The sequence below is a fragment of the Streptomyces sp. NPDC041124 genome, from assembly GCF_055592385.1.
On record NZ_JBVIYR010000005.1, the window covers coordinates 114,164 to 170,178 of the forward strand.

General features: G+C 72.1%; 52 protein-coding genes and 1 pseudogene (2 of these 53 running past the window's edge). 31 read left to right on the forward strand and 22 right to left on the reverse strand.

Annotated elements, in window-relative coordinates; all coding sequences use genetic code 11:
- The 7 genes from ACZ6A9_RS15340 to ACZ6A9_RS15370 all read right to left on the reverse strand — a co-directional run.
- Positions 1-22, reverse strand: the start of a protein-coding gene (locus ACZ6A9_RS15340) for a branched-chain amino acid ABC transporter permease (protein WP_468984823.1). The gene continues 935 nt to the left of window position 1, outside the view; 22 of the gene's 957 nt are visible here — the first part of the coding sequence; its start codon is at positions 20-22; its stop codon lies off the left edge, out of view.
- 13 nt (positions 23-35) lie between these two features.
- A complete protein-coding gene (locus tag ACZ6A9_RS15345) occupies positions 36-1,187 on the reverse strand; it encodes a branched-chain amino acid ABC transporter substrate-binding protein (protein WP_387030258.1) in 1,152 nt (383 codons plus the stop codon).
- 357 nt (positions 1,188-1,544) lie between these two features.
- Complete coding sequence (locus ACZ6A9_RS15350) at positions 1,545-2,546, reverse strand: proline racemase family protein (protein WP_387030255.1); 1,002 nt, start codon at positions 2,544-2,546, stop codon at positions 1,545-1,547.
- 2 nt (positions 2,547-2,548) lie between these two features.
- Positions 2,549-3,445, reverse strand: a complete 897-nt coding sequence (locus ACZ6A9_RS15355) for a dihydrodipicolinate synthase family protein (RefSeq protein ID WP_468984826.1) — start codon at positions 3,443-3,445, stop codon at positions 2,549-2,551.
- A gap of 19 nt (positions 3,446-3,464) precedes the next feature.
- Positions 3,465-4,889, reverse strand: coding sequence for an FAD/NAD(P)-dependent oxidoreductase (locus tag ACZ6A9_RS15360; protein WP_468984829.1), 1,425 nt, complete (start codon positions 4,887-4,889; stop codon positions 3,465-3,467).
- Positions 4,882-5,136 (reverse strand): (2Fe-2S)-binding protein, encoded by a 255-nt coding sequence (locus tag ACZ6A9_RS15365; protein WP_387030248.1) that lies wholly within the window; start codon positions 5,134-5,136, stop codon positions 4,882-4,884. Before ACZ6A9_RS15365 ends, ACZ6A9_RS15360 begins: the two co-directional genes overlap by 8 nt.
- On the reverse strand, positions 5,133-6,299 hold the full coding sequence (locus ACZ6A9_RS15370; protein ID WP_407111645.1) for an NAD(P)/FAD-dependent oxidoreductase: 1,167 nt from the start codon (positions 6,297-6,299) through the stop codon (positions 5,133-5,135). Before ACZ6A9_RS15370 ends, ACZ6A9_RS15365 begins: the two co-directional genes overlap by 4 nt.
- Positions 6,300-6,409: 110 nt before the next feature.
- Here ACZ6A9_RS15370 and ACZ6A9_RS15375 point away from each other — a divergent pair, with 110 nt between their 5' ends.
- Positions 6,410-7,993, forward strand: a complete 1,584-nt coding sequence (locus ACZ6A9_RS15375; protein ID WP_468984832.1) for an aldehyde dehydrogenase (NADP(+)) — start codon at positions 6,410-6,412, stop codon at positions 7,991-7,993.
- A gap of 100 nt (positions 7,994-8,093) precedes the next feature.
- Here ACZ6A9_RS15375 and ACZ6A9_RS15380 read toward each other — a convergent pair whose 3' ends face one another.
- Entirely contained in the window at positions 8,094-9,002 is a 909-nt protein-coding gene (locus ACZ6A9_RS15380) for an ankyrin repeat domain-containing protein (RefSeq protein ID WP_468984834.1), read from the reverse strand.
- An 852-nt stretch (positions 9,003-9,854) separates the two neighbouring features.
- Here ACZ6A9_RS15380 and ACZ6A9_RS15385 point away from each other — a divergent pair.
- Positions 9,855-11,408: an ABC transporter substrate-binding protein gene (locus tag ACZ6A9_RS15385; RefSeq protein WP_468984836.1), complete on the forward strand. Its 1,554-nt coding sequence runs from the start codon at positions 9,855-9,857 to the stop codon at positions 11,406-11,408.
- Positions 11,409-11,789: 381 nt separating this feature from the next.
- Here ACZ6A9_RS15385 and ACZ6A9_RS15390 read toward each other — a convergent pair.
- Positions 11,790-12,149 (reverse strand): annotated as a pseudogene (locus ACZ6A9_RS15390) (transposase); the annotation flags it as partial.
- Positions 12,150-12,424: 275 nt separating this feature from the next.
- Between ACZ6A9_RS15390 and panD the strand changes: the two are divergent.
- Genes panD through ACZ6A9_RS15405 form a run of 3 tightly spaced genes read left to right on the forward strand, consistent with a single transcriptional unit; the run spans position 12,425 to position 13,890 of the window.
- The gene (gene panD / locus ACZ6A9_RS15395; RefSeq protein ID WP_468984839.1) at positions 12,425-12,847 is read left to right on the forward strand and encodes an aspartate 1-decarboxylase; all 423 of its coding nucleotides are present in this window, start codon (positions 12,425-12,427) and stop codon (positions 12,845-12,847) included.
- A gap of 43 nt (positions 12,848-12,890) precedes the next feature.
- Positions 12,891-13,235 (forward strand): GNAT family N-acetyltransferase, encoded by a 345-nt coding sequence (locus ACZ6A9_RS15400; protein WP_468985735.1) that lies wholly within the window; start codon positions 12,891-12,893, stop codon positions 13,233-13,235.
- A gap of 19 nt (positions 13,236-13,254) precedes the next feature.
- Complete coding sequence (locus ACZ6A9_RS15405) at positions 13,255-13,890, forward strand: aspartate/glutamate racemase family protein (protein WP_468984841.1); 636 nt, start codon at positions 13,255-13,257, stop codon at positions 13,888-13,890.
- Between the two features lie 506 nt (positions 13,891-14,396).
- On the opposite strand, the gene gndA is transcribed toward ACZ6A9_RS15405, so the two are convergent.
- A complete protein-coding gene (gene gndA / locus ACZ6A9_RS15410) occupies positions 14,397-15,836 on the reverse strand; it encodes an NADP-dependent phosphogluconate dehydrogenase (protein ID WP_468984843.1) in 1,440 nt (479 codons plus the stop codon).
- A 388-nt stretch (positions 15,837-16,224) separates the two neighbouring features.
- Here gndA and ACZ6A9_RS15415 point away from each other — a divergent pair, with 388 nt between their 5' ends.
- Positions 16,225-17,496 carry a transglycosylase family protein gene (locus ACZ6A9_RS15415; RefSeq protein WP_468984846.1) on the forward strand — a complete coding sequence of 424 codons (1,272 nt, stop codon included), beginning with the start codon at positions 16,225-16,227 and terminating at the stop codon, positions 17,494-17,496.
- Here ACZ6A9_RS15415 and ACZ6A9_RS15420 read toward each other — a convergent pair.
- Entirely contained in the window at positions 17,486-18,628 is a 1,143-nt protein-coding gene (locus tag ACZ6A9_RS15420) for a DMT family transporter (RefSeq protein ID WP_468984848.1), read from the reverse strand. The genes ACZ6A9_RS15415 and ACZ6A9_RS15420 overlap by 11 nt on opposite strands.
- 210 nt (positions 18,629-18,838) lie before the next feature.
- Here ACZ6A9_RS15420 and ACZ6A9_RS15425 point away from each other — a divergent pair, with 210 nt between their 5' ends.
- The 5 genes from ACZ6A9_RS15425 (at position 18,839) to ACZ6A9_RS15445 (ending at position 25,411) form a co-directional block, all read left to right on the forward strand.
- Positions 18,839-19,597, forward strand: a complete 759-nt coding sequence (locus tag ACZ6A9_RS15425; protein WP_468984849.1) for a (2Fe-2S)-binding protein — start codon at positions 18,839-18,841, stop codon at positions 19,595-19,597.
- Positions 19,598-19,634: 37 nt separating this feature from the next.
- Positions 19,635-20,786, forward strand: a complete 1,152-nt coding sequence (gene glgA / locus ACZ6A9_RS15430; RefSeq protein WP_468984852.1) for a glycogen synthase — start codon at positions 19,635-19,637, stop codon at positions 20,784-20,786.
- 51 nt (positions 20,787-20,837) lie between these two features.
- On the forward strand, positions 20,838-22,058 hold the full coding sequence (gene glgC, locus ACZ6A9_RS15435; protein WP_468984855.1) for a glucose-1-phosphate adenylyltransferase: 1,221 nt from the start codon (positions 20,838-20,840) through the stop codon (positions 22,056-22,058).
- Positions 22,059-22,353: 295 nt separating this feature from the next.
- A complete protein-coding gene (locus tag ACZ6A9_RS15440) occupies positions 22,354-23,814 on the forward strand; it encodes a wax ester/triacylglycerol synthase family O-acyltransferase (RefSeq protein ID WP_468984857.1) in 1,461 nt (486 codons plus the stop codon).
- 103 nt (positions 23,815-23,917) lie between these two features.
- Complete coding sequence (locus tag ACZ6A9_RS15445) at positions 23,918-25,411, forward strand: SDR family NAD(P)-dependent oxidoreductase (protein WP_468984860.1); 1,494 nt, start codon at positions 23,918-23,920, stop codon at positions 25,409-25,411.
- A 21-nt stretch (positions 25,412-25,432) separates the two neighbouring features.
- Here the strand turns inward: ACZ6A9_RS15445 and ACZ6A9_RS15450 are convergent, their stop codons facing one another.
- Positions 25,433-25,885: a hypothetical protein gene (locus tag ACZ6A9_RS15450; protein WP_468985738.1), complete on the reverse strand. Its 453-nt coding sequence runs from the start codon at positions 25,883-25,885 to the stop codon at positions 25,433-25,435.
- Between the two features lie 470 nt (positions 25,886-26,355).
- Between ACZ6A9_RS15450 and ACZ6A9_RS15455 the strand changes: the two genes are divergently transcribed.
- Both ACZ6A9_RS15455 and ACZ6A9_RS15460 read left to right on the forward strand, forming a co-directional pair.
- Positions 26,356-26,529 carry a hypothetical protein gene (locus ACZ6A9_RS15455; protein WP_228971430.1) on the forward strand — a complete coding sequence of 58 codons (174 nt, stop codon included), beginning with the start codon at positions 26,356-26,358 and terminating at the stop codon, positions 26,527-26,529.
- A 47-nt stretch (positions 26,530-26,576) separates the two neighbouring features.
- Positions 26,577-27,059 (forward strand): GNAT family N-acetyltransferase, encoded by a 483-nt coding sequence (locus tag ACZ6A9_RS15460; RefSeq protein ID WP_468984863.1) that lies wholly within the window; start codon positions 26,577-26,579, stop codon positions 27,057-27,059.
- Positions 27,060-27,244: 185 nt separating this feature from the next.
- Here ACZ6A9_RS15460 and ACZ6A9_RS15465 read toward each other — a convergent pair whose 3' ends face one another.
- The gene (locus ACZ6A9_RS15465; protein ID WP_468984865.1) at positions 27,245-27,967 is read right to left on the reverse strand and encodes a FadR/GntR family transcriptional regulator; all 723 of its coding nucleotides are present in this window, start codon (positions 27,965-27,967) and stop codon (positions 27,245-27,247) included.
- A gap of 178 nt (positions 27,968-28,145) precedes the next feature.
- Here ACZ6A9_RS15465 and ACZ6A9_RS15470 point away from each other — a divergent pair, with 178 nt between their 5' ends.
- The 4 genes from ACZ6A9_RS15470 to ACZ6A9_RS15485 are packed head-to-tail and all read left to right on the forward strand — an operon-like array spanning position 28,146 to position 32,048.
- Positions 28,146-29,486, forward strand: coding sequence for an enolase C-terminal domain-like protein (locus ACZ6A9_RS15470; protein WP_468984867.1), 1,341 nt, complete (start codon positions 28,146-28,148; stop codon positions 29,484-29,486).
- Positions 29,483-30,238 carry an SDR family NAD(P)-dependent oxidoreductase gene (locus tag ACZ6A9_RS15475; protein ID WP_468984869.1) on the forward strand — a complete coding sequence of 252 codons (756 nt, stop codon included), beginning with the start codon at positions 29,483-29,485 and terminating at the stop codon, positions 30,236-30,238. Before ACZ6A9_RS15470 ends, ACZ6A9_RS15475 begins: the two co-directional genes overlap by 4 nt.
- Positions 30,235-31,212: an aldo/keto reductase gene (locus tag ACZ6A9_RS15480; RefSeq protein ID WP_468984871.1), complete on the forward strand. Its 978-nt coding sequence runs from the start codon at positions 30,235-30,237 to the stop codon at positions 31,210-31,212. Before ACZ6A9_RS15475 ends, ACZ6A9_RS15480 begins: the two co-directional genes overlap by 4 nt.
- Positions 31,209-32,048, forward strand: coding sequence for an amidohydrolase family protein (locus ACZ6A9_RS15485; RefSeq protein ID WP_468984873.1), 840 nt, complete (start codon positions 31,209-31,211; stop codon positions 32,046-32,048). Before ACZ6A9_RS15480 ends, ACZ6A9_RS15485 begins: the two co-directional genes overlap by 4 nt.
- Here the strand turns inward: ACZ6A9_RS15485 and ACZ6A9_RS15490 are convergent.
- Entirely contained in the window at positions 32,036-33,457 is a 1,422-nt protein-coding gene (locus tag ACZ6A9_RS15490; RefSeq protein WP_468984876.1) for a lipase maturation factor family protein, read from the reverse strand. The two genes, ACZ6A9_RS15485 and ACZ6A9_RS15490, sit on opposite strands and share 13 nt — an antisense overlap.
- 147 nt (positions 33,458-33,604) lie before the next feature.
- On the opposite strand from ACZ6A9_RS15490, the gene ACZ6A9_RS15495 reads away from it, so the two are divergent.
- Both ACZ6A9_RS15495 and ACZ6A9_RS15500 read left to right on the forward strand, forming a co-directional pair.
- A complete protein-coding gene (locus tag ACZ6A9_RS15495) occupies positions 33,605-35,701 on the forward strand; it encodes a SpoIIE family protein phosphatase (protein WP_468984878.1) in 2,097 nt (698 codons plus the stop codon).
- 31 nt (positions 35,702-35,732) lie between these two features.
- On the forward strand, positions 35,733-36,596 hold the full coding sequence (locus tag ACZ6A9_RS15500) for an Fpg/Nei family DNA glycosylase (protein WP_468984880.1): 864 nt from the start codon (positions 35,733-35,735) through the stop codon (positions 36,594-36,596).
- 19 nt (positions 36,597-36,615) lie between these two features.
- Here ACZ6A9_RS15500 and ACZ6A9_RS15505 read toward each other — a convergent pair whose 3' ends face one another.
- From ACZ6A9_RS15505 to ACZ6A9_RS15515, 3 genes are all read right to left on the reverse strand, one after another.
- Positions 36,616-37,278 (reverse strand): zf-HC2 domain-containing protein, encoded by a 663-nt coding sequence (locus ACZ6A9_RS15505; protein WP_468984882.1) that lies wholly within the window; start codon positions 37,276-37,278, stop codon positions 36,616-36,618.
- A 151-nt stretch (positions 37,279-37,429) separates the two neighbouring features.
- Entirely contained in the window at positions 37,430-37,942 is a 513-nt protein-coding gene (locus ACZ6A9_RS15510) for a hypothetical protein (protein ID WP_468984885.1), read from the reverse strand.
- Positions 37,943-38,078: 136 nt separating this feature from the next.
- On the reverse strand, positions 38,079-38,624 hold the full coding sequence (locus tag ACZ6A9_RS15515) for a sigma-70 family RNA polymerase sigma factor (RefSeq protein ID WP_468984888.1): 546 nt from the start codon (positions 38,622-38,624) through the stop codon (positions 38,079-38,081).
- A 211-nt stretch (positions 38,625-38,835) separates the two neighbouring features.
- Between ACZ6A9_RS15515 and ACZ6A9_RS15520 the strand changes: the two genes are divergently transcribed.
- The gene (locus ACZ6A9_RS15520) at positions 38,836-39,990 is read left to right on the forward strand and encodes a CapA family protein (protein ID WP_468984891.1); all 1,155 of its coding nucleotides are present in this window, start codon (positions 38,836-38,838) and stop codon (positions 39,988-39,990) included.
- 7 nt (positions 39,991-39,997) lie between these two features.
- On the opposite strand, the gene ACZ6A9_RS15525 is transcribed toward ACZ6A9_RS15520, so the two are convergent.
- A complete protein-coding gene (locus ACZ6A9_RS15525; protein WP_468984894.1) occupies positions 39,998-40,471 on the reverse strand; it encodes a MarR family winged helix-turn-helix transcriptional regulator in 474 nt (157 codons plus the stop codon).
- 57 nt (positions 40,472-40,528) lie between these two features.
- Here ACZ6A9_RS15525 and ACZ6A9_RS15530 point away from each other — a divergent pair, with 57 nt between their 5' ends.
- The gene (locus ACZ6A9_RS15530) at positions 40,529-41,344 is read left to right on the forward strand and encodes an alpha/beta fold hydrolase (RefSeq protein WP_468984896.1); all 816 of its coding nucleotides are present in this window, start codon (positions 40,529-40,531) and stop codon (positions 41,342-41,344) included.
- Positions 41,345-41,553: 209 nt separating this feature from the next.
- On the opposite strand, the gene ACZ6A9_RS15535 is transcribed toward ACZ6A9_RS15530, so the two are convergent.
- Complete coding sequence (locus ACZ6A9_RS15535) at positions 41,554-42,015, reverse strand: universal stress protein (RefSeq protein ID WP_468984899.1); 462 nt, start codon at positions 42,013-42,015, stop codon at positions 41,554-41,556.
- A 146-nt stretch (positions 42,016-42,161) separates the two neighbouring features.
- Between ACZ6A9_RS15535 and ACZ6A9_RS15540 the strand changes: the two genes are divergently transcribed.
- Positions 42,162-42,995, forward strand: a complete 834-nt coding sequence (locus tag ACZ6A9_RS15540) for a polysaccharide deacetylase family protein (protein WP_468984901.1) — start codon at positions 42,162-42,164, stop codon at positions 42,993-42,995.
- Positions 42,996-43,025: 30 nt separating this feature from the next.
- On the opposite strand, the gene ACZ6A9_RS15545 is transcribed toward ACZ6A9_RS15540, so the two are convergent.
- Positions 43,026-43,694 carry a class F sortase gene (locus ACZ6A9_RS15545; protein ID WP_468984903.1) on the reverse strand — a complete coding sequence of 223 codons (669 nt, stop codon included), beginning with the start codon at positions 43,692-43,694 and terminating at the stop codon, positions 43,026-43,028.
- A gap of 335 nt (positions 43,695-44,029) precedes the next feature.
- On the opposite strand from ACZ6A9_RS15545, the gene ACZ6A9_RS15550 reads away from it, so the two are divergent.
- Positions 44,030-44,527 carry a hypothetical protein gene (locus tag ACZ6A9_RS15550; protein ID WP_468984906.1) on the forward strand — a complete coding sequence of 166 codons (498 nt, stop codon included), beginning with the start codon at positions 44,030-44,032 and terminating at the stop codon, positions 44,525-44,527.
- A gap of 100 nt (positions 44,528-44,627) precedes the next feature.
- Here ACZ6A9_RS15550 and ACZ6A9_RS15555 read toward each other — a convergent pair whose 3' ends face one another.
- Positions 44,628-45,392: a bestrophin-like domain gene (locus ACZ6A9_RS15555; RefSeq protein WP_468984910.1), complete on the reverse strand. Its 765-nt coding sequence runs from the start codon at positions 45,390-45,392 to the stop codon at positions 44,628-44,630.
- 793 nt (positions 45,393-46,185) lie between these two features.
- Between ACZ6A9_RS15555 and ACZ6A9_RS15560 the strand changes: the two genes are divergently transcribed.
- From ACZ6A9_RS15560 to ACZ6A9_RS15575, 4 genes are all read left to right on the forward strand, one after another.
- On the forward strand, positions 46,186-47,115 hold the full coding sequence (locus tag ACZ6A9_RS15560) for an SCO0930 family lipoprotein (RefSeq protein WP_468985742.1): 930 nt from the start codon (positions 46,186-46,188) through the stop codon (positions 47,113-47,115).
- A gap of 322 nt (positions 47,116-47,437) precedes the next feature.
- Positions 47,438-48,250, forward strand: coding sequence for an SAM-dependent methyltransferase (locus ACZ6A9_RS15565; RefSeq protein ID WP_468984914.1), 813 nt, complete (start codon positions 47,438-47,440; stop codon positions 48,248-48,250).
- Positions 48,247-50,391: a putative bifunctional diguanylate cyclase/phosphodiesterase gene (locus ACZ6A9_RS15570; RefSeq protein ID WP_468984916.1), complete on the forward strand. Its 2,145-nt coding sequence runs from the start codon at positions 48,247-48,249 to the stop codon at positions 50,389-50,391. The genes ACZ6A9_RS15565 and ACZ6A9_RS15570 overlap by 4 nt, the downstream gene beginning before the upstream one ends.
- Before the next feature lie 142 nt (positions 50,392-50,533).
- The gene (locus ACZ6A9_RS15575; protein ID WP_468985745.1) at positions 50,534-50,854 is read left to right on the forward strand and encodes a nuclear transport factor 2 family protein; all 321 of its coding nucleotides are present in this window, start codon (positions 50,534-50,536) and stop codon (positions 50,852-50,854) included.
- Positions 50,855-50,948: 94 nt separating this feature from the next.
- Here ACZ6A9_RS15575 and ACZ6A9_RS15580 read toward each other — a convergent pair whose 3' ends face one another.
- The gene (locus ACZ6A9_RS15580; RefSeq protein WP_468984918.1) at positions 50,949-51,833 is read right to left on the reverse strand and encodes a LysR family transcriptional regulator; all 885 of its coding nucleotides are present in this window, start codon (positions 51,831-51,833) and stop codon (positions 50,949-50,951) included.
- A gap of 119 nt (positions 51,834-51,952) precedes the next feature.
- On the opposite strand from ACZ6A9_RS15580, the gene ACZ6A9_RS15585 reads away from it, so the two are divergent.
- From ACZ6A9_RS15585 to ACZ6A9_RS15600, 4 genes are all read left to right on the forward strand, one after another.
- Positions 51,953-52,624 carry a succinate dehydrogenase gene (locus tag ACZ6A9_RS15585; RefSeq protein ID WP_468985747.1) on the forward strand — a complete coding sequence of 224 codons (672 nt, stop codon included), beginning with the start codon at positions 51,953-51,955 and terminating at the stop codon, positions 52,622-52,624.
- Positions 52,625-52,626: 2 nt separating this feature from the next.
- On the forward strand, positions 52,627-54,576 hold the full coding sequence (locus tag ACZ6A9_RS15590; RefSeq protein ID WP_468984920.1) for a fumarate reductase/succinate dehydrogenase flavoprotein subunit: 1,950 nt from the start codon (positions 52,627-52,629) through the stop codon (positions 54,574-54,576).
- Positions 54,573-55,322, forward strand: coding sequence for a succinate dehydrogenase/fumarate reductase iron-sulfur subunit (locus tag ACZ6A9_RS15595; protein ID WP_468984922.1), 750 nt, complete (start codon positions 54,573-54,575; stop codon positions 55,320-55,322). Before ACZ6A9_RS15590 ends, ACZ6A9_RS15595 begins: the two co-directional genes overlap by 4 nt.
- 230 nt (positions 55,323-55,552) lie before the next feature.
- Positions 55,553-56,015: the 5' portion of a GNAT family N-acetyltransferase gene (locus tag ACZ6A9_RS15600; protein ID WP_468984925.1), read on the forward strand. Its footprint extends 314 nt past the window's final position; 463 of the gene's 777 nt are visible here — the first part of the coding sequence; its start codon is at positions 55,553-55,555; its stop codon lies beyond the right edge, outside the window.

The following is a 56,015-nucleotide window of genomic DNA, read 5'->3' on the forward strand; positions in this document are numbered from 1 at the left end:
GGTGGCCGGTGCGGCCGGCCACCACCCGGCCGACGTCACCTGTTGAGGGCGAAGTCGTCGCCCTTGACGACGAGGATGTCGAAGCCGCCCACTTTCAGCGCGTGCTGGATGGTGAAGTTCAGCGGGCCCGAGAAGATCTTGAATCCGTCGATCTGCTCGAGTGCCTCGATGACGGCCTGACCGTCGGTGGAGCCGGCGACTGCGACCGCCTCTGCAGCGACGCGCACCGCGTCGTACGCCTGCGTCGAGTACGGACCGGGGTCGGAACCGAACTTCTTCTTGTACTTGGCGATCCACGCCTGGCCGCCGGGAATGGTCTGCGGCGTCTGGGTCATCGTCGCGAACACGCCCTGCGCGTTGCTCTTGCCGGCGATCTCGATCAACTTGCCGTCGACCGAGCCGTCCGCGACCATGATCTTGCCCTGGTAACCGGCGGCTCTGAGCTGCTTGATGAGCAGGCCACCCTCCTGGTAGTACCCCGTCCAGTAGACGAAGTCCGCCGTGGAGTTCAGCACGGTGTTGACGGCTCCCGAGTAGTCCGATTCCCCCGCGGTCACCGACTGGTGGGTGACGACCTTGATGCCGAGCAGCCCCAGTTCGTCCCGGGTGCGCTTGGTGATGTCGGTCGAGTACGAGGTGTTGTCGTCGACCAGGGCGACTCTCCCGCTGCCCTCCGCCTTGATGAACTTCGAGGCAGCCTGGGCCTGCTGGATGCCGGTGCCGTTGATCAGGAACACGTTCCGCCGCTGCTCCGCCAGCAGGTCGGCGGAGTTGGCCGCGGGCACGATCATGGGAATGTGTGCCTTGTCGAAGATGCCCAGCGTGGGCAGAGTCGCAGAGGAGCAGTAGCCACCGACCGAGATCCTGACGCCCGCGCTGACGAGCTTGGCGGCACCGGCGGCGGCTGTCTTCGGATCGCACGCCTCGTCCTCGACAGTGAGCGAGAGCTTACGGCCGTCGACACCACCCTTGGCGTTGATCTCGTCGACGGCCAGTTGGGCACCGTCTCTCATGTACGGCCCGATGGCGGCCGAGCTGCCGCTCAGCGGTGTGAGCATGCCGAGCTTGATGGTGCCGGAACTGTCACTTCCGGAGCTTTCCTGAGTGAGGTCGCCGCCACACGCGGCGAGGCTGAGCCCGAGCGTCATGGCGGTCGTCGCCATGACGGCGCGACGAACGATGGTCATGTCTTACTCCGTCTCGCGTTGTCCACCGCCGGGCGGTTGCCCGACGACTGAAGTGGCTCCTCGGATACGCAGCGACACAGAAATGCAACGTGTGACATTGCATCAACAGGTCTGCTGATGCCCGTGGAGCAGGACTTGCCCGTGGCATACATAAGCGGCATGCGCGCCGATCAGGCTGCGCCGTTGTCGCATGATGGGGTCTCTGCACGGTGATGCACGAATGCCACGCAGTGCAATGTGTGACATTGCACTGACAATAGCCATCGGCCTTGTGAGACGGAAGCTGCGGCGGCACCTGTGATGTATGTGTGACTTCTGGCCTTCTCGTATGCCGCGTGGGCGGCATACGAGTAACGCTCAGAGGGTGAAGCCCGCCGGGTAGGGATCCGACGGATCGAGCAGGTACTGCGCGGTGCCGGTGATCCAGGCGCGACCGGTGACGGACGGCAGGACGGCCGGCCGGTCCCCGACGGTCGTCTCACCGAGGAGGCGGCCGGTGAACCGGGAGCCGATGAACGACTCGTTGACGAAGTCCCGGCCGACCGGCAGCTGCCCGCGGGCGTGCAGTTGCGCCATCCGGGCGCTGGTGCCCGTGCCGCAGGGCGACCTGTCGAACCAGCCCGGATGGATCGCCATGGCGTGCCGTGAGTGCTCCGCGGTCGATCCGGGGGCCTCGAGGTAGACGTGGTGGCACACGTCTATGTCCGGGTTCTCGGGGTGGGAGACCGGGTTCTGCTTGTTGATCGCGTCCATGACGGCCAGTCCGGCGTCGAGCAGCCGCTGTTTCTCCGCCCGGTCGAAGGGGATCCCGAGATCCTCGGTCCGGACGAAGGCGTAGAAGTTGCCGCCGTAGGCGATGTCGTAACGCACCGCCCCGTATCCCGGGACGTCGACGACCTGGTCGAGTGCGTGGCAGTACGACGCCACGTTCTCGAGGGTCACTGCTTCGGCGTGACCGTCGTGTACCCGCACCCGGGCCGTGACCAGTCCCGCCGGTGTGTCGAGCCGGACCAGGGTCTCCGGCTCGGTCACCTCGACCATTCCGGTCTCGACGAGGACCGTCGCGACACCGATCGTGCCGTGTCCGCACATCGGCAGGCAGCCGGAGACCTCGATGAAGAGCACGCCGTAGTCGGCGTCCGGCCGGGTCGGGGGCTGCAGGACGGCCCCGGACATCGACGCGTGCCCGCGCGGCTCGCACATGAGCAGGGTGCGCAGGTGGTCGCGTTCCGTGACGAAACGCTGCCGTCTCTCGAACATCGTCGCGCCGGGGAGGACGCCCACACCCCCTGTGATCACCCGGGTCGGCATCCCCTCAGTGTGGGAGTCGACGGCGTGATAGCAGACGGTCGAGCGCATCGTCAGTTCACCCCGGCGTCGATAAGGACCTGAGTGGCGGCGCGTACGGCAGCCTCCGTCTCCGGGCCGAGCGGCTGTCGCGGCGGGCGGCAGACGCCGCCGCGGCGGCCGGTCATCTCCTGGCCGAGCTTGATGGCCTGGATGAACTCTGTCTTGCTGTCCCACCGCAGGACCGGGTGCAGCTGGCGGTAGAGCGGCAGCGCCGTCTCCAGGTCACCGGCGACGGCCGCCTCGTAGAGCGCGAGGCAGGCGCGGGGGAAGACCTGCGGGTAACCGGCGACCCAGCCCTTGGCACCGGCGACGGCGACCTCCAGCACGGTGTCGTCGGTGCCGATCATGAGGTCGAGGCCGGGGGCCAGCTCCGCGATCTCGTAGCAGCGCCGGACATCGCCCGAGAACTCCTTGACACCGACGATGAACCCTTCAGCGTGCAGCTTGGCCAGCAGGTCCGGGCGCAGGTCCACCTTGGTGTCGATGGGGTTGTTGTACGCGGTGACGGGCAGGCCGACCGAGGCCACCAGCTCGAAGTGCTCGAGGACCGCGCGGTCGTCGGCGCGGTAGGCGTTGGGCGGCAGACACATGACCGCCTGACAGCCCGCGTCCTTGGCGAACTCGGCGTGCCGCCTCGCCTCACCACCACCGTAGGCTCCGACTCCGGGCATGACGGTGAACCCGTCGGGGGCGCTCGCCACGGCCGTCTCGACGACACGGTCGCGCTCCTCGTACGTCAACGTCTGGTACTCGCCCAGCGACCCGTTCGGCGCGACACCGTGCATTCCCTGCTCGGCGAGCCAGGCGACGCTCTCACCGTAGGCGCCGAAGTCGACCGTGAGGTCGTCGTGGAACGGCAGGCTCGTCGCGACGATGACGCCGTGCCACGGCATGCGGGTCTCTGTCATGTGTGCTCCTTGGAAGTTGTCAGTGTTCTTCATCGAGGTCGGCAAGCGTCCCGAGGCTGACGGGCGTTGCGACAAGTCGTTCTGCGGGCGTGTAGGCCCGGCCCTCTGCCGCGAGGCAGTGCACCGCCGGCCCGCACATCCGCCCCTGGCACCAGCCCATACCGGCGCGGGTCAGCTGCTTGACCTGCCGGTGGTCGTGGGCCCCGCCCTCGGCGCAGGCGGCCCGGATCGCCCCGACGGTCACCTCCTCGCAGCGGCACACGACGGTCTCGTCGGTCAGCCACGAGGGCCATGCCGCCGGGATCGGGTGGGCACGAGCCATCGCCCGTGCGAAGGCGCGCTGCCCGGCCACCGTGGCACGGACCGCGGCCAGGCGCCTCTTCCCCAGCACGGGAGCGGCGCCGGAGTCGGCGAGGACCGATTCCGCGGCCAGGCGGCCCTCGCCCACCGCGAGTGCCGCTCCGCCCACCCCGCATGCCTCGCCCGCGGCGTACAGACCGGGGACGGTGGTGCGCTGCCCGCCGTCGGCGGCGACGACCGCGTTGCCGTCCGGCGCGTCCGTGAGGGCGCAGCCGAGGGGGACGAGGAGGTCGAGCTGCGGTGTGAATCCCCAGCCGACCCCGACGGCGTCGACGTCGATCTGTCGTTCGGTGCCGGGCCGGGGGCTGCCGTCCGGCGTGAGCGAGGCAATCCGGACCGATGTGACGCGGTCGCCTCCTTCGGCGCGGGTGATCGCCGTGCGCGGATGAACCCGGATGCCGTGGCGCGCGAGCGTGACGCCGTACCGTGCCCCTTCCGTCCACTTGGCGGGGTTGCGCAGCAGTGGCCCGGGGTGGCGCAGCCACGCCAGCGGGTTGGCGGCCTCGCAGACCGCTACGACGTCGACTCCGCGTGCGGCGAGGCCGGCGGCGACCGGCAGCAGGAACGGGCCGGTGCCGCCCAGCGCGACCCGGCTCCCGGCCGCGACCCCGCCGCCCTTGAGCAGCGCCTGAAGTCCGCCGATGGTGAGCACTCCGGGCAGGTCCCAGCCCGGGAAGGGCAGTTGCCGGTCGTAGGCCCCGGTCGCCACGAGGAGTCTCGGCGCACGCAGGACTCCCGCGGTCTCCCGCGGTGCGTCCCGGCGGTCGACCACGTGGACCGCGAATCCGTCGTCCTCGCGGACGGCGGACCAGGCATGCTGCGCCAGGCGCAGATCGAGCCGGCCCTCCTGGGAGTGCGCCGACAACGCCTCGCTCAGGGCGCGGTATTCGCGCAGTCCGTGGTGCAGGTCCTCGGTGGGGATCGCCGCCCGCGCATGCTCCGGCGGGTGCCGCCAGTACTGACCGCCGACGGCGGTGCCCGAGTCGACCAGCACCACGCGCAGCCCACCGGCCAGAGCCGTACCCGCCGCGGCCATACCGGCCGGGCCCGCGCCCACGACAATGAGGTCGGTCGATTCACTCATCGTCATCCTCCTCGGTCGTGACGGTCATACCCGGGCGCGCCGGTACCAGGCAGGCACGCTGCCCGCCGACGCCGTCGATCGTCACAAGGCAGTCGAAGCAGACGCCGATCCCGCAGAAGACACCGCGCGGACGGTACCCGAGGCGGGTGGTCCGCCAGGCGACCCGGCCCGCGGCCACGAGGGCCGCGGCGACGGTCTGTCCCTCGACGAACGGCAGGGACTTGCCGTCGACGACGATCTCGCTCACTGCGGCCCACCTCCGGGGGTGAGGAAACGGTCGGGGAGCAGAGCGGTGTGCGCGGCCGGATCGGCGCCGCGCCAGGGACGGCCGAGCAGATGAGCCGTCACGAGCGCGCCGGTTGCGGGGGCGAGACCGATTCCCGCTCCCTCGTGACCGCAGGCGTGGACGACCCCGGGCACCCGGGGGTCGGGGCCGACGACGGGCAGGTGGTCCGGGCAGTACGGCCGGAAACCGCGGTAGGCGCGGATCAGATGGACGCCGCGCAGGAAGGGGAACAGCCGGCACGCCTGTGCCGCGAGCCTGGTGACCACGGCGGTGTTCATCGTCAGGTCGAAGCCGACGCGTTCGCGGCTGGCACCGATGAGGATCGTGCCGCCGCGCGTGCCCTCCACGACGCACGAGGTCTCCAGTCCCGCCTCGGACGAGACGACGTTGGCGATGTAGTCGGCCGAGTAGACCTTGTGGCGGACCATCGGCGGCAGCGGTTCGGTCACCAGGACGAAACCACGGCGTGGCAGCACCTCGACGGGCGCGCCGAGCCGCCGGCCGACCTCACCGCCCCACGTCCCGGCGGCGTTGGCGACGGCGTCGGCGTGCAGGACCTCGCCGGCGGCCGTCCGGACGCCGGTGATCCTGCCCTCCCGGCTCGTCACCGCGCTCGCGACGTCGCCCGAGTGCAGGCGCGCGCCGCGCCGTACGGCGGCCCGCAGCAGGGCGGCCGCCGCCAGGACCGGCTGCACCTGGGCGTCCTGCGGATAGTGCACGCCGCCGGGGATGTCGGGGGCGAGGTGGGGTTCGACGTCCCGCACCCGGTCGACCGGCTCGGTGCGGACACCGGCCGCTTCCTGTCGCGCGGCGAACTCGCCGAGTGCCGCGAGGCCTTCGGCCGTGCTCGCGACGACAAGTCCGCCCTTGTGCTCGAGTTCGAAGGAGTCCGGTCCGAGCTCCTGGCCGGCCTCGTCCCACAGGGCACGGCTCAGGCGAGCGAGATCGAGTTCGGGACCCGGCTCCTTGTCGGAGAGGAGAATATTGCCCTCTCCGCGGCTCGTCGTCCCCGAGCCGACGGCTCCGCGGTCGACGACCGTGACGTCCAGCCCCGCCGAGGTGGCGTGGAAGGCGCACGCCGCGCCGACCACGCCCGCACCCACAACGACGACTTTCAGGGTCATCGACCCTCCCTCTGTGCAATGTCACATGCCATTGCTTAGGCTATACATCCGACCGACGTGAAGACAACGCCAACGGCAGTACGACTTTTTGCAACAGGAGACGGAGAACTGTGCATCTGACCGGAACCTCGATCGTGGCCGGCCGTGACATCCCCGGCACGGGTGCCCCCTGGCGTGGCGTCCAAGCGGCGACGTCCGAGCCCCTGGGCCCACCGTCGCGGGACTCATCACCCGACCATGTCGCGCAGGCGGCCCGTCTGGCCGCTTCTTCCGCCCGCGAATACCGCGCCTTGCCCGGGTACCGTCGGGCCGCCTTCCTCGATGCCTGCGCGGAGGAGATCGAGGCACTCGGCGACAGCCTCCTGGAACTCGCGGCAAGTGAGTCCGGACTGCCGCGGGACCGCCTGACCGGCGAACGCGGACGTACCTGCGGACAACTGCGCATGTTCGCCGATCTGGTGCGCAGCGGGGACGCGCTCGGTGTGCGCGTGGACCCCGCGCTGCCGGAGCGTCTGCCGCTCGCCCGAGCGGACCTGCGCCTGCGCAGGATGCCCGTCGGCCCTGTCGCCGTGTTCGGTGCGGGCAACTTCCCGCTGGCCTTCTCCGTCGCCGGCGGTGATACCGCCTCCGCACTGGCCGCGGGCTGTCCCGTCATAGCCAAGGCGCACCCGGCGCACCCGGGCACCTGCGAACTCGTCGCCCGCGCCGTCGTCTCCGCCGCCCGGCGCACCGGCATGCCCGCAGGCGTCTTCTCGTTGCTGGTCGGCCGCGGTACCGAAGTCGGTCAGACCCTCGTGCGCGACCCACGGATCACGGCCGTCGGATTCACCGGGTCCCGGGCCGGAGGCCTGGCGTTGGTCAGGGCCGCGCGCACTCGGCCTGTGCCCATCCCCGTCCATGCCGAGATGTCGGCGGTCAACCCGGTGGTCGTCCTCGACGGAGCCCTGGCCGACCCTGCCGCACTCGCCGCCGCGTATGTGGCGTCGCTGACCAATGGCTCAGGCCAGTTCTGCACGAATCCCGGCCTGGTGCTGCTGCCGACGGGTGCGGCAGGTGACGCCTTCCGCTCGGCAGTGGCCCGGGCGGTGGCCGAGACGACAGGACGGGTCATGCTCACTCCGGGCATCACGGAGGCGTACGTCGAGGGGTCGAGACGGTGGGCGGCCGTCGGCGGCGTCTCGTTGCTGGCTCAGGGAAAGCCCGGGGAGAGCCCGTATGCACCGGCTCCTGTGGTGCTCGAATGCGATGCTGCGACCTATGCGGCCCATGAGGACCTCTCCGGTGAGGTCTTCGGGGCCGCCGGACTCATCGTGCGGTGGTCCGGTGTCGAAGAACTCCTCGACCTGCTGGAAAACATGGAGGGGCAGTTGACGGCAACCCTGCACGGCTCCGACGCCGACCTGACGACAGCTGCCCGCCTCCTGCCCGTTCTCGAGGAACTCGCCGGACGCATCCTGTGGGGCGGCTGGCCGACAGGGGTCGAGGTCGGTCACGCCATGGTGCACGGCGGACCGTGGCCCGCGACGAGCTCGCCCGGTACGACCAGCGTCGGAACCCTGGCGATCGAACGCTGGCTCCGCCCCGTCTGCTACCAGTCGTTCCCCGACGCCCTTCTCCCCGAGGAACTGCGCGCCGACAACCCGCTGGGGATCACCCGGCTCGTCGACGGCACGCTCGAACCGCGGTCGAGGTAGCCGCTACCGGCCGCACAAGCCGGCTTCGCCGAACGGATGACGGGACGCCCCTCCCGTGCTTCCGCCAGCCGGGCCCGATGCGGGGCCCGGCTGAGCGAGCCTACGGGGTGAAGCCTCGCAGCATCGCTTCGACCTGCCGTTTGCCTCCGAACTGTGCCCAGCCGAGGGCGGACGAGTCATGTTCCGTGTCTTTGATCCGAGGATCCGCACCCAGCTCGATGAGGGTCCGCACTGTCTCCACGTCGTCATTCCACACAGCTTCGTGCAGCGGCGTGCGGTGGAGGAGGTGGTTTACATCGAAGCCGAGCTCGGCCAGCAGCCGAACTGCTGCCGCATTGCGGTGTTCAGCCGCGTAGTTGATCAGTTCCGGGGTTGTGGTCAGCGCCCGGGTAAGGGGCTCAGGTCCCAGGGCCGCGACCGCGTCGGCATCCGCGCGCATACTGGCGGCGACGAAGGCGTCCGTCGTGTCCAGCGTCGTCGAGGCGCCGGCCGAGGCGAGAACCTCCGCGACTTCAGCGTGTCCGTGCCGCAACGCCAGCCGGTAGGGAGTGTGCCCGCCGTATACCGGGTGCGCGCCGATGCCGTTGGCCTCGGCACCATGAGCCAGTAGCAGTCGAGCTCTGTTCGGGCCGCCCCGCAACGCGGCGGTGGAGAGCTCGTCGCGCAGCAACTGCCGTGGAGAGTGAAGTACCGGGCCCAGCCGGGCTCGCCACGGCCCTCCGTTACCGCTGCCCAGCCCATGCTCCAGCAGGAGCTCGAGATGTGTTGTGTCGTCGGTGAGGACCTCGTCGCCGAGACCGCGGTTGTAGAGGCTCTGGCTGTCATTGGGGTCCGCGCCGGACCGCAGCAGTAGCCGATCCAGTTCCAGTGCCTGCGGATGAGCCGGTTCTTCACGCTCGCCGCCGCCGAATGCGCCGGTGAGAGCGGGGAACGGTGAAGTCAGCCCTTCCCACAGGTAACCGGAGTTGGGGTCGGCGCCGCACTCGAGCAGGAGCCGCGCCGACTCCACCCAGCGACCGGGAGCGCGGAGGCGTGCGTACGACAGATACAGCAGCGGCTCCCACGCGAAGGGACCGCCCTGGCGAACAGCGAGGTCCGGTTCTTCGGTCAGGAGATCGTCGAGTGCCTCGTAGGATCCGGTGGCCGCCAGGTGAAGACATTCGCGACAGCCAGCCGTGGGTGCGTGTCGAGCATTAGGTCGGCCTGCCGTGTACGGCCCGGGACGTCGGTTTCGTAGGTGAGGCAGGCAAGACGCAGGAACTCGTCCGCCAACTCGCCGCCGGCCGCTACCTGGTGGGGGAGCGCGAGTAGCGCCTGATGGTATCGAGATGCTGCTTCAGCCGGGGCCAGCTCGTGAAGCCGTACATACGGGCGGTGACAGGCTGTGCGTCCGACAGGGTGAGTGATGCCGACGGCCTGGGATGGAACTCCGCAACGAGACCCAGTGCGTGGGCCACTCCGGCTCGTGCATCCCGCCGCAGCGACTTTGCCTGCTTGCGCAGCCGCTCCTGGCTCGGATTCCCCGGCAGTTGATGGACAGGCAACGAAGGCCTCCCTTCCGTCAGTGCCTGCTGTCCGCATGATCAAGCCGGAAAAGAGGTGGAACGTGTCGCTCGACAAGCAGCAGGTGGGCTTTGCCCTTCCCGCGGACCGGCCGCGCCCAGAGCGCGGATTTCCAGTTGTATCACTGTCCTGACGAGGACGCGATGCCGAAGTGTCTCCCGGTGAAGCGTCGGACACGACTCGGTAACAAGATGATTCTCGCGGGGAGTTGTAACATTTCACATTACTATGTGGCCTGTCACATCCCTCCGAGGTGGGTGTGCGTGGCGGCCCTTGAGGGCCGGGAAGGAGGGGGCCGGTGTCATCGGTTCAGAAGCGAAGACTCGCGTGGCTGCTCGTGCTCGCAGTCGTAGGGGTGACCGGCTGGATTCTGCTGCCGGAGGAGACATCAGGCGAGACCATCAAGGTCGGCACGACAGATGCCGCTACCTCGCTGGACCCGGCCGGGGCCTACGACGCCGGCTCCCTGGCCCTGTTCAGCAATGTCTTCCAGACGCTGCTCACTGTCGAACCAGGCGGTGCCGAGCCCGTACCGGACGCGGCCAGAAGTTGTGCCTTCACCGGCGCCGGCCTGCGTACCTACCGCTGTGAACTGCGCGACGGGCTCACCTTCCCGAGCGGGCGCGAAATGACCGCCCAGGACGTGAAGTTCTCCTTCGACCGCGTCAAGAGGATCAAGTCCGACGTCGGCCCGTCGTCTCTGTTGGACACTCTCCACTCGGTGCGGGCGAGCGGACAGACCGTCACCTTCGCTCTGTCCTCACCCGACGCCACCTTCCCGTTCAAGGTGGCCACCGGGGCCGGATCGATCGTCGACTCCACCAAATACCCGGCCACCTCCCTGCGCAGCGGCGAGCAGGTCGACGGCACCGGACCGTACACACTCGCGTCGTATGCGGAAGGAAAGCGGGCTGTCCTGTCACCCAACGGCGACTACCGGGGCGCCGCCAAGCAGAGGAGACAGCCTGTCGAGCTTCGGTATTACGAGGACACCATCAGCCTGAACGACGCGTGGAACGACCGCCGGATCGATGTCGCCGCCCGCCAACTCCCGCCGAAAATCCTCGCCGAACTGGACCCCAGCGACCCCGACCAACGAGTGTTTGAGGCGAACAGTGCCGAGACCCGCAACCTCTACTTGAACACACGTGAAGGCAAGCCGCTGCATGACCCGCGAGTCCGGCAGGCCATGGCGTGGCTGATCGACCGCGAGCGGCTCGCGGCCATCGTGCACGAGAGCACTGTCGTTCCGCTCTACTCGTTGATCCCGACGGGCATCACCGGGCACACCACCTCGTTCTTCGACCATTACCCCGAGCTGGATGCCTCAAAGGCGCGCCGACTGCTCACCGAGGCCGGTGTGAGCCTGCCGGTGCATTTCACTTATGCCTACTCCGAGGGCCGCGGTGCCGCTGCCGAGGAGGCCAAGGAGCTCAAGCGGCAGCTCGAGAAGAGTGGGCTGTTCGAGGTGAACCTCGTGGGCTACGACTGGGGCGAGTTCCAGAAGCGCTGGGCGGAGAGCAGGCTCGACGCATACGCCGTCGGTTGGGTGGCCGACTTCCCCGACCCGGACACCTTCGGTGGGCCGCTCGTCGGCACGGGGGGCACCATGAACACTGGTTACAGCAGTAAGGCCGTGGACCGGCTGATCGCGGCGAGCCAGCGCTTCACGGACCGCGGCAAGGCAGGCGCCGACTTGGAGGCCCTCCAGGAGGTCATAGCCAAAGACGCTCCAGTCATTCCCTTGTGGCAGGCCAAGGAATATGTGGTCACCAGCGACGACGTTGGCGGCGGTCAGTATCTGTCGGACGGCACGGGTGCGTTCCGTCTGTGGCGCCTGACTTGGATCTGACGCTTCCGGTGGCTCAAGCGTCCCGGGTCTGATCAACGCCTCCTATCAGGCCATATGGAGTGAAACATTGCTCAGCGCCCAAGCTCTCGGACCTTCACTGCGAAGATCATTCGGTTGGAAGGTTGCTCCGGGACTCGTCACGGGCGTCACGTGTGGGGTCCTGTACCGGCGGGTGCTCCTGGACGGAACCCGGAGCGGCCCGGTTCGGGGTGGCCGGGCTGTGCGGGGACTGCTGGAGCGGTGGCGGCCGGCGGTCGCGGGGGCGTCCATGCCGGCCTCGGGTAGCCACAGCGCGAGCAGGGCGACATCGTCGCCGCTGGGCTCGATGCGCTTCCAGTAGTTCGTCGCAGAAGTCGTCTACGGGCTGCTCGGCCAGCGAGTGTCGATGAGGCGGGAGACGGTCGGGTCGGAGGCCACCGAGCCGAACACGGCCGGCTTGGCCCGCAGCATCCCGACATCGGCCAGGCAGTCCCCGCCCAGCGCGACCGCGAGGGCCACATCCAGCACGGTCTTGCCCGGATCGTGCACCGCCCGAGCCTTCCGCCACGGCGCAAGCGCCGCGGATACCGCGGTGTCCAAACCGGCCTTGCGGACGGTCTCGACCAGCAGCACGCTCCCGACCTGCGAGACCACCGCCCGGCCTCCGGCCTCGATGCCGACACGCGGGTAGGACCCGATACGCTTCTTCCCCTGGAGAGTGCTTCTTTCCGTGTAGCCAATAGGACCCTCGACAAGTCCCATCGTTGCAGGTCAGGAGCACTCTCTGCTTATTTGATCAGGCCCCGGACACCCCACCTCCTGAAAGCGCGAGGTTAGGCCGGGACAGTCTGGCATGCATGCTCCCGGTCGACGGATTCGCGGCAGCTTGCTTCGCGCAGATCGTGCAGGTGAGAAGCCCGCTCACCACGGCGCACGATGTTGTGTGGGGTCTTCGAGCTGAAGGCATGCCCATGTACAATGAACGACGCCCCTGACCTGCAGAAAGCTAGCGGGGAGCCGTCTTCTAGGAGTCCAAAGTGCTGCGAACTTTGATCAAGTCCAAGATCCACCGCGCCACCGTCACCCAGGCCGACCTGCACTACGTGGGCTCCGTGACGATCGACGCGGATCTGCTCGACGCCGCGGACCTGCTGCCCGGTGAACTCGTGCACATCGTCGACATCACCAACGGGGCCCGGCTCGAGACGTACGTCATCGAGGGGGAGCGCGGGTCGGGCGTGGTCGGGATCAACGGGGCCGCGGCCCATCTCGTGCACCCCGGTGATCTGGTGATCATCATCAGTTACGCTCAGGTCACCGACGCCGAGGCGCGGGCGCTGGAACCCCGGGTGGTGCACGTGGACGCCGACAACCGCATCGTCGCCCTGGGTGCCGACCCGTCCGAGCCGGTGCCGGGGTCGGACCAGGAGCGCAGCCCGCAGGCCGTGAGCGCGGTCTGACCTGCGCACGGCGAGGCAAGCGAGGCGGGAGCGGGACGTGACCATGGGTGACATCGAGATCCGTGACGACCGGGCGGCGGGCCGGCTCGAGGCCGTGGCGGACGGTGAGGTTGTCGGGCGGATCGAGTACTTCGTCCTCGACGCCCCGGGGCGCGCGCTCGTGCCGGTGCACACGGTCGTGGAGCCCGCCCACGAGGGCAAGGGCATCGCGGGGTCCCTCGCTCGTGAGCTCTACGCCCTCGCCGCCCGCGAGGACAGTGCCGTCGCCCCGCTGTGCCCGTACGTCGCCCAGTGGGCCGAACGGCACCCCGACGACGCTCCGGCGGCCGGTCCGGAGCTGATCCGGGCGGCGAAGGAGTGGCTCGCGGCCCATCCCGAGCGGTTCTGAGGACAAGGACACCCGGTCGGTGCTCGCACTGCTGCACACCTCTCCCGTCCACGTGCCCGTCTTCGACGGCCTGCGTGACGAGGCCCATCCCGGGCTCCGGCTGCGGCACGTCGTCGCCGAGGAACTGCTGCAACGCGCCCGCGTCGACGGTCCCGCCGCCGTCGCCGATGCCGTACGGGCTCGGGTGGGGGACGCCGTCGACGCGGGCGCGCAGGCCGTGCTCTGCACCTGCTCGACCATCGGCCAGGTCGCGGAAGCGGCCGCCGCCGAGGCCGGTGTTCCCGTGCTGCGCGTCGACCGGCCGATGGCCCGCGCGGCCGTGGCCGCCGGGCCGCGGGTGGTCGTGCTGGCGGCGCTGGAGAGCACCCTGGGGCCGACGGTCGCCCTGATCGACGAGGAGGCCGGCCAGGCCCGGCGGCCCGTCGAAGCGCGGACCGTGCTGGTCGAGGGTGCCTGGCAGCACTTCGAAGCGGGCGACGGGGCGGCCTATGTGCGCCGGGTCGCCCACGCGGCCGACGAGGTCACCGGCGCGGACGTCATCGTCCTCGCCCAGGCCTCCATGGCCCCGGCCGAACGGCTCACCACCACGCGGGTCCCCGTGCTGTCCAGCCCACGGCTGGGGCTCGCCGCGGCCGTGACGGCCGGCCGCCTGTAGCGACGCCGGCCCGGCGCGGACGCCGGCGGTGCGCCGACCGGCCCCCGGCGGTCACGCGGGCGGGTGACTGGAGCCACCGCCGCCGGGTAGGCGGGGGAGTAGTCCAGAGCCGACGTCGACCGATTGGCCGGAGGACACGCGCCATGACGAACCCGTACCCGGACCCCGTCCCCCCGGGCCCCACTCCCGGACCGGACCCCGGCCCGGACCCCTCGCACCCCGAGCCGTTCCCCGACCCGACGCCGCCTCCCGGCCCGGGCCCCGTACCGGCCCCTCCGCCGCCGGGCCCCGGACCGGAACCGACCCCCGCGCCACCGGGGCCGCCCCCGCCGCACCCGGGCCCGCCCGAGCCGTCCCCGTCACCGATCCCGCCGGGCCCCGAACCGACGCCGGACCCCGAGCCCGGCCCGCCACTGAGCTGAGCGGCCGCACGTCCCACGACGCACGGGAGGGCGGTGGACGGCCCCCGCGAGCCGTCCACCGCCCTCCCGTGCGTCCGAAGGCGACTACGCCTTCACCTCCGAACGGTCACCGCCCCACAGCGTGTGGAACGAGCCGTCCCGGTCCGTGCGCCGGTAGGTGTGCGCACCGAAGTAGTCGCGCTGACCCTGGGTCAGCGCGGCCGGCAGGCGCTCCGCGCGGAGGGCGTCGTAGTAGGCGAGGGCCGCCGCGAAACCGGGTGTCGGCACGCCCTGGCGGGTCGCCGCGATCAGCACCTCCCGCCAGTCGTCCTGCGCGTCGGCGATCTCCCGCGCGAAGGTCTCGTCGGACAGCAGGCTCGGCAGGTCGGCGCGGGCGTCGTAGGCGGCGCGGATGCGGTCCAGGAAGGCCGCCCGGATGATGCAGCCGCCGCGCCAGATCGCGGAGACCGCGCCGAGGTCGATGTCCCAGCCGTACTCCTCGCTGCCCGCGGCGACCTCGTGGAAGCCCTGCGTGTACGACACGATCTTCGACGCGTACAGCGCCTGCTCCACCCGGTCCGCGAACGCCGCCGCCTCCGCCTCGCCGAGCGGTGTGGCCTTCGGGCCGGCCAGCCCGCGCGAGGCCTCGCGCAGCGCCGCGTGGCCGGACAGGGAGCGGGCGAACACGGCCTCGGCGATGCCGGACACCGGCACGCCCAGGTCCAGCGCGATCTGCACGGTCCAGCGGCCGGTGCCCTTCTGCTCCGCCTGGTCCACGACCACGTCCACGAACGGCTCGCCCGTCGCCGCGTCCACGTGCGACAGCACCTCGGCCGTGATCTCGATCAGGTAGGAGTCCAGCCGGCCGGTGTTCCAGGTCCGGAAGATCTCCGCGATCTGCGCGGGGGAGTACCCGGCGACGTCGCGCAGCAACTGGTAGGCCTCGCCGATCAGCTGCATGTCGGCGTACTCGATGCCGTTGTGCACCATCTTCACGAAGTGACCGGCACCGTCCGGACCCACGTGCGTCACGCAGGGCGTGCCGTCGGCCGCCTTGGCGGAGATCTTCTCCAGCATCGGGCCGAGTGAGTCGTACGACTCCTTCGGGCCGCCGGGCATGATGCTCGGACCGTTCAGCGCGCCCTCCTCACCGCCGGAGACGCCCATGCCGACGAAGTGGATGCCCTGCTCGCGCAGGGCCTTCTCCCGCCGGCGGGTGTCGGCGAAGTGCGCGTTGCCACCGTCGATGATCATGTCGCCGGGCTCGAGCAGCGGCGCGAACTCCTCGATCACCGCGTCCGTCGGCTCACCGGCCTTCACCATGACGACCAGCCGGCGCGGACGCTCCAGCGCCGCCACGAACTCCTTCGCCGTCTCGGCCGCTACGAAGCCGCCCTCGTGCCCGAACTCCTCCACCAGCGCGTGCGTGCGCGTCGCCGTCCGGTTGTGCACCGCGACCGTGTAGCCGTTGCGGGCGAAGTTGCGCGCGAGGTTGCGGCCCATGACCGCGAGTCCCGTGACGCCGATCTGCGCTGAACTGCTCATTTGGGGTGGCTCCTAGTGACTTCGGTATCGGTACTGCCGGTGCGCCGGTGCTGCCCGTCGGCGCATTTCAGTCCTGCCGTCGACCATCCTGACGTGCCGCACCTGCGGGTGCATGCGCGGGTCGCCCGGACACCGCGCAGGCACATACGGGCGAAGGCACCCCCCTTACTCAGCCGCTCCGCCCGGTGCGCCGGCCCGGCGCACGCACGCGCACGCCCCCGCGGACGGACACACCCGCCCGCGCACACGTCCCCTCGGGCGACGACGGGGCGCAACGGGTGACGACTCCCGGCCATCTGGCGCATCCGTGCGGCTGATAGCCGCCTTGTCACGGCCAGTTCGCAGCGCTTACTTTTGCCCCTCCTGACGCATTGTCGAGGGGGATTCCATGGCCGTGCGCGGCCGGCACCGCCGGTATCAGCCGAACAGGATCAACCGGGCTTCGCTGACCGTCACCGCGGGCGGTGCCGGAATGGCGCTCCCGCTCATGGGCACCGGCGCCGCCCAGGCCGCCGACGTGGAGACCTGGGACAAGGTCGCCGCCTGCGAGTCCACCAGCAACTGGGACATCAACACCGGCAACGGGTACTTCGGCGGGCTCCAGTTCAGCCAGTCCACCTGGGAGGCCTTCGGCGGCGCCCGGTACGCGCCGCGCGCGGATCTGGCCACCAAGGACCAGCAGATCGCCGTGGCGGAGAAGGTACTCGACGGACAGGGGCCCGGCGCCTGGCCGGTCTGTTCGGTACGGGCCGGACTGACCCGGGGCGGCGGCGCCGCCGACATTCAGCCGGTCACCGGCACGCAGGCCGGCGGCAAGAGCACACAGGCCGAACGCGCCGGGCAGAGCGGCGGCAAGAAGGCCGACCGGAAGACCTCCGTCGAGGACGTCAGACCGCACACCACACCGCAGTCCCGTGCGGGCCGCGCCGAGATGTACATCGTGGTGAGCGGCGACACCCTCTCCGGCATCGCCGAGGACGAGCGGCTGCGCGGCGGCTGGCGGGGCCTGTACGACGCCAACCGCTCGACCATAGGCGCCGACCCCGACCTCATCGTGCCGGGTCAGCGCCTCTCCCTCTCCGCGGCGACGGCCGAGGCTCCCACGGCGCCGGCGAAGAAGCCGGCCGAGAAGAGGGCCGACAGGAGCGCGGAGAAGAAGACAGAGCAGAAGACGGAGCAGAAGACACAGAAGAAACCGGCCAAGCAGTCCGAGAAGCGCACCGAGGACCGCGCCGACCGCTCCGCCAAGACCGGCGCCGGGCGGGTCGCGCCCGTCAGCGCCGCCCTCGGCACGCCCTACCACAAGGCCGGATCCTCCTGGTCGAAGGGCTACCACACCGGAGTGGACTTCCCCGTCCCCACGGGCACGTCCGTGAAGTCGGTCGCGGCCGGCACGGTGGTGAGCGCCGGCTGGGAGGGCTCGTTCGGCTACCAGGTCGTGGTCCGGCACACCGACGGACGCTTCAGCCAGTACGCCCACCTGTCGGCGATCTCCGTGAAGAACGGCCAGTCCGTCGGCGCGGGCCAGCGCATCGGACGCTCCGGTTCGACCGGGAACAGTTCGGGCCCGCATCTGCACTTCGAGGTGCGGACGGGGCCCGGCTTCGGATCCGACATCGACCCGATCGCCTACCTGCGGGCGGGCGGCGTCAGGATTTGACCCGTGCCCGGTGCCGGTCCACCGCCGGCACCGGCACGTACGGGCCGCCGTAGAAGGGCGCGTACGACACCAGCGGCACGAGAACCGGTTCCGTGCCGTCCGGCCCGTCGTCCGGCGCCGGCACGGGAACGGCCGGAAGCCGCACGTCCTCGGGGAGTGCGAGCCCGGCCAGCAGCAGCTCGGCGGGGTCCGCCCCGGTCCGCCCACCGGGTCCGGCATCGGAGCGGGCCGCGGGAACCTCCACCGGCCCGGCAGCGACTTCGGAAACGGAGCGCACGGTGTCGGCCGCTTCCTGCTGCTCGCGGGCGAGCCGCTCCGTCGTGAGCAGGATCAGGCCGCCCGCCGCCACCACGCCGCAGCTCAGTGCGAGCGCCGTGCCCGTCGTGCCGTAGCGGAAGGTCTCGCCGAACATCGTGATGCCGACCGCGGCCGCCACCACCGGATTGACCACCGTCAGCGTGGCCAGCGGGGCCGCGAGGCCCGCACCCCGGTAGGACGCCTGGGACAGCAGCATGCCGGCCGTGGCCAGCACGCCGATCACCGCGAGGGACGGCAGGTTCGCCGCCGAGACCCCGCCGGTCCAGTCGACCGCGACGGTCTTCGTGAACACGGAGGACATACCGAACGCGACGCCGGACGCCGTCGCCAGCAGGATGCTGCGCACCGCGGGATGCCGGTGCACCGCCCGCGCGGCGGCCATCAGCGCCGCGATCGCCCCGGCCGTCCCCAGCGCCGCCGCCACCCGCTGCGCGGTCTCCAGCGACTGCGCGTCGGCCGAGCCGACCAGCGAGAGCAGACCCGCGAGTCCCACCGTCGCCATGATCGCGCCGCGCCAGGCGGTGGCCCCGGCCCTGCGGCCCACGAACAGCGCGGCCATCGGCAGCGCGAACACGATCGTCAGGGCGCCCAGCGGCTGCACGAGGCTCAGCGGACCGTAGGCCAGAGCGACCACGTGCAGCAGCCCGCCGAGGCCGTTGAGCGCGACCGCCGCCCACCAGCCCGGACGGCGCAGCGGTGCGTACTGCTGCGCGCCGGGTGAGGACACCGCGACCTGCTCCTGCACGATCGCTCCGCCGGCGTACGCCACGGCGGACACGAACGACAGCAGCACGGACAACGCGAGGGCGCTCATCGGCGGCTCCTCTGCGTGAGGCCGGAGCGGTGGGCCCGGCGCGGCGAACGGTCGGCATCCATAACCAACACGATGCCCTGCCGGACTGTTCCCGTCGTCGTCCCTGAGCACCCAATGGGTCCTACTGCCGATGGAGTACGACGAAGCGCCCGTCATCCCCTGGGTGGGTGTCCCGGGGTGGAGGCCCCCTGGATGCCACCCCTAGGGGACTTGGTACTACTGCACGTCGTGGACCTCGACCCGCGCCTCACCGCCCTTCACCGCCTCGGTGGTTTCTTCGTCCTGCGCACGGCAGGAGCACCCGACCGTTCCCTGCCCACGCTCGCCCAGGCATACGGCCCCGGGCTCCCGGACATTGAGGGGGACGACGCACTGGCCGCGCGGGTCCGCCGGGTCGCCGGCGCGCTGCGCGCCCCCGAGGCGCGGGTCGCCGCCTCCGTGGCCCATCAGGGGCTCGCCGCACGCCTGTGGTCCGTGGCCCTCGGCTCCGCCGCCCTCTACGGCGCCGTCCCCGACCTCGCCCCGCGCCTCCTGCGCTTCGACCCCGAGGCCGGCGCCCCCGACGACCTGTGGCCGAGCGAGGTGCGGCCGCTGCCCGGCGACGCAACGACGCTCGCCCACCTGGTGCTGCGCGGTCACCTCGAACCTCTCGCCGCGGCCCTGCGCTCCCGCCACCGTCTCGCACCCGGCCTGCTGCGCGGCAACGCCGCCTCGGCGCTGGCCGGCGCCGCCCGGGAACTGGACCGCTGGGGGCGCCGGCACGGCCGCGGGGACGTCGCCGACCGGGCCGGCCGCCTGACCCGCGAACTCCTCGGCCACCCGTCGCTCGCCGGTGCCGGCACCCTCACCGGCACCGCCTTCCGGCGCCGCAGCTGCTGCCTGTACTACCGGGTGCCCGGCGGGGGCGTCTGCGGCGACTGCTGCTTCGTACGGCTGCCCCGCTCTTCCCCGCGCGCCCCATCTGGGTGACCATGGAACAAAGTCCGCGCAGACAGGGGGTTCACGGGTGCGAGTGGGACTGCTGACCCGGGAGTACCCCCCGGACGTGTACGGCGGCGCCGGAGTCCATGTGGAGTTCCTCGCCCGGGAGCTGCGGACCCTGGTCGACCTGGAGGTGCACTGCTGGGGCGAAGGCCGGACGGACGGCGTGCTGCGCCACCGCTCCTGGTCCGCGCTCGACGGCGCCAACGACGCCCTGCGCACCTTCTCCGTGGACCTCGCCATGGCCGCCGCCCTCCAGGGCCGCGAACTCGTCCACTCCCACACCTGGTACGCCAATCTCGGCGGCCACCTCGCCAAACTGCTGTACGGCATCCCGCACGTGGTGACCGCCCACTCGCTGGAGCCGCTGCGCCCCTGGAAGGCCGAGCAGCTCGGCGGCGGATACGCCCTGTCGGGCTGGGCCGAGCGCACCGCGGTCGAGGCCGCCGACGCGGTGATCGCCGTGTCCGCGGCCATGCGCGAGGACGTCCTCGGCTGCTACCCGGCCCTCGACCCGGCCAGGGTGCACGTCGTGCACAACGGCATCGACACCGGCCTGTACCGCCCCGATCCCGGCACCGGCGCCCTGGACCGCATCGGACTGGACCGCTCCCGCCCGTACGTGCTGTTCGTCGGCCGGATCACCCGGCAGAAGGGCGTGCCCCACCTGCTGCGGGCGGTGCGCGGCATCGACCCCGCCGCCCAGGTGGTGCTGTGCGCCGGGGCTCCGGACACGCCCGAGATCGACCGGGAGTTCCGTGAGCTGTACGAGGAGCTGAGCCGGGTCCGCGAGGGCGTGTACTGGATTCCGCAGATGCTGCCGCGCCCGGAGGTGATCCAGTTGCTCACCCACGCCGCCGTGTTCGTGTGCCCGTCGGTGTACGAGCCGCTCGGCATCGTCAACCTCGAGGCCATGGCGTGCGGCACCGCGGTGGTCGCCTCCCGGGTCGGAGGGATCCCGGAGGTCGTGGCGGACGGCTCCACGGGGGTACTCGTGGACCCGGACGACGACTTCGAGGCGGGCCTCGCGCGCGCACTCGACTCGGTGCTCGGCGACCCGGCCGCGGCACGCCGGATGGGCGAGGCGGGACGGGACCGCGCGGTCACGGAGTTCGGCTGGGACGCCGTGGCCCGGCGCACGGCCGCGCTCTACGAGGAGGTCCGCCAACAGGCTTAGTCCCGCCCGTCCGGGGCAGTCTTGGGAAAATTCGGCGTGAGGGGAGCGGCCATGCGTCGTGGTGGGCCTTCGGTTCTGGGAATCGTGCTGGCGGGCGGCGAGGGCAAGCGCCTGATGCCCCTGACGGCGGACCGTGCCAAACCGGCGGTCACCTTCGGCGGCACCTACCGGCTGGTCGACTTCGTGCTGTCCAACCTGGTCAACGGCGACATCCTGCGCGTCTGCGTGCTCACGCAGTACAAGTCGCACTCGCTGGACCGGCACATCACCACCACCTGGCGGATGTCCAGTCTGCTCGGCAACTACGTCACCCCGGTCCCCGCCCAGCAGCGCCTCGGCCCGCGCTGGTACCTGGGCAGCGCCGACGCCATCCTGCAGTCGCTGAACCTGGTCCACGACGAACAGCCCGAGTACGTGGCGGTGTTCGGCGCCGACCACGTGTACCGCATGGACCCGCGTCAGATGCTCGCCCAGCACATCGAGAGCGGTGCCGGCGTCACGGTGGCCGGGATACGGGTGCCGCGCTCGGAGTCCTCCGCCTTCGGTGTCATCACCCCGGGCTCGGACGGGGTGAGCGTGGAGGGCTTCCTGGAGAAGCCCGCCGACCCGCCCGGTCTCGCCGACGACCCCGAATGCGTGTTCGCCTCCATGGGCAACTACATCTTCACCACCAAGGCGCTCGTCGAGGCGCTGCACCGGGACGCCGAGGACGAGCACTCGGTGCACGACATGGGCGGTTCGATCCTGCCCCAGCTCACCGAGCGGGGCGAGGCCCACCTGTACGACTTCAGCTCCAACCACGTGCCCGGCGAGACCACCCGCGACCAGGGGTACTGGCGCGACGTCGGCACGCTGGACGCCTACTACGAGGCGCACATGGACCTGATCGCCGAGCGTCCCGCCTTCAACCTCTACAACCGGCAGTGGCCCATCTACACGCATTCCGGCCAGCTCTCGCCGGCCCGGTTCAACGCGGGCGGCATGGCGAGCGAGTCGATCATCAGCGCCGGCTGCCTGATCCGGGGCCAGGTCACCCGGTCCGTGCTGTCGCCGGGTGTGGTGATCGACCCGGGTGCCGTGGTGCAGGGGTCGGTGCTGCACGACAACGTGCACGTGGGGCGGGGCGCGGTGGTGCGCGGCGCGGTGCTCGACAAGAACGTCCAGGTGCCGCCGGGCGCGACGATCGGCGTCAACCCGGAGCGGGACGCGGAGCTGTACACGGTGTCGAAGGGCGGCGTGATCGCCCTCGGCAAGGGACAGCGGGTGCCGTAGCGGTACGGAGCGGGGCCCGGCCGGTCTCGGGGCCGACGTCGGCCCTCGGCCGGCGGTGCCCCCGGCGGGACGCAGCCGTCCGGGTGGCGTCCTGCGCCCCGTGGAGCGGTCGTCCCCCGGGCCCGGCACCGCCCGCCATCCCCTGGCGCTCCCGCCCCGGCCCTTCCCCGTGGGTGCGCGGAGGGCGCGGACGTCACATGGTGTTGACCATGTGTAGCCAGATCGTACTTGACCGTAATCGGCCGGGAGCGATTGACTGCTGATCCGTTCCCGTCGTCGACGCGAGGCCCCGCCCATGACCGCAGACCCGCTCGCCCCCCTCGACCTGGCGTTCTGGAACATCGAGTCCGCCGGTCACCCGATGCACCTCGCGGCGCTCGGCGTCTTCTCCGCCGGCTCGCCGTCCGCGGCGGCCCACGCGACGGACCTGCTGGCCTCCCGGGCCGCCGCCGTGCCCGGACTGCGGATGCGTATCCGGGACACCTGGCAGCCGCTCGGTCTGCGCCAGTCGCTGAAGGCGTTGCGGGACACGCTGCCGGGTCCCGGCGGCCCCGGCGAACAGGCCCCCGCCGCGCCGCGCCGGCCGCTCACCGCCGCGCTGCGGCAGCCGTTCACCTCGGCGGTGCGCCGGTCGCTCGCCTTCGGCGGCGCCGCGCGCGAGCCGGACCCCGGCTTCGACCCCCTCGACCACGTCCTGCTGCACCCGCCGGCCGCCTGCTTCCACACCGCCGCCGGCCGGCTCATGGGCCGCCCCCTGGAACGCACCCGGCCGCCCTGGGAGGCGCACGTGCTGCCCGGGCAGGACGGTCTCTCCTACGCCGTGCTGTTCAAGTTCCACCACGCCCTCGCCGACGGGCTGCGCGCCCTCACCCTCGCCGCCGCGCTGATGGACCCGCTGGACCTGCCCGCGCCACGGCCCCGCCCCACCGATCCCCCGCGCGGGCTGCTCCCCGACGTGCGCGAGGTGCCCGGCCTCCTCCGGGACGCCCTGTCCGACGCGGGCCGGGCCCTGGACATCGGCGCCGCCGTCGCCCGCTCCACCCTCGACATGCGCTCCTCGCCCGCGCTGTCCTGCGCCCCCAGCGGTACGCGCCGCACGGCCGGCGCGGTGATCGACCTCGACGACGTGCACCGCATCCGCAAGAGCGCGGGCGGCACCGTCAACGACGTCACCATCGCGGTCGTCGCCGGCGCGCTGCGCCGCTGGCTCGACGAGCGCGGCGACGGCAGCGAGGGCGTCGCCCCGCGCGCCCTCATCCCCGTCTCCCGGCGCCGGCCGCGCACCGCCCACCCCCAGGGCAACCGGCTCTCCGGGTACCTGATGAGGCTTCCCGTCGACGAGCGGGACCCGCTGGCCCGGCTCACCCAGGTACGCACCGCCATGGACCGCAACAAGGACGCGGGACCGCACCGGGGCGCCGGCGCCGTGGCCCTGCTCGCCGACCATGTGCCGCCGCTCGGCCACCGGCTCGGCGGACCGCTGCTGGGCCAGGCGGCCCGGCTCTGGTTCGACGTCCTGGTCACCAGCGTGCCGCTGCCCGGCTTCGGCCTCAGGCTCGGCGGCGACCAGCTCGGCGCCGTGTTCCCGCTCGCGCCGCTGGCGCCCGGTCACTCCCTCGCCGTCGCGGTCTCCACGTACCGGGGGCGCGTCCACTACGGTCTCGTCGCCGACGGCGCGGCCGTCCCCGACCTCGACCGGCTGGCCCACGCCCTGACCGAGGAGGCGGCCACGCTGACCGCCCTCTGCGATCACTGAGCGTCGCGGTTTGCCGCTCCGGCCGGGCGCTCCGTAAAATCTCCCGTTCGACAGCGGATGCGAACGGAGCGCCGCGAGAAGCAGAGCGGGAACGGCAGCGGCGATGACGGTGACACAGGACGGCCCCGAGGCCACGGACGCGGTGGCATACGGGCCCGGCATCGACCCGGAGCGGCTCGCCGTCTGCCTCGGCGTGCTCGAGGAACTCGACAAGCTCGACGTCGACCACCCGGACGCGATCCTGGTCCGCCGGGCCACCTCGCACATCTACCGCACGGTCAAGCAGCGCCGCCGCCAGGAGCGCCGGGCCGCCAAGACCGCCCACGACAAGGCCGTCACCGAGGCCACCGCCACCGGCTCCGCCGAGCGCATCGACGACGAGACCGAGGGCATCCTGCCCTCCTCCCGGGTGGAGCCGGGGAGGATCGCGGGGATACTCCAGCGCCCCCGGTCCTGCTACACCTGCAAGACCCGTTACGTCGAGGTCGACTACTTCTACCACCAGCTCTGCCAGAAGTGCGCCGCCGAGAACCGGGCCCGGCGCGACGCCCGTGCCGACCTCACCGGCAAGCGGGCGCTCCTCACCGGCGGACGCGCCAAGATCGGCATGTACATCGCGCTGCGGCTGCTGCGTGACGGCGCCCACACCACCATCACCACGCGGTTCCCCAAGGACGCCATCCGCCGCTTCAAGGCCATGGACGACTCCGCGGACTGGATGAACCGCCTGGAGGTCGTCGGCATCGACCTGCGCGACCCGGGCCAGGCCGTCGCGCTCGCCGACCAGGTCGCCGAGCAGGGCCCGCTGGACATCCTGATCAACAACGCCACCCAGACCGTGCGCCGGCTGCCGTCCGCGTACGCCGCGCTCGTCGAGGGCGAGAGCGCCCCCCTTCCGGCCGGTGAGCTGCCCGCCCACCACGTCATCGGCGCCTTCAACTCCGGCGCCGTCGACGGACTGACCGCCCTGCCCGTCGGGGCCAGCGGCCTCGACGCGCAGAAGGTCGCCGACCTCGCCCTGGTCGCGGGCAACGCCAGCGTGGTCCGGCACCGTGACGGCACCGCCATCGACGCGGGCGGCCTGCTCCCCGACGTCGTCGACTCCAACACCTGGGTCCAGACCATCGAGCAGATCTCCCCGGTGGAGCTGCTGGAGACCCAGCTGTGCAACTACACGGCGCCGTTCATCCTCATCAGCAAGCTCCGTCCGGCCATGGCCGAGGCCGCCCGCCGTGCCCCCGCCGGGCGCGCCTACGTCGTCAACGTCTCCGCCATGGAAGGCGTGTTCGACCGCGGCTACAAGGGGGCCGGGCACCCCAACACCAACGCGGCCAAGGCGGCCATGAACATGGTGACGCGGACCAGCGCCCAGGAGATGTTCGACACCGACCGCATCCTGATGACCTCGGTCGACACCGGCTGGATCACCGACGAGCGCCCCCACTTCGACAAGCTGCGCCTCGCCGACGCCGGCTTCCACGCCCCGCTCGACCTGGTCGACGGCGCGGCCCGCGTCTACGACCCGATCGTGCGCGGCGAGGCGGGCGAGGACCTGTACGGCGTCTTCATGAAGGACTACGCGCCCGGCCGGTGGTGAGGACGGCGGCCCCAAGGGCCGTCAGTCGGCCGTGCCCAGTCGTGCGTTGCGCGCCGCCAGAAGTTCCAGGACGGTCCGCCAGTCCTCCGGGACACCGGCGTCGAAGCAGGCCGTGCGGGCCTCCTCGTCCGCCTCGCGCAGGGCGAGCAGGTCGTCCCCGGCGGGCAGGTCGTACCGGGGACGGTGGCGGACCAGGCCGGCGACGCGCTCGCCGAGCAGCGCCCGTACCGCGTCCGCCGCGCGCTCGGCTCCGGCGGCAGGACCGCCGGACCCCAGCAGCCGGCCGACCGGCAGGACCAGGCCGGCCACCTGGAGCTCCTTGTCGGCGGGCCGGCCCCGGCGCAGCAGCGCCGCGGTCCGCAGGGCGTGCTCGCACGCGTCGGCCGGGGTGCCTCCGCGGCCTTTTCGGTCGTCCCGCGTGCCCCGGCAGGCGTGCAGCAGGTCCATCAGCTCCTCGACGGTGCGCAGCTCCATGCGCCGGTCCTCCCGGGAGACAGCCGTTGCCGTGCGGCAGCAGACCATGGCGAGTTTGCGGGCCGGCCAACGGGACCTGAACTGCGCCATGACCAGGCGGCCTTGTCGAAAACGTCGACGCCCATATAGTCCGAATGGGTGAATGAGTGAGCCGCAGACATGCGGAAATAGGAGCATATAGGGGTGTATTGCATACGCCCCGTCGCGCGATTGTTACCGTCGGCTTCGAGCCCCATCGAGCGGGGGGCCGCTCATTTGGTTACCCTGAGGCGGACGGACAGCAGCAAGGGTCCTACCCGCACCCACGGTCCGTCTGGGACCAGCCGGTTCACAACGGCCTGCATCTCCCCGAGACACCGGCGCCACCGCGTCCGAACGGCTTTCGACTCACCACCCGAGCGGACGTCAGACGCCAGGCACCGGGCCGACGCGGTACGTCCCCAGGGTGACCGACACATAAGGAGTGCGCGGTGACACCGGAGCAGACGCAACGCGAAGAGCCCCCCAAGGAACGCCTCCAGCGTTCCCGCCGCAAGGCCGGGGAGCTCGGCAGCCTCGACGTGTGGGCCCGATCGGCCCCGATCCGCCTCGCCGGCTACGAGGACGACCTCGCCGAGCCGCACATCCTGCCCAGCGTCGACTGACGGGCCCACCCGCTCGGCCTCCGCGCGGGCGTGCCAGACTCGCACCCATGCTGATCAGGGAAGCGTCCCCCGGCGACTGGCCGCGCATCTGGCCGTTCTGGCACCGCGTCGTCGCCGCCGGTGAGACCTACGCCTGGGACCCGGGCACCTCCGAGGAGGCCGCCCGGGACCTGTGGATGAACCCGGCGAAACAGGTGTACGTCGTCGAGGACGACACGGGTGCCGTCGTGGCCTCCGCCTACCTCACCCCCAACTACGGCGGACCCGCCGCGCGGATCGCCAACGCCGGTTTCATGGTCGACCCCGACCGGACCGGCCGGGGTGTCGGGCGCCTCCTCGCCGAACACGTCCTGACCGGGGCGCGCGACGCCGGTTACCGGGGCATGGTGTTCAACGCCGTCGTCGAGACCAACCCGGCCGTGGCGCTGTGGACTTCGCTCGGCTTCACGATCCTGGGCACCGTGCCCGAGGCCTTCGACCACCCCCGGCACGGCCCGGTGGGGCTGCACATCATGTACAGGGCACTGTGACCCGCACGGGGGGAGTCAGGGCCGGACGTAGGGACGGGTCGTGATCCCCATGTGGCGGCCGTCCGGGCCCTCGAAGCAGGCGCCACGACCCCCGAACAGCCGTTGACCCTGCCCGGATCGGCGGCGTACACCTGCGCACCCTCCCGCTGGTGCCCCTGGGCCTGAAGCGCCCTGAGCGGGCCTGGTCAGCCTTCCAGCCGGCTGCGCAGCCACTCCTCCACCGCGCCCACGTGCGCGGCCGCCGCCGCCCGCGCGGCCTCCGGGTCGCGTGCGGCCAAGGCCCGGTGGATCGCCGCGTGTTCGCGCCGGGTGCGGTCGAAGGCGCCCTCCTCCTGGTCGCCGCGCCGGACCCGGGCCCGGAAGGTGCGTGAGGACAGGCCGTCCAGGATGGCGGCCATCGTCGCGTTGCCGGCGGCGGCCGCGATCTCCCGGTGGAAGGCCAGGTCGTGGGCGAGGATCCGCTCCGGGTCGTCGGTGGCGTTCATGGCGGCCAGATGACGCTCCACCTCGGCCAGCTGCTCCGTGGTGATCCGCGCGGCGGCCAGCGCCGCCGCCGCCGACTCCAGGACGCGCCGCACCTGGAGCAGTTCCACCAGCCGGGACCCGCGGGACAGATCGGCCACGACCCCGAACGTCTCCAGCAGGTCCCCGGCCTCCAGCCGCGTGACGTAGATGCCCGAACCGTGCCGGGCCTCCAGGACGCCCAGCACCGTCAGCGCCCGGATCGCCTCCCGCATCGAACTGCGGGAGATGCCCAGCCGGGCGGCGAGGTCCCGCTCGGTGGGCAGCCGCTGCCCGGGCTCGAGTTCACCCTCGCGGATCATCGCCGTGATCCGCTCGATGGCGCGCTGCGTCACCGTGCCCTTCCGCGGGGCCGTCTCCTCCGCCTCAGGTGCCGTCTCCTCCACGCCACTCCTTCACTCACCGGGACCGCCGCAGTCTACCGACGGAAGTGGTCGGACCAACAGGGGGAGAATGTGGGCCGATTCGCGTCCAGAGGGTGTTCCGGTCGCCGAGTGGTCTGATAAGTATGCGTCGGTACCCAGGACCCACGCCCCGCCCCCGTCCGCCACCGAAAGGCCCTCCGTGCCCTCGAAACCCGCCCGGATCACCGCCGTCGACACCTACGACATCCGGTTCCCGACCTCGCGGGAACTCGACGGCTCCGACGCGATGAACCCCGACCCCGACTACTCGGCGGCCTACGTCGTCCTGCGCACCGACGCAGCCGACGGACACGAGGGGCACGGCTTCGCCTTCACCATCGGACGGGGCAACGACGTCCAGGTCGCCGCGATCGAAGCGCTGCGCGGCCACGTCCTCGGCCGGTCCGCCGACGACCTCTGCGCCGACCCCTCCCTGCTCAGCGGGGACCTCACCGGCGACAGCCAACTGCGCTGGCTCGGACCGGAGAAGGGGGTGATGCACATGGCGGTCGGAGCCGTCGTCAACGCCCTGTGGGACCTGGCCGCCAAGCGTGCCGGCAAACCCCTGTGGCGGCTGCTCGCCGAGGCCGACCCGGCCTGGCTGGTCCACCAGATCGACTTCCGGTACCTCACCGACGCCCTCACGCCCCAGGAGGCCCTGACCCTGCTGCGCCGCGGCCGGGAGGGCGCCGGGCGGCGCACGGCCCGGCTGCTGGAACGCGGCTACCCCGCCTACACCACCTCGCCCGGCTGGCTCGGCTACGACGACGACAAGCTCACCCGGCTCGCCGCCCGGGCGGTCGCCGACGGATTCCGGCAGATCAAGCTCAAGGTCGGAGCGGACCTCGCCGACGACATCCGCCGCTGCCGGACCGCACGCGCCGCCGTCGGACCCGACGTGCGCATCGCGATCGACGCCAACCAGCGCTGGGACGTGGACGAGGCGATCCGCTGGACCAAGGCCCTCGCGGAGTTCGACCCCTACTGGATCGAGGAGCCCACCAGCCCCGACGACATCCTCGGCCACGCCGCCGTCCGCCGGGCCGTCGCCCCCGTCAAGGTGGCCACCGGCGAACACGCGCAGAACAGGATCGTCTTCAAGCAGCTCCTCCAGGCCGACGCCCTCGACATCGTCCAGATCGACGCCGCCCGCGTCGGCGGTGTCCCCGAGAACCTCGCCGTGCTGCTGCTCGCCGCCAAGTACGGCGTCCCGGTGTGCCCGCACGCGGGCGGGGTCGGTCTGTGCGAACTCGTCCAGCACCTGGCGATGTTCGACTACGTCGCCCTGACCGGCACCACCGAGGACCGGGTCATCGAGTACGTCGACCACCTGCACGACCACTTCCTCGACCCCGTGGTGATCCGTGACGGTCACTACACCGCACCCCTCGCGCCCGGTTTCTCCGCCGCCCTGCGGCCGGAGTCCCTGGCCCGCTACACCTACCCCGACGGCGCGTTCTGGACCACGGACGCGGCCACCCGAGAGGAGCGGACGGCATGAGCGACTTCGAGGGCCTGACGGCCCTGGTGACCGGCGGCGCCTGCGGCATCGGCCGGGCCACCGCGGAACTCCTCGCGCTGCGCGGCGCCCGGGTGGCCGTCCTCGACCTCGATCCCTCGACCGTGGAGGAACCCCTCACCGGCCACCGCGCCGACGTCACCGACGACGCCTCGGTCCGCGCCGCGGTGGCGGCCGCAGTCGAGGAGCTCGGCGGGCTCGACATCCTGGTCAACAACGCCGGCATCGGCGCCCGGGGCACGGTGGAGAGCAACTCCGACGAGGAATGGCACCACGTCTTCGACGTCAACGTCCTCGGCATGGTGCGCACCGCCCGCGCCTGCCTGCCCGCGCTGCGCGCCTCCGCGCACGCCGCCGTCGTCAACACCTGCTCCGTCGCCGCCACCGCGGGCCTGCCGCAGCGCGCTCTCTACAGCGCCACCAAGGGCGCCGTGTACTCCCTGACCCTCGCCATGGCCGCCGACCACGTCCACGAGGGCATCCGCGTCAACTGCGTCAACCCGGGCACCGTCGACACCCCCTGGATCGGCCGGCTGCTCGACGCGGCCGACGACCCGGCCGCCGAACGCGCCGCCCTGGAGGCCCGCCAGCCCACCGGCCGCCTGGTCACCCCCGCCGAGGCCGCCGCCGCCATCGCCTACCTCGCCGGCCCCCTGTCCGGCGCCACGACCGGCACCGCCCTCGCCGTCGACGGCGGCATGCAGGGCCTCCGCCCGCGGACGGGAACCCGGTGAAGCGCCGCCGGCTCGGCCGCAGCCGCGTCGAGGTCACCGCCCTGGCCTTCGGATCCGCCGGGATCGGCAACCTGTACACCGAGGTCGGCGAGCAAGAGGCCCGCGAGGCGGTCGCGGCGGCGTGGCAGCGCGGCATCCGCTCCTTCGACACCGCCCCGCACTACGGCCTCGGCCTGGCCGAGCGCCGCCTCGGCGCGGCCCTGCGCGCGTACCCGCGCGCCGAGTTCACCGTGTCCACCAAGGTCGGCCGCCGCCTCGAACCCGCCGGCACCGGTGGTGACGACCTCGCCGACGGCTTCGCCGTCCCCGCCACCCACCGCCGCGTCTGGGACTTCAGCGCCGACGGCGTACGCCGCACCCTGGAGGCCAGCCTGCGGCGCCTCGGCCTGGACCGGGTCGACGTCGTGTACCTGCACGACCCCGACGACCACGCCGACCAGGCCTTCCGCGAGGCCTACCCGGCCCTGGAGCGGCTCCGCGCGGAAGGTGTCGTCGGGGCGATCGGCGCCGGCATGAACCAGAGCGCGATGCTCACCCGCTTCGTCCGCGACACCGACGTCGACGTGGTGCTGTGCGCCGGCCGCCACACCCTCCTCGACCAGAGCGCCCTGTCCGACCTGCTGCCCGCCGCCCTGGAACGGGGCCGGTCGGTCGTCATCGGCGGCCCCTTCAACTCGGGCCTGCTCGCCGACCCGAGACCCGGAGCGACCTACGACTACGCACGGGCGCCCGCCGAGTTGCTCGACCGGGCCCTGCGCGTCAAGGCGGCCGCCGAGCGCCACGGCACCACCCTGCGCGCCGCCGCCCTGGCCTTCTGCGCCGCCCACCCCGCGGTCGCGTGCATCCTGGTGGGCGCCCGCTCGGCCGCCGAAGTCCACGACTGCGCCGACCAGTTCGCCACACCGGTCCCCCCGGCCCTGTGGCGGGACCTGCGCGCCACCGGTCTGCTGCCGTCCGAGGGGGAGCAGGCGTGACCGTCGACGCCCACCACCACGTCTGGGACCTGTCCGTACGCCCCCAGGACTGGCTCACCGGCCCCGGACTCCGGCCACTGCGGCGGAACTTCGGCATGGACGACCTCGCACCCGCGGCGCGTGCGGCCGGTGTCGGCCGTACCGTCCTGGTGCAGACCGTCACCGCCGCCGGGGAAACCCCCGAACTGCTCGCCCTCGCCGAGGCGCACCCCCTGATCGCCGGCGTGGTCGGCTGGACCGACCTCACCCGCCCGGACGTCGCGGACGAACTGGCCCGGCTGCGGGAACTGCCCGGCGGACGGTACCTCAAGGGCATCCGGCACCAGGTCCAGGGCGAGTCCGACCCCGGGTGGCTGCTGCGAGGGGACGTACGGCGCGCACTGGCCGCGGTGGCCGGGGCGGGCCTGGTCTACGACCTCGTCGTCCTGCCGCACCAGTTGCCCGCCTGCACGGCTGCGGCCGCGTCGCTGCCGGGGCTCACCTTCGTCCTGGACCACCTGGGCAAGCCGCCCGTCGCCTCCGGCGCCCTCGAACCCTGGGCGTCCGCCGTCCGCGCCCTGGCCGCGCTGCCCAACACCGTGTGCAAGCTCTCCGGCCTGGTCACCGAGGCCGACAGGGCCGGCTGGACGGCCGGCGACCTGAGGCCGTACGCGGACGTGGTGCTGGACGCCTTCGGACCCGGGCGGCTGATGTTCGGCTCGGACTGGCCGGTGTGCACCCTGGCGGCGGCGTACGGCGACGTCCTCGCCGCCGCCCGGGAACTGACCCTCCACCTCTCCCCGGGGGAGCGCCGGCAGCTCTTCGACACGACCGCCACCCGTGTCTACCGCCTCTGATCCGCCGGTGCCAGCCGGGTCGGCGGCCAGAACTCCCGCACGTAGGTCCGCTGCCAGCACGCGCCCGTCTCCCGCAGCTCCCGCCAGGTGGTGTAGCGGTAGCGGAAGAGCCGGGCGCGGACGTGACGGGGCGGGGCGTCCGCGGGGAACGGGGAGCGGCGCAGCAGTTTCAGCGTGTCCCGGTCGTTCTCCAGCAGCCGCTCCACCAGCACCCCGAACCACGGGCCGGCGTACGCGGGCGACAGCGCCGCGAACCACATCAGCCAGTCCAGCCGCAGGTGGTACGGCGCGAACTGGCGCGGCCAGCGCCGGGGATCGCCCGGCTTGCCCTTGAACTCGTACTCCCGCCAGTCGCCGTCCTCCCGGGGCACCTCGTCCGCCGTGCCCTCCACGACCACCTCGTAGCGGACCCGGCTGACGCTGCCGAACGCGCCGTAGGTGTTGACCAGGTGCAGCGGGTCGAAGGAGCGGTTCATCACCTGGCGGCGGGAGAGCATGTTGCGTACCGGATGCCAGGACAGGCCCAGCAGCAGCGCGGACACCGCGAGGACGACCACCACGAACCACAGCGGGGCGCCGGGCACCTCGGGCGCGTCGGACGGGAAGGCGATCACCGGCAGGGCCAGCACGATCGTCACCCAGTTCAGCCAGGCGAAGTTGCCGGACAGCACCAGCCACAGCTGGGTGACGATCATCAGCGCGGCGGCGGCCGAGGCGACCGGCTGCGGGGCGAACAGCAGGAACGGCACGACCAGCTGGGTGACATGGTTCGCCGCTACCTCGATCCGGTGCAGCGGCTTCGGCAGATGGTGGAAGAACCAGCTCAGCGGCCCCGGCATCGGCTGCGTCTCGTGGTGGTGGTCCAGGCAGGTCAGCTTCCGCCAGCACGCGTCACCGCGCATCTTGATCAGGCCCGCGCCGAACTCCACCCGGAACAGGATCCACCGCAGCAGGAACAGCACCACGACCGGCGGCGCCACCTCGTCGTTGCCGAGGAACACGGCGAGGAAGCCGACCTCCAGCAGCAGCGACTCCCAGCCGAACGAGTACCAGGTCTGCCCCACGTTGACGACCGACAGGTACAGCAGCCACGGCACCAGCCACAGCAGCATCCCGGCCCACAGCGGAAGCAGCGAGTCCAGCCCGGCGAGCAGCGCCGCCGACACCGCGCAGCCCGCCCAGGCGCACCCCGCGAAGAACCGGTCCGAGTAGTGCCAGTGGAACAGGCTCGGGGACCGGCGGAACGGCACCCGTTCCACGTGACGCGGCACCGGCAGCATCCCCCGCTCCCCGATCAGCGCACGGAACTGCAGCGCCGCCGTCAGGAACGCGACCAGGTACAGTCCGGCCAGCGCCCGCTGGAAGACCAGCCGGCTCAGCCAGTAGTCGGATGCGGTGAACCACTCCACGGCCCCGCGCTCCCTCCGCCGTTGTCCCGCCCGGCCCACTGTCATCCTCCGTATACCACCGCGAGGTGCCAGATTCCCGCGGAGAGGAGGGACACGGAAGTGGGCCCAGCGGTCGAAGATTCGCGGGAATCCTGGCAAGGTGGCCCCATGTCTGATCGGGGAGCGAGCCCCCTGTCACTCCCGGACGACTGGCCGGACCACCCGGATCCGATCCTGGTGCTCAACCGCATGGGCAGCTTCGACTGGGATCTGGCCGCCGGGGTGATGCAGATGGACGCGCAGGCGCACGAGATCTTCGACGTGCGCCCCGACGAGTACGACGACCGGCCCGAGACCCTGGGGAAGCGGGTGCCGCCCGGCGAGGCCAGGCGGCTGGACGCGGCCGTCTCGCAGGCGCTGAAGGACGGCAGCGAGAACTACGGTGCCTACTTCCGGCTCCGCCGCCGCGACGGCGAGCTGCGCTGGACCCACACCCAGGGCTACATCCGCCGGGACGAGACCGGCCGCCCCCTCCGCATCATCGGCATCGTCCGGGACGCCACCCAGGAGCTGAGCGACACCGAGGCCCGGCGCGCGCAGGCCGCGCAGGAGGACGCCCGCCGCCGCCAGACCAACATCGTCCAGCTCGCCACCGCGGCTCTCGCCCACGCCCGCACCGTGCGGGAGGTCATCGACGCCCTCAAGGACACCCACGGACTCACCCATCTGGGCGCCACCAGCCTCGTCATGGGCCTGGTCGAGGCGGGCCGCATCCGGCTCATCGCCGAGGGGCCCGACGGCAGCTTCGTCGAGGGCACCCGCATCACCCGGATAGACGAGCCGTACCCGATGAGCGAGGCCGTACGGACCCTGAGCCCGTGCTTCATCGAGTCACCGGAGGAGTTCGCCGAGCGCTACCCGGGGCTCTGGCAGGGCATCACCGGCCTGAACATCACCTCGGCCGCCTACCTGCCGCTCATCGTCCAGGGCCGCCCGATCGGCGCCATGGGCCTGCTCTACAGCGACCGGCACGGCTTCTCCTCCGAGGAGCGCAACATCCTGGTCGCCCTGGGCAGCAGCATTGCGCAGAGCCTGCAGCGCGCGATGTTCTACGAGCAGGAGATGGACCTCGCCCAGGGGCTGCAGCAGGCCATGCTGCCCCGCACCATCCCCAGCGTGCCCGGCGCCGACCTCGCCGTGCGCTACCGCGCCGCCGCCATCGGCGGCACCTTCGGCCGGGACATCGGCGGGGACTGGTACGACCTGATCCCGCTGCCCGGCGGCCGGGTCGGTGCCGTCATCGGGGACGTCCAGGGCCACGACACGCACGCCGCCGCCGTCATGGGCCAGCTGCGCATCGTCCTGCGCGCCTACGCCGCCGAGGGGCACCCGCCGGCCACCGTGATGGCCCGCGCCTCCGTCTTCCTGGACGAGCTGGACACCGACCGCTCCGCGACCTGCCTCTACGCCGAGGCGGACCTGTCCACCGGCGTGTTCCAGGTGGTGCGGGCCGGCCACATCGACCCGCTGGTGCGCCGCAACGACGGCTCCTGCCACCGCGTTCCCGTCCCCGGCGGGCTGCCGCTCGGCCTGTCCGCGGAGTTCGGCGGGCTCGACTACCCGGTCGGCACGATAGAGCTCGACCCCGGCGACACCCTGCTGCTGTGCACCGACGGACTGGTCGAACAGCCCGGCGCCGATCTCGACGACGGCATGGAGGCCCTGGCCGCGCTGATCACCGTCGGCCCCGACGACGTGCGCGAACTCGCCGACCGGCTCATCGACGTCGCCGAGGAACGCGGCGGTGACGACGACGTGGCGCTCCTCCTGCTGCGCCGGCGCGCCCTGGACAGCCCGCGCTCCGGCGGCCGGCTCAAGCAGTACGTGCCGCCCGGCGACCCCCGGGCCCTGTCCGAGACCCGCCGCATGATCCGTGCGGCGGTCGGCGCCTGGGGGGCGCGGGACCGGGCCGACGAGATCGAGCTGGTCGCCGACGAGATGATCACCAACGTGCTGATGCACACCGAGGGCACCGCCGTCGTCACCCTCCGGGTCCTCACCGGCAAGGACCGGCGCCTGCGGGTGGAGGTCGAGGACTCCTCCAGCGCCCTGCCGCGCCGCCGCGAGGCCGGTGAGTCGGGTGTCTCCGGCAGGGGCCTGCTGCTGGTCGAGATGCTCACCGACGTGTGGGGCGTGGAGGCGCGGGGCGGCGGCAAGTGCGTGTGGAGCGAGTTCGTGGTGGGCGGGGGCGGCGAACCGGCCTGACCCCGCGGGTCCCCGGTGGCACTCTTGACGTATGCCGGAACTCCCCGAGGTCGAGGCGCTCAAGGACTTCCTCTCCGAGCACCTGACCGGCCACGAGATCGTCCGGGTGCTGCCCGTGGCGATCAGCGTCCTGAAGACCTACGACCCGCCGCTCACGGCGGTCGAGGGCCGCGAGGTCACCGCCGTACGCCGGTACGGCAAGTTCCTCGCCCTCGCGACGGACGGCGGGCCGTACCTCGTCACCCACCTGGCCCGCGCGGGCTGGCTGCAGTGGAAGGACCCCCTGCCCAGCGGACCGCCCCGCCCCGGCAGGGGACCGCTGGCGCTGCGGGTCGCGCTGGAGACCGGCGCGGGCTTCGACCTGACCGAGACAGGCACCCAGAAACGGCTCTCGGTGTACGTCGTGGCGGATCCCGGCGAGGTCCCGGGCATCGCCCGGCTGGGCCCGGACCCGCTGGCCGACGACTTCGACGAACGGCGGCTCGCGGACCTGCTGGCCGGGGAACGCCGCCGCATCAAGGGCGCGCTGCGGGACCAGGGCCTCGTCGCGGGCGTCGGCAACGCCTACAGCGACGAGATCCTGCACGCGGCCCGCATGTCCCCGTACAAGCCGGCCGGCTCCCTCACCGCGGAGGAGACCACCCGGCTGTACGAGGCCCTGCGGACCACCCTCACCGAGGCGGTGGAACGGTCCAGGGGGGTCGCGGCCGGGCGGCTGAAGGCCGAGAAGAAGAGCGGCCTGAGGGTCCACGGCCGCACCGGCGAGGCCTGTCCGGTGTGCGGGGACACCATCCGTGAGGTCTCCTTCAGCGACTCCTCGCTGCAGTACTGCCCCACCTGCCAGACCGGTGGCAGGCTTCTGGCCGACCGCAGGCTCTCCCGCCTGCTGAAGTGAGAGTCACCGGGTCAGGAGGTCAGCGGGGCTCCAGCGTCACCAGGTGCTCGCCCTGCGCCGTGCGCACCTCGTAGCGGGCGATCTCGTCGGGGTGCATGGCCGAGCCGCTCCGCATCGTGTTGGGGCGCGCGTCGTGACGGTCCACGCTCCAGCTGGTCACCGTCTCCTCGGAGCCGTTCCGGCCGATCACCACCAGACGGCAGACCCGGGGGCCCGCGCCGTCCTTCACCGTCAGCCGCAGGTGGCTGCCCCAGGCCTCGTCCTCCCAGGTCACCTCCGCCCACACCCCGGACCGCTCGTCGGTCGCCGCGACGCTCACGGCGGCCTCACCACCGCCACCGCCGTCCCGCGCCATCACCGTGACCGCCGGCGCGGACACCGCGATCACCAGAGAGGCGGCCAGCGCGAGCAGCAGCCGGCGGCGCCCCGAGCGGTGGCGGACCGCCACCTGGGACACGAGCCGGTCCAGCATCCTGGGGCCGGGCTTGGCCAGCGGGTGCACCGGGCGCGGGGTCGCGCTCCGGTACAGCATCAACTGACGTGCGGCAGGGCCGAATTCGGTCACCTGGACAGCGCAGCTCGGGCACTCCATGAGGTGGTCCTCGAAGCGGAACGCCTCCGCCTCGTCCAGCACGCCGAGCGCGTAGGCGCCGACGTCGCGATGCCTCTCCAGGGACCTCATGCCGAATCCTCGTGCCGTTGGGTGCGGGTGGGGTTACTCCTTGCTCCCACCGGTACGCACCAGTCGGCCGAATCACTCAAGCCGCGTGCCGAATCGTGACCGAAGGATTCGGAGCCCTCCGGCCCGCGGATTGGTCGGATTCCGGGAAACCTCAGAAAAGGTGGATGGCGAGGTGGCCGAGCGGCAGCCCGAGCTGCCAGGCCGGTGTCCACACCTCGGGTCCCTCGTCCTCGCCGCCCGCCGCGCCGCCCGGCACCGCGTTGAGGTCCGGCGCCAGCAGCTCCGTCTCCCGCAGCCAGCGCCACGCCTCCCGGGCCAGGTCCAGATCCGGATCCGGCACCTCCCGGCCGGCCGTGCCCCCGGCCAGGTCGGCGAGGCGGCCCTGCACCCACTCCTGCCAGGGCTGGTCGTAAGCGGTCAGCGACAGCCAGGTCTCCAGCTGGGTGATCACCCGGATGCCGGACAGCTCGCCCTCGGTGTCGGACAGGAAGACGGTCAGTGCCAGCGCGTCCCGGCCGGCCCGGAACTCGAACGACGTCGGCGGCATGAGATCGCCGCTGCGCAGCAGTTCGTCGGCGATGTACTCGGCGTACAACCAGGCCATGGGGACGGTGAGTTCACCGTCACCGGTGCCGTCCGTGCTCTCTCGACCTCTGTGCAGCATCCCTTCCTGCCTTCCTCCGGTGCGTGCGCGTCGCCCGAACCCGGGCCCCCGGTCCGGAACACGGATGAGGACAGCCGATTACTCAACCGGGGTCGTCGGCAAGGCGCTTTACGGAGGTTTGACTCGGCGGTCGGTTTCACCGCATGTCGGGGGCGTATCCGGGAAGCACCCGGCGCAGGGCGCGCAGCGCGTAGAACGCGCGGGACTTCACGGTACCGGGCGGGATCCCGAGGGCCGTCGCGGCTTCCGCCACACTCGCCCCCTGGAAGTACACCAGCACCAGGACTTCACGGTGCTCCGGAGTGAGTGTCTTCACAGCCTCGCGGACATCGAGCGTCGCCGCGGCCCGCTCGGCGTGGTCGGAGATCACCCGCGCGTTCTCCAGCACCGCGTCCCCGACCTCGGGCGGACGAGCCTGCCGGGCCCGCCGCGCGTCGATCGCGAGCCGCCGGCCCACGGTCAGCAGCCAGGGGCGTACGGAGTCGAAGTTCTCGGCGCGCAGGGCCTCGGGGTGCTGCCACGCGCGCACCAGCGTCTCCTGGACCAGATCCTCCGCGCGCTGCCGGTCGCCGTCGCAGAGCCGGAGCAGCAGCGCGAAGAGGGGCCGGCCGTGCTCGCGCTGCAGTGCGGCGAGCTCGTGCTCGGCGGTCGTCCCGTTCGTGAGTGTGATTCCGGCCGTCATGGCCGTATGCCAGCGCACTGCGCTCCCCGGCGACAGGGCGTGCACAGGAGCGTGCGGCGGACGGTCGATCGCGTCGACGAACGGTTCGACGAACGGTCGGGGTGGCCGTTCGCGCACGCCGGACGGCCTAAAGGGCGTGTCGGAGCAGCCACCGGCAGGATGCGGCTTCTTACCTGTTTATCCACAAATACGACTACAGCGGGGTGACGTGATGATCGCACGCAGTCGGCAGGTGGCCCTCGTCCTGACCGCGGTCCTCGCCGCGGGGGCCGCCTGTCAGGCCCGCGACCACAGGCCGCCGGAACCGGGGCGTCCGGCCCCCTCCGCGCCGGGTCGCTCCGGCTTCACCCTCGTCGCCTCCGGCGACGTGCTGCCCCACACCTCGATCATCGAGCGCGCCCGCTTCGACGCCGGCGGCACCGGGTACGACTTCCGGCCGATGCTCTCCGGCATCCGCTCCGTCGTCGCCCCCGCGGACGCGGCGCTGTGCCACATGGAGACCGTCTACGGCGCCGACGGCGACTACACCGGCTACCCCCTCTTCAAGTCCCCGCCCGAGATCGCCGCCGCCCTCGCCGCCACCGGCTACGACGGCTGCTCCACCGCCTCCAACCACACCCTCGACGACGGCACGGACGGCATCCGCCGCACGCTCGACGCCCTCGACCGGGCGGGCGTCCGGCACGCCGGTTCGGCGCGCAGTGCACAGGAAGCCCGCACCGCGACCGTGCTGCGCGCGGGCGGGGCGCGCGTCGCCCACCTCGCCTACACCTACGACACCAACGGCCTGGCGATGCCGCCCGACCAGCCCTGGGCGGTCGCCCTGGTCGACGAGGCGCGGATCGTCGAGGACGCGCGGGCCGCCCGCGGGGCCGGAGCGGATGTCGTCGTGGTCTCCGTGCACTGGGGCACCGAGTGGCAGGACGCCCCCGACGAGCGGCAGACCGCACTGGCCCGCTCGCTCACCGCCGCGCACACCGGCGGCCGCCCCGACATCGACCTGATCCTCGGCACCCACGCCCATGTGCCGCAGGCGTACGAGAAGGTCAACGGCACCTGGGTGGTCTACGGCATGGGCGATCAGATCGCCGGTGAGATGACCAACCACGAGGGCGTCCGGGACCCCCGCGGCAACCAGTCCACCCTGGGCCGCTTCACCTTCGCTCCGCCCGGAAGCCAGGGCGGGCGCTGGGAGGTGACCCGCGCCGAGTTCGTCCCGCAGTTCTTCGACGTGGACGCCGGGCGGGTCGTCAACCTCAACCGGGCGCTCGCCCGGGGAGCCGAGGTGCGCTCGGTGCGCGACCGGATCCGGGACGTCGTGCTGAGCCGGGGCGCCGCGCAGGACGGCCTCGTGATGGGGGAGTGAGGACGCGTCAGCCGGTGTCGACGTGCTCCAGCGCCTTGAGCAGTTCGCCCAGCACCCGCAGACAGGCCCTCACGTCGGCTTCCGTCAGGCCGCCGCCGGTCTCCCGCAGCAGCCGGTGCTCGCTCTCGAGGACGGCGGCGATCGCCGCGGCACCCTTCCGCGTCGGACGGATCAGGGGCGACCGCCGGTGGGCCGGATTGGGGACGCTCTCCACCAGGTGCTGCGCCGCCGCGTCGTTCACCATGCGCTGGACGAACTGCCGGCTGATCGCCTGGGCCCTGCCCATCTGCGGCACCGTCATCGGCCCGTTGCGGTGCAGCAGCGTGAGCACGGCGCGGACGCCCAGCGACAGTTCTCCGACGTCCAGCCCCTGCTCCACGCTGCGCTGGGCGCGCCGGTAGAGGGGGCCGACCAGGTCGTACACCTCGGTGAGGCGGCGGCCGAGTTCGTCCGGGGGGAGGGGTGCGTCCATGTCTGTCACTCCGCCATCATGACATCCAGGTTGTCAAACGGCCCGCAAGATGACACCTTGGTTGTCATGACTGTTGCTTCGGATCTGCGTTTCCTCCCCACCGCCGACGGCGATCTGGCCTACCTCGACACCGGTTCCGGTGATCCGGTCGTCCTGATCCACTCCGGGTTCGTGGACCACCGGGTCTGGCGGGACCAGATCCCCGCCCTGGCCGCACACCACCGGGTGATCGCACCGGACGTGCGCGGCCACGGATTCTCGGCCAACGCGAGCGCGCCCTTCCGCTGGGCCGACGACCTGGCCGCGCTGCTGCGCCACATCGACGCGGGGCCCGCCGTCCTCGTGGGCCTCTCCATGGGCGGGGTGATCGCCACCGACACGGTGCTGGAACACCCCGGGCTCGTCCGCGCCGTGGTCACCTCCGGTGCCGTCACCGGGGACTTCCAGTACACCGACGCCTGGCACCAGGAGCTCCAGGCCGAGAGCGCCCGGGCGCTGGCCGCCGGAGACCTGGAGGCCTGGACCCGCGCCTTCCTCCGCGTGGTGCCCGGCCCGCACCGCGACGCCGACGACATCGATCCGGACATCGCGCGGCGGCTGCGCGAGATGGCCCTCCACACGCTCGCCAAGCACACGCCGGACGAGAAGGACCGGCTGGTGCGGGTGACCGGCTCCTGGGACCGGCTGCCGGAGATCGACGTCCCGCTGCTCGTCCTCAGCGGCGGCCTCGAACCCGCCGAGCTGCACGCCGCGGCCGAGCGCCTCGCCGCCGCCGTCCCCGACGGCCGGTCGGTGATCCTCGAGGGAACCGGCCACTACCCGAACCTGGAGCGGCCGCAGCTCTTCAACGACACCGTCCTCGACTTCCTGCGCACCCTCTGAGGCGGCGCCGGCTCCGCACGCGGGCGGGAGCGGCCGGCGCGGCCACCAGGCCGACCGCGCACCGCGCACATCTCCCCGGGCGCGGGAACGCGCCCGTCCGGTCCGGGAAGACGACCCCCATCCGCCGGCACCACGGCACCCGCCGGCTCCCGGGCGGGTACGCCCTGCCGGACCGGTGGGGGCAGCACTCCCTCCCGGGGCTCACCCGCCTACGGCACCACCGTCACCGGCCAGCGCCCGGCCTTCACCAGGCGCACCGCGACCGACCCGACGAACCGGTGGCCCGCCTGCTGCGAGGCGCCCACGACCACCGCGTCCGCCCGCAGTTCGTCCGCCGCCCTGACCAGGCCGTTGTAGGGATCGCCGCGGAAGGTGTGGAACTCCCAGCGGATGTCGGAGAGCCCCCTGATCCGCTCCATCGACTCCCGGATGTGCGCCACCAGTTCCTCCGCGACGGCCTCCGTCGCGTCCGCCACCGGCGCGCCCAGGGCCACGCCCGGGGCCACCACCTGCTGCACGTACACGAGGGCGAGCAGCGCGCCCTGACGCCGGGCCAGACCGGAGGCGTACGCCGCCGCCCGCAGCGAGGAGTCGGAGCCGTCCACTCCGGCCACGATCACCTTCGGACCGTCCGTGCCCCGTTCGAACCGAGGGGACCGCTGTTCCGTCACACGAGCGAGGCTATCGGACCCGCACGGCACCGGCCGTCGCGCCCCCGTGCGCCCCGTCCGCCCGCACTGCGCCGATCAGGTGAAAACGTGCCGCCGCACCGGTGTCGTCGAGGTGCGTCGGCCTTCCGCGGGGCGACTGATGAGTCATGCAGAAGGATCAGTTGCTCACCCGGCGCCGGGCGTTGCTCACCGGCGCCACGCTGGGAGCGGCGGCCGTCGCCGCGGCGCTCGTGCCGGGTACCGGGATGCGGGCCGCGCCCCCGGCACCGCCCGCAGCCGGAGCCCAGGCCGCCCGCCGTCCGCTCAAGCCCTCCGAATACCGTCTGAGGCCCCTGACCGGCTACGGCCCGCCGAGCGCGACCGGCCGCACGCCGGTGCGCAGGGAACCGCTGCTGCGGATGTCCGGGCGCGGCCGCACCATGGTGCTGAGCTTCGACGACGGCCCCGACCCCCGCTACACCACGCCCATCCTGGACATCCTCGCCCGCTACGAGGTGCGGGCGATGTTCTTCGTGTGCGGGGAGATGGCGGCCGAGAACCGGGACCTCCTGGCCCGGATGGCCGACGAGGGGCACGTGGTCGGGAACCACACCTGGAGCCACCCCCTGCTCACGCGCCTCAGCCGCCGCCGGATCCGCTCGGAGATGGAACGCACCTGCGACATCATCGACAAGGCCCACGGCGAACGGCCCGCGTGGTTCCGCGCGCCCTACGGCGCCTGGAACCGCGCCGCGTTCCAGCTCGGCGCCGAACTGGGCATGGAGCCCCTGGCCTGGACGGTCGACACCCTGGACTGGACCACGCCGGGCACCGCCACCATCGTCGACCGGGTGGAGGACGGCGCCGCCCCCGGGGTCGTGGTGCTCTCGCACGACGCCGGGGGCGACCGCTCGCAGAGCGTGCGGGCCCTGCGCACCTACCTGCCCGAACTGCTGGACTCCGGCTACCACATCAGCGTGCCCCGCCGGCAGTACGCCTGAGCGCCCCCGCCCGCCCGGGCGGGGAACCGCTCAGCGGACCTCGGACAGGCGGGCGAAGGCGACGACGTTCCCGTCGTACCCGTTCTGCTGGGTGAACCCGCCGCCGCAGGTGATGACCCGCAGCTCCGCCGTCCCCTTGGAGGCGTAGACCCGGTCGCCGGGGAAGTCGTTCTTCGCGAAGACCTCGACGCCGTAGACCTCGAACACCGCGGTCTTCCCGTCCCTGCGCGCGATCTCGACGAGACTGCCCTTCTGCAACGCCCCGAGGCCGTAGAACACCGCCGGGCCCTGCGCATTGTCGACATGGCCGACGACGACCGCCGTGCCCTTCTCGCCCGGCGAGACCGCGCCGGTGAACCAGCCTGCCAGATTCGGGTCCTCCGGCGGCGGCGCGTCCACCCAGCCCTCCGCGTCCAGACCGACCGGCATGACCGGCGCGTCCACCTGGATCCCCGGGATGCGGACCCGGTCCGGCACCGCGTACGGCAGCGGCCCCACCGCGGGCAGCGTGATGTGGCCGGGCGTCCGGCTGTCGGCGGCGGCCGCGCCGGCCGGCTGCGGCGGTCCCGTGTCGAACTCTCCCGAACCGTTGCGGATCAGCGCGAGGCCGGTCAGCAGGACCAGCGCTATCACGCCCCACGGGGCGCGTCTCCTCCGCCGGACCTCCCATTCGGCTTCGTCCGGCTCGAAAGCAGACATTCGCCTTCCCCTCTCGACACGGCCGTCGCCGTACCTCTCGCGCATGACCAGAACGCTAGGCGGCGCGCGCGCGACCGGCGACGGGGCGGCGGCGAACGGGTGGCCCGGACCCGGCCCGGTGAGCCATCCGGGGTGCGGACCGACGAAGATCTTCTGACGGTCCGTGACCTGCGGCGATATCCCCTCACACGGTTGTCCGCCAGGGGCCGCCCTCACCGGTACGGACCATTCCCGAAATGCGGCTCGGCGCAGGGCAACTGAGGGTCTTTCCGGGAGGTGCTTTCTCGCCGATCGGACCGGGGACGGGCCCCGGGGCGCCTCCCGCGGAGGATCACATGCGCAACTCACGTGCCCTGGCGGTCGCCGGTGTCGCGGCCGCCGTCCTGGGGGCCGCCGCCCCGGCGGCCGTCGCGGACTCCGGCCGGGTTCCCAACCCGTCCAACATCGTCGCCCTGCCCAGCGTCATCGCCCGCGGCGGCCAGCTGACCATCACCGCCGACGGCTGCCCCAACGGCGGCACGGCGACCTCGAACGCCTTCCCCAGGACCAACCTGACGCCCGTCCACGGTGCCAACGACACCTCCAAGGGCACCGCCACCATCGACGACGACGCCCGCCCCGGCTCCTACGACATCACCGTCCACTGCTCCGGCAGGAGCCTGACCCGCCCGGCCGCCTTCACCGTCATCGGCGGCGTGCGCGGCGGCATCGGCGGCAGCAGCACCAGTGGGGCCACCCCCACCGACGTGGCGATCGGCGGCGCGCTGGTCGCCGCCGCGGTCGCCGGCAGCGGTGTCTTCTGGATGCGCCGCCGAGCCGAGAAGCGGATCTGAGCCGCTGTCCCCCTCGGTCCCGATGCGCACGTGTTCGACAGGGGCCGCGCCCCGGATCCCGCCGGATCCGGGGCGTCGCCGCGTCCTTCCGTGAGCGGGCTCAGCCCTCGAGGTGCGGGAAGAGCCGCAGGAACGGGTCCGCCGACGCGGCCAGACCCCTGCCGTACGGAGCGTCGAAGTCCCAGATGAGGAAGAGCAGGAAGGCGATCAGCGCGGAGAACAGCCCGGCGAGGACCATCTCCCGGGTGGTGCGCCGGATCTGCAGCGCGAAGATCATCCCGATGGTGATGACCGCACCCGCGACCAGACCGAACCACACCACGCCCGGCATGGTCTGACCGGTCGACTCCGCCCGCGCGCTGCGCGCCTCGTCGGCGGCGGCCACCTGGTCCACCAGCGGCTGGTAGGCCTGGGCCTCGAAGTCCGTCCGCGGCCGGTAGTCGGTGACGTCCCGGCGGACCCGGTCGAGCAGGTCGGTACCGCGCCCGGTGACCCGGCGGTCGTCGGCCATGGACCGCCACTCGGTGGTGACGACGTGTCCGACATAGGCGTTGACATCGTCCCGGATGCGGTCACGCACCTCGACGGGGTAGACCCGTACCCGCTCGCTGATCTCGTGCAGGGCCACCGCCTCCGCCCGTACGTGCTCCTGGGCGGCACTGCGGCCCTCCCAGACACCGGCGATGGCGAGACCCAGGACGATGGCGTACACCACACCGATCCACATCGTCATGTACTCGATGACGTCCGGTGTCTCGCTGGTGTCCTCGTCGTCGGCCGCCCTGCGGTGCCGCAGCAGCGTGATGACGACCACGACGGCACAGGCGGCGAGCATCGCGAGGGTGAGAACAAGCCATTCCGGCAAGAGGTGCCTCCAGAAGGGGTCGGACGGGTCTCAGCGAGGACGCAGCGCGGCGATGGCGACCACCGCGGGCGTCGTGATGAGCAGGACGAAGGTGAGCGGCGACGTGGCGGCGCCGGTGGGCTTTTGCGCCGGGGCCGCGCGGTACGCCGGAAAGTGCACGGGCGTGGCGGCCGGCCGGGGTTTCGGCGGATCGGACGATGGCGGCGGCGGGGCGGGCCGTGGCGGTGGCGGAGGCTCCGGCCTGGCCGGCGGGGGTGGCGGCGCGGGGGCCACGGGGGCCGGCGGCGGCACCGGACGGGCCTTGGGCGGGGGTGGTGGCGGTTTCGGGGTCGGATCAGGGCTCGGCGGGGGAGTCGGGGCCGGCGTGGGCGTGGGCGGGGGCGGCGGTGTCGGAGTGGGGGTGGGGGTGGGCGTCGGTACGCAGGGCGGGGGATCCGTCCAGGTGAAGTCGCCCGAGATCGCCACCGCCTCCGTGCCGCCCGGTCCCGTCGCGGCGTACGCGCAGGCGTCGGCCACCGCGGCGCCGGGCGCCCCGGCGAGCGCCCAGACCAGCGCCGCCGAGGCCAACGCGCTGCCCGCGGCGCGGGAAGGGGTCCGTACGAGAGGTTGCACGACGAGGATCATGGGTCGGGGACCGCCCGGTCACGCGCGGGAGCCCGGTGATTGCCCCGAAGGAGTTAAAGAAAGAAAACCGGGCCGCCGTTGAACACGACGCGTGCTCCCGTGCGTACCCATCGTCGAGCGGCGGCGCGGCAGGGCGCTGCAAGACCCTGGTGACGATGTGGAGTTGACGATGAAGACCTCCTGGCGGACCGCCTCACTGGTGGCGAGCGCCGCAGCGGTGCTGGCCCTGACCACCGCGTGCGGTCAGGACGCCCCGCCGCCCCCCGTCAGCCAGAACGTGGGCGCCACGGCCGCGGCCGGCGCCGACGGCAACACCGGCGGCGGTGACCAGGCCGGTGGCGGGCAGGCCGCCGCGAGCCCCGCCGACACCGCGGGCGAGCTGAACGTCTCCACCAACGCCGAACTCGGCAAGGTGGTGACCGACAACCTCGGCCTGACCCTGTACCGCTTCGACCAGGACACCGCGAAGCCGCCCAAGTCCAACTGCGAGGACGACTGCGCCAAGACCTGGCCGCCGGTACCCGCCGACGACGCCTCGGCCGGCGAGGGCATCGACGAGGCGCTGCTGGGGGAGGTCACCCGGGCCGACGGCACCAAGCAGCTCACCGTCGACGGCTGGCCCGCCTACCGGTACGTCAAGGACGTCAACGCAGGGGACGCCAAGGGCCAGGGCGTGGGCGGCAAGTGGTTCGCGTTCACCCCCGAGGGCAAGAAGGCGCAAGGGGCCGAGCAGGCGGGGCTGTCCACCCGCCAGGACCCGAAGCTGGGCGAGATCGTCGTCGACAGGAACGGCATGACGGTCTACCGCTTCATGAAGGACGAGGCCTGGCCGAAGCCCGTGTCGGCATGCACCGGCGCCTGCCTGGAGAAGTGGCCGGTGGTGGCGCCGGTCGACTTCGCGGACACCAAGGGCATCCAGAAGAAGGGCTACATGACCTTCACCCGCCCGGACGGCGCCGCCCAGCAGACCATCAACTGCTGGCCCATCTACACCTTCGCCGGCGACAAGGCCGCCGGCGACACCAACGGTCAGGGCGTGGGCGGCACGTGGTTCGCCGTGCGCCCCGACGGGAAGCCGGTCGGCGCTCCGGAGAAGTAACAACCTCCCCAGGGTGTCGTCCGCTCCGGATGCCGCCGGCCGAGTGTCCGCCCCTCCGCAGCCCGCGGAGGGGCGGACCGTTTGCCGTGACGCACCTGGGGCCGTGGAAATACCGGCACGCTTCGCCGGGAACTTCTCGCCGTGTCGGAACCCTCCGGAATGCCGCGGACACTTCTCGTCACGCGTTCGGGTATACGGATTCGGCACGTGCCATTGGCAGTGACCGGGAACGGATGGTCAATTTCCGCTTGGGCTCGCCCGATTGGCAGGCGATCAGTAGCCTCTGCTCGAACACCGGATCGCCTACGTTGTGGAGAGTTGCATGGAGCGTCCCGCCTGGGCTCCCCGGAGCATCGACATCTCGGTGCCCAGCGTCTCCCGGATGTACGACTACTACCTGGGCGGATCGCACAACTTCGAGGTCGACCGGCAAGCGGCCCGCAAGGCCATGGAGTTCATGCCGGGCCTGCCCAAGATCATGCAGGCGAACCGGGCGTTCATGCGCCGGGCGGTGCGCTTCGCCGCCGCCGGGGGCATCACCCAGTTCCTGGACATCGGCTCCGGCATTCCGACGTTCGGCAACGTCCACGAAGTGGCACAGGCGGCCGCTCCGGGCGCCCGCGTGATGTACGTCGACCACGACCCGGTGGCGGTGGCACACAGCCAGGCGGTTCTCGAAGGCAACGACGGCGCGGGCATCCTCGCCGCGGACCTCCGAAAGCCCCGGGAGATCCTGAACAGTCCGGAACTGCTCCGGCTGATCGACCTGAACCGGCCGGTGGCGCTGCTTCTCGTTGCGATACTGCATTTCGTGGAAGACGCGGACGACCCGTATGCGGCGGTGACCGAACTGCGCGGGGCACTCGCGCCCGGCAGCATGCTCGTGCTCACCCACGCCTCCTACGACGGGATTCCGCTGCCTCCGGAGCGCGCCGAGGGCGCGGTCGACGTGTACCAGAACATCCGCAATCCGCTGATCATGCGCACGCGCGACGAGATCGCGCGGTTCTTCGAGGGGTACGACATGGTGGAACCCGGACTGGTGCCGATGCCGCAGTGGCGGCCCGACACCGCACCGGAGGACGAGGATCCCTACGCCTTCTCCGGTTTCGCGGGCGTGGGGCGGACGGCGTGAGCGCGGAGCCGGACGGGCCGGAGGACAGACTTCGCCGGTTCGCGACGATCTGGAGCCGGGCCGTCTTCCCGGTCACCTCGACCTCGTCGACCCGCTCCGAGTTCGAGGCGCGGCTGCTGCCGCTGGCCCGGCTGCTGAGCGAGGCGCTGCGGGCCAGGTCGTTCGACGCGGACGCCGGCAGGCAGGCCGGCGCGGCCCTGGTCCTGGAGCACTGCACCGACCCCGAGGCGCTCAGCCGCACCCTGGACTGCGTGGACGCCTATCTCGTGCTGTACTGCGGCGAGGACGGCGACCGCGAGGGCCTCAGGGCGCGCAGCGCCCGGCTCCAGCACGCCATGGCCGCGGGGTTCGCGCAGGCACTGCGCGAGCGGACGCTGGCCGAGCAGGAGGCCATCGCCCGTGCCGCGCTGGAGGCCCAGGGCGTGGTGGCACAGGCGCTGCACGACACGGAGGCCCGCTTCCGCGCGGTCTTCGAGGGCGCAGCCATAGGCATCGGCATCGCCGACCTGGAGGGCAACGTCCTCCAGGTCAACAACGCGCTGCGGCGCATGTTCGGCCTGACCGAACAGGGCCTGCGCGGCCGCAACGTCAGGGACTGGGTCCACCCCGACGACCCTCCGCAGACCTGGCGGCTCTACGAGGAACTGGTGAGCGGCGAGCGCGAGCACTACCACCTCGAGAAGGCCTTCCACCGCCCCGACGGAACGGTTCTGTGGACCAACCTGACGGTGTCCCTGCTGCGCGACGCCGACGGCGACCCGCAGTACCAGCTCGCCCTCATGGAGGACACCACCGAGCGGCGGCTGCTCAACCTCCGGCTGCGCTACGAAGCCACCCATGACGCGCTCACCGGGCTGCCCAACCGGACGTTCTTCTTCGAGCGCCTGGAGAAGGCACTCGGCGCCGGTGAGGGCCAGCGGTTCGGGCTGTGCTACCTCGACCTGGACGGCTTCAAGACCGTCAACGACAGCCTCGGGCACGCCGCCGGCGACCGGCTGCTCGTCGAGGTCGCCGACCGGCTCCAGGCCTGCGCGACCGCACCCGGCGAGATGGTGGCGCGGCTCGGCGGTGACGAGTTCGTGGCGCTGACCACCGGCCCGGACACCCGGCGCACGGTCGACGAGCTCGCCGCCCGCATCATGAACGCGCTGCTCGCCCCGGTCAGCGTCGACGGCCGTGAGCTGACCGTGCGCGGCAGCATCGGCATCGTCGAGGGACCGGCCGGTGAGCGCAGCCCGGCGGAGATCCTGCGCAGCGCCGACATCACCATGTACCGGGCCAAGTCCGCGGGCGGCAACCGTTTCGAGCTCGCCGACCCCGAGGCCGACGCCCGCGCCATCACCCGGCACGGGCTCACCACGGCGCTGCCGGCGGCCCTGGACCGGGGGGAGTTCTTCATCGAGTACCAGCCCCTGGTGCACCTCGGTGACGGGAGCGTCCGGGGCGCCGAGGCGCTGGTGCGCTGGCTGCACCCGCAGCACGGGGTGCTCTCCCCGGACCGGTTCATCCCGCTCGCCGAGCACACCGGACTCATCGTGCCGCTGGGCCGTTGGGTGCTGGAGCAGTCCGTGCGCCAGGCCAGGCGGTGGCAGGACCGTCACGGCGGTGCGGAAGCCGTCGGCCCGCTGCGCATCAACGTCAACCTGTCACCCTGCCAGCTCACCCACCCGGGCCTGGTCCAGGACACCGTGGAGATCCTGGAGCGTACGGGGGTCGAGCCCGACGCGCTGTGCCTGGAGGTGACCGAGTCGGCCCTGATCGGAGCGGACGACGACCTGCTGAAGCCGCTGCGCCGCCTGGCGGAGATGGGCGTCGACATCGCCCTCGACGACTTCGGCACCGGCTACTCCAACCTGGCCAATCTGCGCCGGCTCCCGGTGAGCGTCCTGAAGCTGGACCGTTCCTTCACGCAGAGCATGCAGCAGTTCCCGGCCGACCCCGTCGACCTCAAGATCGTCGAGGGCATCGTCTCCCTGGCGCACAGCCTCGACCTCGCGGTCACGGTGGAGGGCGTGGAGACGGGTGCCCAGGCCGAACAGCTCCGCATCCTGGGCTGCGACACGGCCCAGGGCTGGTACTACGCCCGCCCGGGCCCGCCGGACCGGCTGCACGAACTGGCGCTCGTCGACGCGACGGGCTGAGCAGGTGCGGGCACGCTGTGGCTGGTCGCGCGGTTCCTCGCGCCCCTGAGGTGTGCGGCTTGCACGGACGGAGTGGGATCAGGTGGGGACGGGCCAGGAGAGAGACTCGGTGAGAGCGGCGATCGAGGGTGAGCTGCGGCTCATGGACCCGGCGGTGCGGGCCTCCCGTGCTGAGGTCGTGCGCCTGCTGGATCCGGAGTTCACCGAGGTGGGCGCCTCGGGCCGGCTCTACACGTACGCGGAGATGGTCGCCGAGCTGCACGGCCACCCGGGCAGCTCGCCGGACGGACCTGTCCACGAGCCGTCGGCGATCACCGGTGTCCTCCTGGCTCCCGGTCTGGTGCACCTCACGTACGAGACCCGCTTCGGCGGGCGCCGGGCCCTGCGCAGCTCCCTGTGGCGCAGGCAGAACGAGAACACAGGCTGGCGCATGTACTACCACCAGGGCACCCCGACCCCCTGAGGGGCGCGAGGAACCGCGCACCGGGGTCTCGGGGGCCCAGCCCCCAGGGGCCGGACGGGAAGCCGCGGCGGGGCGGGAGCCACGCCCACCCGCGTCAGCGCTCCAGCAGCATCCGCTGCAGCTCCCGCGCCGCCCGGGGCGGGGCCACGTCACTGCGGTGGGCCAGGGCGATGGCCCGGTGCAGTCCCGGCCGCGCCAGCGGGGTGACCCGCAGCCCGTGCCCCGACCGCGCGGCGACCATCCGCGGCACGACCGCCACCCCCAGCCCCGCCCGCGCGAATCCCAGCACCGCGTCCATCTCGCCGCCCTCCACCGCGAACTCCGGCTCGAACCCCTCCGCCCGGCACGCCGCCACCGTCAGCTCGCGCAGGTCGTACCCGTGCCGGAACATCACCAGCCGCTCGCTCTCCAGATCGGCGATCCGCACGGTGCCCCGCCCCCGCCCCGGCCGCGTGACGTCCGGCGACGACACCACCACCAGGTCCTCCCGCAGCAACTCCACCGTGGTCAGCGCGGGCGACGGCGTCGGCAACGGCAGCACCACCAGGGCCAGGTCCAACGCGCCCCGCGCCAGCTCCCGCACCAGGTCGTGCGACCCGCCCTCCTCGATCAGCAGCCGAACACCCGGATACCGGTCGTGGAAGGCGCGCAGCACATCGGGCAGCAGACCGGTGCACAGGCTCGGCGTGGCCCCCAGCCGCACCCGTCCGCCGCGCAGCTGCGCCACCTCCTGCACCTCGTGCCGCGCCGTGTCCGCGTCGGCCAGGATCCGCCGTGCCAGCGGCAGCAGCGCCTCGCCGGCGTCGGTGAGCGTGATGTTGCCCCGCGCCCGCCGGAACAGGTCCGCCCCCAGCTCCCGTTCCAGCGTCCTGATCTGCTGGGACAGGGACGGCTGCGCGACATGGACCAGCTCGGCGGCCCGGGTGAAGTGCCGGGTCTCGGCGACCGCCACGAAGTACTGGAGCTGCTGGAACTGCATCCAGCCACCATAGCCCCGGCCTATCGAAACAAGGCGGACCATGTCTTGGACCGATGGGCCCGTCCGGCCCTAGCGTCGACGCCATGGCTCTGGCAACGCGGACGGGCCGACGGCCGTCCATGGCACGCACCGTGTGGAACTCGACCGTCGGCAAGAAGACAGTGATGGCGGTCAGCGGCCTGATCATGCTGCTCTACCTGGTCGCCCACATGATCGGGAACCTGAAGATCTTTTTCGGGGCGGGAGAGTTCAACCACTACGCCCACTGGCTGCGCACGGTCGGTGAACCGTTCATGCACTACGAGTGGACGCTCTGGCTGATCCGCGTCGTCCTCGTCGTCGCCGTGATCGCGCACGGCGTCTCCGCGTACCAGCTCAGCCGCCGCGACATCCGGGCCCGCCCCCGCGCATACGTGCACAAGAAGCCGCGGGCCACCTACGCCACCCGCACCATGCGATGGGGCGGGATCATCCTCGCCCTGTTCATCGTCTGGCACATCCTCGACCTGACCACCGGAACCGTGCACTCCGGAGGCTTCGAGGCCGGCAAGCCCTACCAGAACGTCGTGGACACCTTCTCCACCTGGTACGGCAACACCGTCTACGTCGTGGCGATGCTCGCCGTCGGCCTGCACATCCGGCACGGCTTCTGGAGCGCGGCCCAGACCCTCGGCGTCGGCAGCCGCACCCGCGACCGCGCCCTCAAGACCACCGCCAATGCCCTCGCGCTGCTGCTCACGGCCGGCTTCCTCGCCGTCCCCGTGGGCGTGATGACCAAAGTGGTGAGCTGACCATGACGTCCTACACCGACTACTCGACCGGCGAACCCGTCGCCGACACCAAGGCCCCCTCGGGACCGGTCCACGAGCGCTGGGACAAGCGCCGCTTCGAGGCCAGGCTGGTCAACCCCGCCAACCGGCGCGGCAAGACCGTCATCGTCGTCGGCACCGGCCTCGCGGGCGGCTCCGCAGGCGCCACGCTCGCCGAACAGGGCTACCACGTCGTCCAGTTCTGCTACCAGGACTCACCGCGCCGCGCCCACTCCATCGCCGCTCAAGGCGGCATCAACGCCGCGAAGAACTACCGCAACGACGGCGACTCCGTCCACCGGCTGTTCTACGACACCGTCAAGGGCGGCGACTTCCGCTCCCGCGAGTCCAACGTCCACCGCCTCGCACAGATCTCCGTCGAGATCATCGACCAGTGCGTCGCCCAGGGCGTGCCCTTCGCCCGCGAGTACGGCGGCCTCCTCGACACCCGCTCCTTCGGCGGCGTCCAGGTCTCCCGCACCTTCTACGCCCGCGGCCAGACGGGACAGCAGCTCCTCCTCGGCGCCTACCAGGCGCTCAGCCGGCAGATCGCCGCCGGCAACGTCGAGATGCACCCGCGCACCGAGATGCTCGACCTGATCGTCGTCGACGGGCGGGCCCGCGGCATCGTCGCCCGCGACCTGATCACCGGGAAGATCGGCACGTACGTCGCGGACGCCGTCGTCCTCGCCAGCGGCGGCTACGGCAACGTCTTCTACCTGTCGACGAACGCCATGAACTCCAACGCCACCGCGATCTGGCGGGCGCACCGGCGCGGCGCCCACTTCGCCAACCCCTGCTTCACCCAGATCCACCCCACCTGCATCCCGCGCACCGGCGACCACCAGTCCAAGCTCACCCTGATGAGCGAGTCGCTGCGCAACGACGGCCGGATCTGGGTGCCGAAGACCAAGGGCGACACGCGCCCGCCGGCCGAGATCCCCGAGGACGAGCGCGACTACTACCTGGAGCGCGTCTACCCCTCCTTCGGCAACCTGGTGCCCCGCGACATCGCCTCCCGCGCCGCCAAGAACGTCTGCGACGAGGGCAGGGGAGTGGGCCCGGGCGGCCAGGGCGTCTACCTGGACTTCGCCGACGCCATCGAGCGCATGGGACGCGAGGCGGTCGAGGCGAAGTACGGCAACCTCTTCGACATGTACCAGCGGATCACCGACGAGGACCCCTACCGGGTCCCGATGCGGATCTACCCCGCCGTGCACTACACGATGGGCGGACTGTGGGTCGACTACGACCTGCAGACCACCGTCCCGGGCCTGTTCGCGATCGGTGAGGCCAACTTCTCCGACCACGGCGCCAACCGGCTCGGCGCCTCGGCGCTCATGCAGGGCCTGGCCGACGGCTACTTCGTCCTCCCGGCCACCATCAACGACTACCTGGCCCGCAACCCGCACCAGGACGCGGTGACCGACGAACACCCGGCGGTGCGGGAGGTGGTGGCCGAGACCCGGGACCGGCTCGGCCTGCTCCTGTCGGTCGACGGGGACCGCACCCCCGACTCCTTCCACCGCGAGGTCGGCGAACTCATGTGGGAGTTCTGCGGCATGGCCCGCACCGACGCCGGGCTGCGCAAGGCCCTGGAGCGGATCCCGCAGATCCGTGAGGAGTTCTGGCGCCGCATCAAGGTCCCCGGCACCGGCGAGGAGTTCAACCAGTCGCTGGAGAAGGCCAACCGCGTCGTCGACTACCTGGAGCTCGCCGAGCTGATGTGCCTCGACGCGCTGCACCGCTCCGAGTCCTGCGGCGGTCACTTCCGCGAGGAGTCCCAGACCCCGGACGGTGAGGCCGCCCGCAGGGACGAGGAGTTCTCCTACGCGGCCGCCTGGGAGTTCACCGGCACCGGCGAGGCTCCCGTCCTGCACAAGGAAGACCTGGTCTTCGAGTACGTCCACCCCACCCAGCGGAGCTACGCATGAAGCTCAACCTGCGCGTCTGGCGGCAGAAGAACGCCGGCGCCGACGGCGCCATGTCCACGTACGAGGTGGACGGCATCTCACCCGACATGTCCTTCCTGGAGATGCTCGACACCCTCAACGAGGAACTCATCCTCAAGGGCGAGGACCCGGTCGCCTTCGACCACGACTGCCGCGAGGGCATCTGCGGCGCCTGCTCGCTGGTCATCAACGGCGACGCCCACGGGCCCGAGCGGACCACCACCTGCCAGCTCCACATGCGCTCCTTCGAGGACGGCGACACCATCGACGTCGAGCCGTGGCGGGCCTCCGCCTTCCCGGTCGTGAAGGACCTGGTGGTCGACCGGTCGGCCTTCGACCGCATCATCGAGGCCGGCGGCTACATCACCGCGCCCACGGGATCCGCGCCGGAGGCCCATGCCACACCGGTGCCGAAGCCCGACGCCGACCTCGCCTTCGAGCACGCGGAGTGCATCGGATGCGGGGCGTGCGTCGCGGCCTGCCCCAACGGGGCGGCCATGCTGTTCACCTCCGCGAAGATCAACCATCTGAACGTGCTGCCGCAGGGGGCTCCCGAACGCGAGACGCGGGTCCTGGACATGGTGGCGCAGATGGACGAGGAGGGGTTCGGCGGGTGCACCCTCGCCGGGGAATGCGCCACGGCCTGCCCGAAGGGAATCCCGCTGACCTCCATCACGGGGATGAACAAGGAGTGGCTGCGGGCCACTCGCAGGGTGAGCAGGCGGTAGCGCCGCTCCAGGGCGCGCCCCGCGCCCGCGGGGGTGCACCGAACGTTCGCCGCGGGTGCGGACGGACGGGGCCGGCAGAGGTGCTCCTCCCGGCCCCGTCCCGCCCGGGCGCTCCGGGCATTCAGCATCTCCACATCCGCACTCCCGGCTCCGGTCACGCGCCGGCCAACCCGGCTCGGGAGAACGGGGGTGTCCCCACTCCCGCTCCGGTGCGTGATCAGGAGAGAGCCATGACCGGCGTGCTGACCGTCGACCAGCCCCCGCAGCCCATCGCCCCCACCCGCTACACCGTCACCCTCGCCCGCGACGAGGACGACGTGCGGGCCGCCCAGCGCCTGCGGTACGACGTCTTCGCGGGGGAGATGGGCGCCCTGCTCTCCGGACCACAGCCGGGCCTGGACGTCGACCCCTTCGACGCCTACTGCGACCACCTGCTGGTGCGCGAGGAGACGACCGGGCAGGTCGTCGGCACGTACCGGCTGCTGCCGCCCGAACGCGCGGGCATCGCCGGACGACTCTACGCCGAGGGCGAGTTCGACCTGTCGGCGCTCGACGCGATACGGACCTCGCTCGTCGAGGTCGGCCGCTCCTGCGTGCATCCCGACCACCGCGACGGCGCGGTCATCGGCCTCATCTGGGCGGGCATCGCCCGCTACATGACCGACCGCGGCCACAGCTGGCTGGCCGGCTGCT

What these genes read in the sequence shown, in the direction of transcription:
- ACZ6A9_RS15345 (WP_387030258.1), bottom strand. Translation starts at nt 1,187, where the DNA reads ATGACCATCGTTCGTCGCGCCGTCATGGCGACGACCGCCATGACGCTC.
- ACZ6A9_RS15350 (WP_387030255.1), bottom strand. Translation starts at nt 2,546, where the DNA reads ATGCGCTCGACCGTCTGCTATCACGCCGTCGACTCCCACACTGAGGGG.
- ACZ6A9_RS15355 (WP_468984826.1), bottom strand. Translation starts at nt 3,445, where the DNA reads ATGACAGAGACCCGCATGCCGTGGCACGGCGTCATCGTCGCGACGAGC.
- ACZ6A9_RS15360 (WP_468984829.1), bottom strand. Translation starts at nt 4,889, where the DNA reads ATGAGTGAATCGACCGACCTCATTGTCGTGGGCGCGGGCCCGGCCGGT.
- ACZ6A9_RS15370 (WP_407111645.1), bottom strand. Translation starts at nt 6,299, where the DNA reads ATGACCCTGAAAGTCGTCGTTGTGGGTGCGGGCGTGGTCGGCGCGGCG.
- ACZ6A9_RS15400 (WP_468985735.1), top strand. Translation starts at nt 12,891, where the DNA reads ATGGGTGACATCGAGATCCGTGACGACCGGGCGGCGGGCCGGCTCGAG.
- gndA (WP_468984843.1), bottom strand. Translation starts at nt 15,836, where the DNA reads ATGAGCAGTTCAGCGCAGATCGGCGTCACGGGACTCGCGGTCATGGGC.
- ACZ6A9_RS15415 (WP_468984846.1), top strand. Translation starts at nt 16,225, where the DNA reads ATGGCCGTGCGCGGCCGGCACCGCCGGTATCAGCCGAACAGGATCAAC.
- ACZ6A9_RS15420 (WP_468984848.1), bottom strand. Translation starts at nt 18,628, where the DNA reads ATGAGCGCCCTCGCGTTGTCCGTGCTGCTGTCGTTCGTGTCCGCCGTG.
- glgC (WP_468984855.1), top strand. Translation starts at nt 20,838, where the DNA reads ATGCGTCGTGGTGGGCCTTCGGTTCTGGGAATCGTGCTGGCGGGCGGC.
- ACZ6A9_RS15440 (WP_468984857.1), top strand. Translation starts at nt 22,354, where the DNA reads ATGACCGCAGACCCGCTCGCCCCCCTCGACCTGGCGTTCTGGAACATC.
- ACZ6A9_RS15445 (WP_468984860.1), top strand. Translation starts at nt 23,918, where the DNA reads ATGACGGTGACACAGGACGGCCCCGAGGCCACGGACGCGGTGGCATAC.
- ACZ6A9_RS15450 (WP_468985738.1), bottom strand. Translation starts at nt 25,885, where the DNA reads ATGGAGCTGCGCACCGTCGAGGAGCTGATGGACCTGCTGCACGCCTGC.
- ACZ6A9_RS15460 (WP_468984863.1), top strand. Translation starts at nt 26,577, where the DNA reads ATGCTGATCAGGGAAGCGTCCCCCGGCGACTGGCCGCGCATCTGGCCG.
- ACZ6A9_RS15475 (WP_468984869.1), top strand. Translation starts at nt 29,483, where the DNA reads ATGAGCGACTTCGAGGGCCTGACGGCCCTGGTGACCGGCGGCGCCTGC.
- ACZ6A9_RS15495 (WP_468984878.1), top strand. Translation starts at nt 33,605, where the DNA reads ATGTCTGATCGGGGAGCGAGCCCCCTGTCACTCCCGGACGACTGGCCG.
- ACZ6A9_RS15500 (WP_468984880.1), top strand. Translation starts at nt 35,733, where the DNA reads ATGCCGGAACTCCCCGAGGTCGAGGCGCTCAAGGACTTCCTCTCCGAG.
- ACZ6A9_RS15505 (WP_468984882.1), bottom strand. Translation starts at nt 37,278, where the DNA reads ATGAGGTCCCTGGAGAGGCATCGCGACGTCGGCGCCTACGCGCTCGGC.
- ACZ6A9_RS15510 (WP_468984885.1), bottom strand. Translation starts at nt 37,942, where the DNA reads ATGCTGCACAGAGGTCGAGAGAGCACGGACGGCACCGGTGACGGTGAA.
- ACZ6A9_RS15515 (WP_468984888.1), bottom strand. Translation starts at nt 38,624, where the DNA reads ATGACGGCCGGAATCACACTCACGAACGGGACGACCGCCGAGCACGAG.
- ACZ6A9_RS15520 (WP_468984891.1), top strand. Translation starts at nt 38,836, where the DNA reads ATGATCGCACGCAGTCGGCAGGTGGCCCTCGTCCTGACCGCGGTCCTC.
- ACZ6A9_RS15530 (WP_468984896.1), top strand. Translation starts at nt 40,529, where the DNA reads ATGACTGTTGCTTCGGATCTGCGTTTCCTCCCCACCGCCGACGGCGAT.
- ACZ6A9_RS15540 (WP_468984901.1), top strand. Translation starts at nt 42,162, where the DNA reads ATGCAGAAGGATCAGTTGCTCACCCGGCGCCGGGCGTTGCTCACCGGC.
- ACZ6A9_RS15545 (WP_468984903.1), bottom strand. Translation starts at nt 43,694, where the DNA reads ATGTCTGCTTTCGAGCCGGACGAAGCCGAATGGGAGGTCCGGCGGAGG.
- ACZ6A9_RS15550 (WP_468984906.1), top strand. Translation starts at nt 44,030, where the DNA reads ATGCGCAACTCACGTGCCCTGGCGGTCGCCGGTGTCGCGGCCGCCGTC.
- ACZ6A9_RS15560 (WP_468985742.1), top strand. Translation starts at nt 46,186, where the DNA reads ATGAAGACCTCCTGGCGGACCGCCTCACTGGTGGCGAGCGCCGCAGCG.
- ACZ6A9_RS15565 (WP_468984914.1), top strand. Translation starts at nt 47,438, where the DNA reads ATGGAGCGTCCCGCCTGGGCTCCCCGGAGCATCGACATCTCGGTGCCC.
- ACZ6A9_RS15575 (WP_468985745.1), top strand. Translation starts at nt 50,534, where the DNA reads ATGGACCCGGCGGTGCGGGCCTCCCGTGCTGAGGTCGTGCGCCTGCTG.
- ACZ6A9_RS15580 (WP_468984918.1), bottom strand. Translation starts at nt 51,833, where the DNA reads ATGCAGTTCCAGCAGCTCCAGTACTTCGTGGCGGTCGCCGAGACCCGG.
- ACZ6A9_RS15585 (WP_468985747.1), top strand. Translation starts at nt 51,953, where the DNA reads ATGGCACGCACCGTGTGGAACTCGACCGTCGGCAAGAAGACAGTGATG.
- ACZ6A9_RS15590 (WP_468984920.1), top strand. Translation starts at nt 52,627, where the DNA reads ATGACGTCCTACACCGACTACTCGACCGGCGAACCCGTCGCCGACACC.
- ACZ6A9_RS15595 (WP_468984922.1), top strand. Translation starts at nt 54,573, where the DNA reads ATGAAGCTCAACCTGCGCGTCTGGCGGCAGAAGAACGCCGGCGCCGAC.